This window comes from Pseudomonas sp. GZD-222, from assembly GCF_049310525.1.
In the GTDB taxonomy this organism is placed as follows: domain Bacteria; phylum Pseudomonadota; class Gammaproteobacteria; order Pseudomonadales; family Pseudomonadaceae; genus Aquipseudomonas.
Window position 1 is genome coordinate 1 of the sequence record NZ_JBMOWO010000112.1, and the last position, 54,646, is coordinate 54,646.

Annotated in this window: 55 protein-coding genes, 1 tRNA gene and 2 pseudogenes (1 of these 58 cut by a window edge); 22 read left to right on the top strand and 36 right to left on the bottom strand. The window is 58.6% G+C overall.

Annotated features, from left to right (window positions below; genetic code table 11):
* Nucleotides 1-151: 151 nt before the first annotated feature.
* The 9 genes from aceA to ACO6VD_RS20900 all read right to left on the bottom strand — a co-directional run bounded on the left by aceA (nt 152) and on the right by ACO6VD_RS20900 (nt 10,807).
* Entirely contained in the window at nt 152-1,477 is a 1,326-nt protein-coding gene (aceA, locus tag ACO6VD_RS20860) for an isocitrate lyase (protein WP_400169981.1), read from the bottom strand.
* A gap of 488 nt (nt 1,478-1,965) precedes the next feature.
* Entirely contained in the window at nt 1,966-2,700 is a 735-nt protein-coding gene (locus ACO6VD_RS20865; protein WP_422421783.1) for a secretin N-terminal domain-containing protein, read from the bottom strand.
* A 188-nt stretch (nt 2,701-2,888) separates the two neighbouring features.
* The gene (locus ACO6VD_RS20870; protein ID WP_038612808.1) at nt 2,889-3,323 is read right to left on the bottom strand and encodes a GNAT family N-acetyltransferase; all 435 of its coding nucleotides are present in this window, start codon (nt 3,321-3,323) and stop codon (nt 2,889-2,891) included.
* Nucleotides 3,316-4,482, bottom strand: a complete 1,167-nt coding sequence (locus tag ACO6VD_RS20875; protein ID WP_422421785.1) for a JmjC domain-containing protein — start codon at nt 4,480-4,482, stop codon at nt 3,316-3,318. The genes ACO6VD_RS20870 and ACO6VD_RS20875 overlap by 8 nt, the downstream gene beginning before the upstream one ends.
* Before the next feature lie 82 nt (nt 4,483-4,564).
* Nucleotides 4,565-5,935, bottom strand: coding sequence for an adenylosuccinate lyase (purB, locus tag ACO6VD_RS20880; protein WP_422421787.1), 1,371 nt, complete (start codon nt 5,933-5,935; stop codon nt 4,565-4,567).
* A 178-nt stretch (nt 5,936-6,113) separates the two neighbouring features.
* On the bottom strand, nt 6,114-6,734 hold the full coding sequence (gene hflD / locus ACO6VD_RS20885) for a high frequency lysogenization protein HflD (RefSeq protein ID WP_422421789.1): 621 nt from the start codon (nt 6,732-6,734) through the stop codon (nt 6,114-6,116).
* Entirely contained in the window at nt 6,734-7,855 is a 1,122-nt protein-coding gene (mnmA, locus tag ACO6VD_RS20890; RefSeq protein WP_400169976.1) for a tRNA 2-thiouridine(34) synthase MnmA, read from the bottom strand. The genes hflD and mnmA overlap by 1 nt, the downstream gene beginning before the upstream one ends.
* 70 nt (nt 7,856-7,925) lie before the next feature.
* Nucleotides 7,926-8,366, bottom strand: coding sequence for an NUDIX hydrolase (locus ACO6VD_RS20895; protein WP_422421791.1), 441 nt, complete (start codon nt 8,364-8,366; stop codon nt 7,926-7,928).
* 215 nt (nt 8,367-8,581) lie between these two features.
* On the bottom strand, nt 8,582-10,807 hold the full coding sequence (locus tag ACO6VD_RS20900) for an NADP-dependent isocitrate dehydrogenase (RefSeq protein ID WP_422421793.1): 2,226 nt from the start codon (nt 10,805-10,807) through the stop codon (nt 8,582-8,584).
* A 402-nt stretch (nt 10,808-11,209) separates the two neighbouring features.
* Between ACO6VD_RS20900 and icd the strand changes: the two genes are divergently transcribed.
* Nucleotides 11,210-12,466, top strand: a complete 1,257-nt coding sequence (icd, locus tag ACO6VD_RS20905; protein WP_038612798.1) for an NADP-dependent isocitrate dehydrogenase — start codon at nt 11,210-11,212, stop codon at nt 12,464-12,466.
* Between the two features lie 69 nt (nt 12,467-12,535).
* Here icd and cspD read toward each other — a convergent pair whose 3' ends face one another.
* Nucleotides 12,536-12,790: a cold shock domain-containing protein CspD gene (gene cspD / locus ACO6VD_RS20910; protein ID WP_422421795.1), complete on the bottom strand. Its 255-nt coding sequence runs from the start codon at nt 12,788-12,790 to the stop codon at nt 12,536-12,538.
* 225 nt (nt 12,791-13,015) lie between these two features.
* Here cspD and clpS point away from each other — a divergent pair, with 225 nt between their 5' ends.
* Both clpS and clpA read left to right on the top strand, forming a co-directional pair.
* On the top strand, nt 13,016-13,378 hold the full coding sequence (clpS, locus tag ACO6VD_RS20915) for an ATP-dependent Clp protease adapter ClpS (protein ID WP_009400967.1): 363 nt from the start codon (nt 13,016-13,018) through the stop codon (nt 13,376-13,378).
* A gap of 30 nt (nt 13,379-13,408) precedes the next feature.
* Nucleotides 13,409-15,679, top strand: coding sequence for an ATP-dependent Clp protease ATP-binding subunit ClpA (gene clpA / locus ACO6VD_RS20920; protein ID WP_400171817.1), 2,271 nt, complete (start codon nt 13,409-13,411; stop codon nt 15,677-15,679).
* Between the two features lie 132 nt (nt 15,680-15,811).
* On the opposite strand, the gene infA is transcribed toward clpA, so the two are convergent.
* The 3 genes from infA to aat all read right to left on the bottom strand — a co-directional run bounded on the left by infA (nt 15,812) and on the right by aat (nt 17,579).
* Complete coding sequence (gene infA / locus ACO6VD_RS20925; protein ID WP_002553999.1) at nt 15,812-16,030, bottom strand: translation initiation factor IF-1; 219 nt, start codon at nt 16,028-16,030, stop codon at nt 15,812-15,814.
* A gap of 104 nt (nt 16,031-16,134) precedes the next feature.
* A complete protein-coding gene (locus ACO6VD_RS20930) occupies nt 16,135-16,842 on the bottom strand; it encodes an arginyltransferase (RefSeq protein WP_422421798.1) in 708 nt (235 codons plus the stop codon).
* A 56-nt stretch (nt 16,843-16,898) separates the two neighbouring features.
* Complete coding sequence (gene aat, locus ACO6VD_RS20935) at nt 16,899-17,579, bottom strand: leucyl/phenylalanyl-tRNA--protein transferase (RefSeq protein ID WP_422421799.1); 681 nt, start codon at nt 17,577-17,579, stop codon at nt 16,899-16,901.
* Nucleotides 17,580-17,905: 326 nt separating this feature from the next.
* Here aat and ftsK point away from each other — a divergent pair, with 326 nt between their 5' ends.
* From ftsK to cysG, 6 genes are all read left to right on the top strand, one after another.
* On the top strand, nt 17,906-20,314 hold the full coding sequence (gene ftsK / locus ACO6VD_RS20940; RefSeq protein WP_422421801.1) for a DNA translocase FtsK: 2,409 nt from the start codon (nt 17,906-17,908) through the stop codon (nt 20,312-20,314).
* Nucleotides 20,315-20,377: 63 nt separating this feature from the next.
* On the top strand, nt 20,378-21,001 hold the full coding sequence (gene lolA / locus ACO6VD_RS20945) for an outer membrane lipoprotein chaperone LolA (protein WP_400171822.1): 624 nt from the start codon (nt 20,378-20,380) through the stop codon (nt 20,999-21,001).
* A gap of 18 nt (nt 21,002-21,019) precedes the next feature.
* On the top strand, nt 21,020-22,345 hold the full coding sequence (locus tag ACO6VD_RS20950; protein WP_400171823.1) for a replication-associated recombination protein A: 1,326 nt from the start codon (nt 21,020-21,022) through the stop codon (nt 22,343-22,345).
* On the top strand, nt 22,342-22,716 hold the full coding sequence (gene crcB, locus ACO6VD_RS20955; protein WP_400171824.1) for a fluoride efflux transporter CrcB: 375 nt from the start codon (nt 22,342-22,344) through the stop codon (nt 22,714-22,716). The genes ACO6VD_RS20950 and crcB overlap by 4 nt, the downstream gene beginning before the upstream one ends.
* A gap of 17 nt (nt 22,717-22,733) precedes the next feature.
* Entirely contained in the window at nt 22,734-24,014 is a 1,281-nt protein-coding gene (gene serS / locus ACO6VD_RS20960; protein WP_400171825.1) for a serine--tRNA ligase, read from the top strand.
* The gene (gene cysG, locus ACO6VD_RS20965; protein WP_422421805.1) at nt 24,015-25,403 is read left to right on the top strand and encodes a siroheme synthase CysG; all 1,389 of its coding nucleotides are present in this window, start codon (nt 24,015-24,017) and stop codon (nt 25,401-25,403) included.
* Between the two features lie 65 nt (nt 25,404-25,468).
* Here cysG and ACO6VD_RS20970 read toward each other — a convergent pair whose 3' ends face one another.
* The 8 genes from ACO6VD_RS20970 to ACO6VD_RS21005 all read right to left on the bottom strand — a co-directional run bounded on the left by ACO6VD_RS20970 (nt 25,469) and on the right by ACO6VD_RS21005 (nt 31,277).
* On the bottom strand, nt 25,469-26,437 hold the full coding sequence (locus ACO6VD_RS20970; RefSeq protein ID WP_422421807.1) for a glutathione S-transferase family protein: 969 nt from the start codon (nt 26,435-26,437) through the stop codon (nt 25,469-25,471).
* 110 nt (nt 26,438-26,547) lie between these two features.
* Nucleotides 26,548-27,543, bottom strand: coding sequence for a glycosyl transferase family protein (locus tag ACO6VD_RS20975; RefSeq protein ID WP_422421809.1), 996 nt, complete (start codon nt 27,541-27,543; stop codon nt 26,548-26,550).
* Nucleotides 27,540-27,875 carry a TusE/DsrC/DsvC family sulfur relay protein gene (locus tag ACO6VD_RS20980; protein ID WP_400171829.1) on the bottom strand — a complete coding sequence of 112 codons (336 nt, stop codon included), beginning with the start codon at nt 27,873-27,875 and terminating at the stop codon, nt 27,540-27,542. The genes ACO6VD_RS20975 and ACO6VD_RS20980 overlap by 4 nt, the downstream gene beginning before the upstream one ends.
* The gene (gene tusB / locus ACO6VD_RS20985) at nt 27,872-28,171 is read right to left on the bottom strand and encodes a sulfurtransferase complex subunit TusB (protein WP_422421811.1); all 300 of its coding nucleotides are present in this window, start codon (nt 28,169-28,171) and stop codon (nt 27,872-27,874) included. The genes ACO6VD_RS20980 and tusB overlap by 4 nt, the downstream gene beginning before the upstream one ends.
* Nucleotides 28,171-28,530: a sulfurtransferase complex subunit TusC gene (gene tusC / locus ACO6VD_RS20990; RefSeq protein WP_422421813.1), complete on the bottom strand. Its 360-nt coding sequence runs from the start codon at nt 28,528-28,530 to the stop codon at nt 28,171-28,173. Before tusC ends, tusB begins: the two co-directional genes overlap by 1 nt.
* 1 nt (nt 28,531) lies before the next feature.
* Entirely contained in the window at nt 28,532-28,924 is a 393-nt protein-coding gene (tusD, locus tag ACO6VD_RS20995; protein WP_422421815.1) for a sulfurtransferase complex subunit TusD, read from the bottom strand.
* Nucleotides 28,925-29,038: 114 nt separating this feature from the next.
* Entirely contained in the window at nt 29,039-30,418 is a 1,380-nt protein-coding gene (locus ACO6VD_RS21000) for a nucleobase:cation symporter-2 family protein (RefSeq protein WP_422421817.1), read from the bottom strand.
* 187 nt (nt 30,419-30,605) lie between these two features.
* Nucleotides 30,606-31,277: a Bax inhibitor-1/YccA family protein gene (locus tag ACO6VD_RS21005; protein ID WP_422421818.1), complete on the bottom strand. Its 672-nt coding sequence runs from the start codon at nt 31,275-31,277 to the stop codon at nt 30,606-30,608.
* 121 nt (nt 31,278-31,398) lie between these two features.
* Here ACO6VD_RS21005 and ACO6VD_RS21010 point away from each other — a divergent pair.
* Nucleotides 31,399-31,486 (top strand) — tRNA-Ser (locus ACO6VD_RS21010).
* Between the two features lie 382 nt (nt 31,487-31,868).
* Nucleotides 31,869-34,394, top strand: coding sequence for a TIR domain-containing protein (locus tag ACO6VD_RS21015; RefSeq protein WP_422421819.1), 2,526 nt, complete (start codon nt 31,869-31,871; stop codon nt 34,392-34,394).
* A 100-nt stretch (nt 34,395-34,494) separates the two neighbouring features.
* Here ACO6VD_RS21015 and ACO6VD_RS21020 read toward each other — a convergent pair whose 3' ends face one another.
* The 5 genes and pseudogenes from ACO6VD_RS21020 to ACO6VD_RS21040 all read right to left on the bottom strand — a co-directional run bounded on the left by ACO6VD_RS21020 (nt 34,495) and on the right by ACO6VD_RS21040 (nt 37,781).
* Nucleotides 34,495-35,562: a tyrosine-type recombinase/integrase gene (locus tag ACO6VD_RS21020; RefSeq protein ID WP_422421821.1), complete on the bottom strand. Its 1,068-nt coding sequence runs from the start codon at nt 35,560-35,562 to the stop codon at nt 34,495-34,497.
* 3 nt (nt 35,563-35,565) lie between these two features.
* Entirely contained in the window at nt 35,566-35,793 is a 228-nt protein-coding gene (locus tag ACO6VD_RS21025; protein WP_422421884.1) for a DUF4224 domain-containing protein, read from the bottom strand.
* A 341-nt stretch (nt 35,794-36,134) separates the two neighbouring features.
* Nucleotides 36,135-37,169, bottom strand: a pseudogene (locus ACO6VD_RS21030) (tyrosine-type recombinase/integrase); the annotation flags it as partial.
* 1 nt (nt 37,170) lies between these two features.
* Nucleotides 37,171-37,413 carry a DUF4224 domain-containing protein gene (locus ACO6VD_RS21035; RefSeq protein WP_422421823.1) on the bottom strand — a complete coding sequence of 81 codons (243 nt, stop codon included), beginning with the start codon at nt 37,411-37,413 and terminating at the stop codon, nt 37,171-37,173.
* A 44-nt stretch (nt 37,414-37,457) separates the two neighbouring features.
* Nucleotides 37,458-37,781, bottom strand: a complete 324-nt coding sequence (locus ACO6VD_RS21040) for a hypothetical protein (RefSeq protein WP_422421824.1) — start codon at nt 37,779-37,781, stop codon at nt 37,458-37,460.
* Between the two features lie 466 nt (nt 37,782-38,247).
* On the opposite strand from ACO6VD_RS21040, the gene ACO6VD_RS21045 reads away from it, so the two are divergent.
* Nucleotides 38,248-38,604, top strand: coding sequence for a hypothetical protein (locus ACO6VD_RS21045; RefSeq protein WP_422421826.1), 357 nt, complete (start codon nt 38,248-38,250; stop codon nt 38,602-38,604).
* 74 nt (nt 38,605-38,678) lie between these two features.
* Here the strand turns inward: ACO6VD_RS21045 and ACO6VD_RS21050 are convergent, their stop codons facing one another.
* From ACO6VD_RS21050 to ACO6VD_RS21060, 3 genes and pseudogenes are all read right to left on the bottom strand, one after another.
* Complete coding sequence (locus ACO6VD_RS21050; protein WP_422421828.1) at nt 38,679-38,930, bottom strand: hypothetical protein; 252 nt, start codon at nt 38,928-38,930, stop codon at nt 38,679-38,681.
* Nucleotides 38,931-38,955: 25 nt separating this feature from the next.
* The gene (locus ACO6VD_RS21055; RefSeq protein ID WP_422421830.1) at nt 38,956-39,240 is read right to left on the bottom strand and encodes a hypothetical protein; all 285 of its coding nucleotides are present in this window, start codon (nt 39,238-39,240) and stop codon (nt 38,956-38,958) included.
* 404 nt (nt 39,241-39,644) lie between these two features.
* Nucleotides 39,645-39,806 (bottom strand): annotated as a pseudogene (locus ACO6VD_RS21060) (integrase); the annotation flags it as partial.
* A 10-nt stretch (nt 39,807-39,816) separates the two neighbouring features.
* Here ACO6VD_RS21060 and ACO6VD_RS21065 point away from each other — a divergent pair.
* Nucleotides 39,817-39,993, top strand: coding sequence for a lysis system i-spanin subunit Rz (locus ACO6VD_RS21065; RefSeq protein ID WP_422421886.1), 177 nt, complete (start codon nt 39,817-39,819; stop codon nt 39,991-39,993).
* Nucleotides 39,994-40,375: 382 nt separating this feature from the next.
* Here the strand turns inward: ACO6VD_RS21065 and ACO6VD_RS21070 are convergent, their stop codons facing one another.
* Nucleotides 40,376-40,681, bottom strand: coding sequence for a hypothetical protein (locus ACO6VD_RS21070; RefSeq protein WP_422421832.1), 306 nt, complete (start codon nt 40,679-40,681; stop codon nt 40,376-40,378).
* Nucleotides 40,682-41,184: 503 nt separating this feature from the next.
* Complete coding sequence (locus ACO6VD_RS21075) at nt 41,185-41,655, bottom strand: GNAT family N-acetyltransferase (RefSeq protein WP_422421834.1); 471 nt, start codon at nt 41,653-41,655, stop codon at nt 41,185-41,187.
* A 103-nt stretch (nt 41,656-41,758) separates the two neighbouring features.
* Between ACO6VD_RS21075 and ACO6VD_RS21080 the strand changes: the two genes are divergently transcribed.
* Nucleotides 41,759-43,240: a PLP-dependent aminotransferase family protein gene (locus tag ACO6VD_RS21080; RefSeq protein WP_422421836.1), complete on the top strand. Its 1,482-nt coding sequence runs from the start codon at nt 41,759-41,761 to the stop codon at nt 43,238-43,240.
* Between the two features lie 30 nt (nt 43,241-43,270).
* Here the strand turns inward: ACO6VD_RS21080 and ACO6VD_RS21085 are convergent, their stop codons facing one another.
* Entirely contained in the window at nt 43,271-44,182 is a 912-nt protein-coding gene (locus ACO6VD_RS21085; RefSeq protein ID WP_422421837.1) for a LysR family transcriptional regulator, read from the bottom strand.
* A gap of 99 nt (nt 44,183-44,281) precedes the next feature.
* Here ACO6VD_RS21085 and ACO6VD_RS21090 point away from each other — a divergent pair, with 99 nt between their 5' ends.
* A complete protein-coding gene (locus ACO6VD_RS21090; RefSeq protein WP_422421838.1) occupies nt 44,282-45,280 on the top strand; it encodes a cyclase family protein in 999 nt (332 codons plus the stop codon).
* Between the two features lie 101 nt (nt 45,281-45,381).
* Nucleotides 45,382-45,573, top strand: coding sequence for a hypothetical protein (locus ACO6VD_RS21095; RefSeq protein ID WP_400171843.1), 192 nt, complete (start codon nt 45,382-45,384; stop codon nt 45,571-45,573).
* A 27-nt stretch (nt 45,574-45,600) separates the two neighbouring features.
* On the opposite strand, the gene ACO6VD_RS21100 is transcribed toward ACO6VD_RS21095, so the two are convergent.
* Nucleotides 45,601-46,518, bottom strand: a complete 918-nt coding sequence (locus ACO6VD_RS21100) for a LysR family transcriptional regulator (protein WP_422421840.1) — start codon at nt 46,516-46,518, stop codon at nt 45,601-45,603.
* 200 nt (nt 46,519-46,718) lie between these two features.
* Here ACO6VD_RS21100 and ACO6VD_RS21105 point away from each other — a divergent pair, with 200 nt between their 5' ends.
* The 6 genes from ACO6VD_RS21105 (at nt 46,719) to ACO6VD_RS21130 (ending at nt 52,099) form a co-directional block, all read left to right on the top strand.
* Nucleotides 46,719-48,218 carry a purine-cytosine permease family protein gene (locus ACO6VD_RS21105; protein ID WP_422421842.1) on the top strand — a complete coding sequence of 500 codons (1,500 nt, stop codon included), beginning with the start codon at nt 46,719-46,721 and terminating at the stop codon, nt 48,216-48,218.
* Nucleotides 48,215-49,051, top strand: a complete 837-nt coding sequence (locus ACO6VD_RS21110; protein WP_422421843.1) for a nitrilase family protein — start codon at nt 48,215-48,217, stop codon at nt 49,049-49,051. Before ACO6VD_RS21105 ends, ACO6VD_RS21110 begins: the two co-directional genes overlap by 4 nt.
* Nucleotides 49,052-49,258: 207 nt before the next feature.
* Nucleotides 49,259-50,707 carry a sensor histidine kinase gene (locus ACO6VD_RS21115; protein ID WP_422421845.1) on the top strand — a complete coding sequence of 483 codons (1,449 nt, stop codon included), beginning with the start codon at nt 49,259-49,261 and terminating at the stop codon, nt 50,705-50,707.
* A 61-nt stretch (nt 50,708-50,768) separates the two neighbouring features.
* Nucleotides 50,769-51,008, top strand: a complete 240-nt coding sequence (locus ACO6VD_RS21120) for a helix-hairpin-helix domain-containing protein (protein ID WP_422421846.1) — start codon at nt 50,769-50,771, stop codon at nt 51,006-51,008.
* Nucleotides 51,009-51,090: 82 nt separating this feature from the next.
* Nucleotides 51,091-51,666 carry a hypothetical protein gene (locus tag ACO6VD_RS21125; RefSeq protein WP_422421848.1) on the top strand — a complete coding sequence of 192 codons (576 nt, stop codon included), beginning with the start codon at nt 51,091-51,093 and terminating at the stop codon, nt 51,664-51,666.
* A gap of 22 nt (nt 51,667-51,688) precedes the next feature.
* The gene (locus ACO6VD_RS21130) at nt 51,689-52,099 is read left to right on the top strand and encodes an MAPEG family protein (protein ID WP_422421849.1); all 411 of its coding nucleotides are present in this window, start codon (nt 51,689-51,691) and stop codon (nt 52,097-52,099) included.
* A gap of 4 nt (nt 52,100-52,103) precedes the next feature.
* Here ACO6VD_RS21130 and ACO6VD_RS21135 read toward each other — a convergent pair whose 3' ends face one another.
* The 3 genes in view from ACO6VD_RS21135 to ACO6VD_RS21145 are tightly spaced (at most 40 nt apart) and all read right to left on the bottom strand, a layout consistent with a single transcriptional unit that may run on beyond the window.
* Nucleotides 52,104-52,577 carry a copper chaperone PCu(A)C gene (locus ACO6VD_RS21135; RefSeq protein ID WP_422421851.1) on the bottom strand — a complete coding sequence of 158 codons (474 nt, stop codon included), beginning with the start codon at nt 52,575-52,577 and terminating at the stop codon, nt 52,104-52,106.
* On the bottom strand, nt 52,577-53,575 hold the full coding sequence (locus ACO6VD_RS21140; RefSeq protein WP_422421852.1) for an SCO family protein: 999 nt from the start codon (nt 53,573-53,575) through the stop codon (nt 52,577-52,579). The genes ACO6VD_RS21135 and ACO6VD_RS21140 overlap by 1 nt, the downstream gene beginning before the upstream one ends.
* Before the next feature lie 40 nt (nt 53,576-53,615).
* Nucleotides 53,616-54,646 carry the final stretch of an Ig-like domain-containing protein gene (locus ACO6VD_RS21145; RefSeq protein ID WP_422421854.1) on the bottom strand. 2,380 nt of this gene lie beyond the right edge of the window, so 1,031 of the gene's 3,411 nt are visible here — the last part of the coding sequence; its start codon lies beyond the right edge, outside the window — the gene reads right to left on this strand; it ends in the stop codon at nt 53,616-53,618.

The window sequence follows — 54,646 nt, forward strand, 5'->3', positions numbered from 1 at the left end:
GGGGGTTTTTTGTATCCAGGGCGGGGCTCCTCGCGCGTCCCGTCCCGGCGACCCCCCCCCCCGCTCCTACTGTCACAAAAAACAAAACCCGGAGCCCCATCACAGGCTCCGGGTTTTATCTGTTACCCGAATTTCAGTTGCCGATCATCGATCAGTGGAACTGCTCTTCTTCAGTCGAGCCGGTCAGTGCGGTAACCGAAGACTTGCCACCCTGGATCACGGTGGTCATGTCGTCGAAGTAACCGGTGCCGACTTCCTGCTGGTGGGCCACGAAGGTGTAGCCTTTCGAGGCGTCAGCGAACTCTTGCTCTTGCAGTTTCACGTAGGCGGTCATGTCGTTGCGGGCGTAGTCGTGCGCCAGGTTGAACATGCCGTGCCACATGTTGTGAATACCCGCCAGGGTGATGAACTGGTGCTTGTAACCCATGGCCGACAGTTCGCGCTGGAACTTGGCGATGGTCGCGTCGTCCAGGTTCTTCTTCCAGTTGAAGGAAGGCGAGCAGTTGTAGGACAGGATCTGGTCCGGGTATTCCTTCTTGATCGCTTCGGCGAAGCGACGGGCTTCGTCCAGGTCCGGCTTGGCGGTTTCGCACCAGATCAGATCGGCGTAAGGAGCGTAGGCCAGGCCGCGGGCAATGGCTTGGTCCAGACCGGCACGCACCTTGTAGAAACCTTCCTGAGTACGCTCGCCGACCACGAATGGCTGGTCGTACGGGTCGCAGTCGCTGGTCAGCAGGTCAGCGGCGTTGGCGTCGGTACGGGCCAGGATGATGGTCGGTACGCCGGCAACGTCGGCTGCCAGACGGGCAGCGTTGAGCTTCTGTACGGCTTCCTGGGTTGGAACCAGTACTTTGCCGCCCATGTGGCCGCATTTTTTCACCGAGGCCAGCTGGTCTTCGAAGTGAACGCCGGCGGCGCCTGCTTCGATCATGTTCTTCATCAGTTCGTAGGCGTTCAGTACGCCGCCGAAACCGGCTTCAGCGTCAGCCACGATTGGAGCGAAGTAGTCGATGTAGCCGTCATCACCTGGGTTCTTGCCGGCTTTCCACTGGATCTGGTCAGCACGACGGAACGAGTTGTTGATGCGCTTGACCACGGTTGGAACCGAATCCACCGGGTACAGCGACTGGTCTGGGTACATGGACTCGGCCGAGTTGTTGTCGGCAGCCACTTGCCAGCCGGACAGGTAGATAGCCTGGATACCGGCTTTAACCTGTTGTACAGCCTGGCCGCCGGTCAGGGCGCCCATGCAGTTGACGAAATCTTTTTCCGGGCGGAAGGACGGGTGTGCGCCCTGGGTGACCAGCTTCCACAGCTTCTCGGCACCCATGCGGGCCAGGGTGTGCTCAGGCTGGACCGAGCCACGCAGACGTACGACATCAGCGGCGGTGTAGGTACGGGTCACGCCTTTCCAGCGCGGGTTTTCGGCCCAGTCTTTTTCGAGGGCTGCAATTTGCTGTTCGCGTGTCAGTGCCATGGAAATAAACCTCGTCGCATCGGTCTTGGAATAAATTCTCGCTCACACAGCGCAGATCAGAAGCCTGGCGTAAGTCATGTTCAGCGAAATATGCGACGGTCGAACGATGGGGCTCGAAGAGGGGAAGTGAGCAGGCGTGGGCGAGGTGTTCGCTGCAGGGTGGCTCGTGGTTGCCGAGCTGCAGTGACAGTGCTGCCGGGTGCCTCTTGATGCGCTTCCGTCCCTCGGGACAACTTCGTTCCAGTCGCAATCTCGTCAAACTGCCTTGTGGGCTGTACAGACACGGGCCGGCTCAAGTGGGTAGGTTAGAGCGCGGCTCGAAGGCCCTTGCCAGGGCCTCTGATTAGCGGGAGCGGGGCCATCATGCCTTTACCAAATGTGGTCGTCAAATGTTTTGTAGTGCTTTTTTATCACCACTACATCTTTTGTCTAATACGACCCATCAGTCAGTTCCAAGGCCGTTGGTCGAGGCCTTGATTTGCCTGGGTTCAGTCCAAAGCGTCGACTTTTACCCGCAAAGTCATGTTCTCGCCGCGCTGAGTGCTGTAAGTGAGGGCAGAAGCGCTGCGATCGGACTGACTCTGCTGATTGACACCGGCCAGGGTGATCCATTCGCCAAGCTTGCCGCTGACCTTTGTGTCGGTACTTTGTACCTTCACTACATCGGGACGCTCCTGGCTCATCCGGTCATTGTTGGTACTGATGGCCAGGTGCACGGTGTCGCCCGTGACACTGGCAGTGACGTAGAAGCCCTGGGTGACGTTGCGGTATTCGGTGTCGCTTTGCAGTCGGCCAAAGCCATCTGTGCTGGTGCTGGTAATCGGGATGCTCTGGCCGACCTGGATCAGTGCGGGACTGCCTTCGCTGGCCTGTACCTGCTGCATACCGCCTTCACGGTTGGCAGTGCCGTAGTGGATGACCCGGGCATTGCCGCGGTTGTCCTGGAAATTGCTGTCGTTGTTGTCGACGCTGATCAGCAGCCTGCGCGGCGCGGTGTCCAGTTGCTGCAGCAGGGTGCGCAGGTCGTCGATCTTTTTCGGCTCGGCATTGACGATCAGCTTGTTCTCAAAGGCGCTGACGCTGCCTTCCTTGCCGATGAAGGATTGCGCGGTGGGGAGGATTTCGGCGCTGGTGCGGTTACTCAGTGGCAGCACTTCGATGGCGGCCAGCGCACTCAGGCTGAACGACAGAAGCAGGGAGGCGAGAAGGGGGCGTAGCGGCATGTCCATGATCTCCGCGGGTGGAGCGGACATGATGGCAAATTTGTAGGGGTTTTGCTGGCCTCATCGCGGGGGGGGGCGGGCACCCACACCACACAAGAGAAAAGAACATGCGCCACACCATGATCTCCGCGGGTGGAGCGGACATGATGGCAAATTTGTAGGGGTTTTGCTTGCCCCGCGATGGCTTATCAGGCCAGTTCGCGCGACTCGCGAACCATGTCCACGTGCGGGATGCCCGCTTCGAGGAATTCCTCGCTGACCACCTTGAAACCAAGGCGCTCGTAGAACGGCGTGGCTTGAACCTGGGCGCTGAGCATCTGCTGCTTGAGGTCACGGTTCTGCGCTTCGACGATAACCGCCTGCATGAGTGCATCGCCGACTTTCAGGCCGCGCCAGTCCTTGAGTACCGACACCCGGCCGATCTGACCGTCGGCCAGCAGGCGGGCGGTACCGATGGCGTAGTCACCTTCCATCGCGAGGAAATGCACGGCGCTGTTGTCGTCGGCATCCCACTCCAGCTCTGGCGGTACGCATTGCTCGGCAATGAATACCGCTTCGCGAATGCGGCGGATATCGGCGTTGTCTTTGTGCCAGTCGGCGAGGCGAACTCGAATCTTATTCATTGGCAAACCCCAAGCTTCCTTGTTTGACCAGTTCGCAGATCAAGGTAATGCCTTGATCGCTTTCAAGCCACTGCTCAAGGTTTTCGATATGCAACGCGTCGGCGGCGCAGATCAGTTTCAGCAGTTCGCGCAGCTCGCCCGGCAGCAGACGGCTCTGGCCGCTGGCGAACAACAGCAGGTTGTCATCGACTTCCGACCAGGCCAGGCGCGCGCTCGGGTTGCGGATCAGGATTGCACCCTGGGCCAGGCTTTCGATCAGTTCCGCTTCGTCCAGCGGCTCGCCACTGACCATCTCTGGGTAACGTGGCTCGGTCATGAACTGGCCGAACCAGGTCAGCAGCAGGCGTTCGTCACCCATGTGCTCGGTCAGCAGGCTCTTCAGGCGGCCCAGGGCGTCGTGCTGGATCTGGTGCGGGTCGCTGACCGGCTGGGCGTCAGCGTCGGTGTAGCGCTCTTCGTCGGGCAGGAACTGGCTGAGGAAGTCGGTGAAGTGGGTCAGAACTTCGGCTGCGCTTGGTGCGCGGAAACCCACCGAGTACGTCATGCAGTCGTCTTCGGCAACGCCGAAATGCGCCAGGCGCGGTGGCAGGTAGAGCATGTCGCCCGGTTCCAGGGTCCACTCGTCGCTCTGCTCGAATTCAGCCAGGATGCGCAGGTCGGCATGCTCGATCAGCGGGCTGTCGCTGTCGCAGACCTGACCGATCTTCCAGTTGCGCTTGCCCTGGCCTTGCAGCAGGAATACATCGTAGTTGTCGAAGTGCGGACCGACGCTGCCACCCGGGGCGGCGAAGCTGATCATCACGTCATCGATGCGCCAGCTCGGCAGGAAGCGGAAGTGCTCCAGCAGCTCGTGAACCTCTGGAACAAACTGATCCACGGCTTGTACCAGCAGTGTCCAGTCGCGCTCGGGCAGGGTGCTGAAGGTGTCTTCCTCGAACGGGCCGCGACGCATCTCCCACGGACGCTCGCCATGTTCGATAACCAGACGCGACTCGACTTCTTCTTCCAGGGCCAGGCCGGCCAGTTCGTCGGCGTCGATCGGGCTTTCGAAGTCCGGAAAGGCCTGGCGTACCAGCAGAGGTTTTTTCTGCCAGTAGTCGCGCATGAATTCGCGGGCAGTAAGGCCGCCCAGAAGCTGCAGAGGAGTATCAGGATTCATGTGTAACCTATTGAAAAAAAGTAATTTTCTTTCGGTAATAAAAACGCCCGGCTGAGCCGGGCGTTTACGCGCAGGGCGCAGATCAGATGCGTTTGGCTTGAGCCGCAGCGTTACCGATGTAAGAGGCTGGGGTCAGCTTTTTCAGTTCTTCGCGCGCTTCGGCCGGCATGTCCAAGCCATCGATGAAGGTCAGCAGCACGTCCGGGCTGATGCCTTTACCACGGGTCAGCTCTTTGAGCTTCTCGTAGGGGTTCTCGATGTCGTAGCGACGCATGACAGTCTGGATTGGCTCGGCCAGCACTTCCCAGCAAGCGTCCAGGTCTTCGGCAATGCGCGCCTGGTTGATTTCCAGTTTGCTGATGCCCTTGAGGCTGGCCTCGTAGGCAATCACGCTGTGGGCGAAACCAACGCCCAGGTTGCGCAGCACGGTGGAGTCGGTCAGGTCGCGCTGCCAGCGCGAGATCGGCAACTTGCTGGCCAGGTGCTGGAACAGTGCGTTGGCGATACCCAGGTTGCCTTCGGAGTTTTCGAAGTCGATCGGGTTTACCTTGTGAGGCATGGTCGAAGAGCCGATTTCACCTGCGATGGTGCGCTGCTTGAAGTAGCCCAGGGAAATGTAGCCCCAGATATCGCGGTCGAAGTCGATCAGGATGGTGTTGAAGCGGGCAATCGCGTCGAACAGCTCGGCGATGTAGTCGTGCGGTTCGATCTGCGTGGTGTACGGGTTGAACACCAGGCCCAGCTCGTCTTCGATGAAAGCGCGGGCGTTGGCTTCCCAGTCGATCTGCGGGTAGGCCGACAGGTGGGCGTTGTAGTTGCCCACGGCACCGTTGATCTTGCCCAGCAGCGGCACGGCGGCAACCTGAGCGATCTGACGCTCCAGACGGTAGACAACGTTGGCCAGCTCTTTACCCAGGGTGGTCGGCGAAGCCGGTTGGCCGTGGGTGCGCGACAGCATCGGTACGTCGGCGAAGCGATGGGCCAGTTCACGGATGGCCTGAGCGATCTGGCGCATCAGTGGCAGCAGCACGTCGTCACGGCCGGCGCGCAGCATCAGGGCGTGAGACAGGTTGTTGATGTCTTCACTGGTGCAGGCGAAGTGGATGAACTCGCTGACCTTGGCCAGTTCTGGCAGCTTGGCAGCCTGCTCTTTGAGCAGGTACTCGATGGCTTTGACGTCGTGGTTGGTGGTGCGCTCGATTTCTTTCACGCGCTCGGCGTGCTCGAGAGCGAACTCATCGGCCAGGCCATTGAGCAGCGCGTTGGCTTCAGCGGAAAACGCTGGAACTTCAGGAACTTGCGGATGAGCGGCGAGGCGTTGCAACCAGCGCACCTCAACCAGGGCGCGGAAACGGATCAGGCCGTATTCGCTGAAAATAGGGCGCAGGGCCTGGGTTTTGCCGGCATAACGGCCGTCAACAGGGGAAACCGCAGTGAGCGAGGAAAGCTGCATGGGGTGTTCTCGGACAGTCAGGCTTTGAAGAGGGCGCATATCATACATGAAAAACGCGCCCGGGTCGGGTGGCTGACAAATGGTCTGCCGGTAAATCTGTGGCTTTATCGCGGGGCAAGCCCGCTCCCACAAGTATGAGGTGACTCTGTGGGAGCGGGCTTGCCCCGCGATAGCTTTGTCAGCCACGCAACATTGGATACAGCTCTTTAAGCAGTTTGCGCCGGCTGACCACCAGCTGCCAGCGATGTCCGCCCAGCTGGCGCCACAGGCGCGCCGCGCGAATACCGGCCAGTAGCAGGGCGCGGATTTTCGACGCGTTGCTCGGCTGCTGCAGGTGGCGCATGTCGCCGTGGACCTGGATGCGTTGGCGCAGGGTGCTCAGGGTGTCCTGATACAGCGCGCCGCTGGAGGCAATCACATTTTCGTGGACCAGGCCGAAATGCTCGGCCTGGGACTGGATCTGTGGCAGACGATTGCCGATTACATCAAGCATGTCGCCGCGCTTGGCCAGTTGGCGTTCAAGGCCCAGCATCGACAGTGCGTAGCGCAGTGGCTCGCGCTGCAGGCTGCCCGGATCACGCTCCAGGGCACTGGCCAGGGCGCGGTAGCCGTCGCGCAGATTGAGATCGTCACCGCCGAATACTTCCAGGGTGTTTTGCGGATCACGCACCAGCAGGCTGCCGAGCATGCAGCCCAGGTTCGCCTCGCTGGCCTGGCCGGTACGGGCAATGCGGTCAACCAGTACGGCGGCCTGGAACACGCCGCCCAGTGCAATCAACTGCTCTTGGATCGAGCTCATCAGTGCGCGCTCCACGGCTCGGCCGTCTCGATCACGCCGCCGCCCAGGCAGATTTCACCGTCATAGAACACTACCGACTGGCCTGGGGTTACGGCCCGTTGCGGCTCGTCGAATACTGCGCGGTAGCCGCTGGCGGTCAGTTCCAGGGTGCAGTCCTGATCGCTCTGGCGATAGCGTACCTTGGCGGTCAGGCGGCGCGGGCTGGACAGGTCGATCGGGTTGACCCAGAAAATTTCCGAGGCCAGCAAGGCGCGGGAGAACAGCCATGGATGCTCATTGCCCTGGCCAACGACCAGCACGTTGCGGTCGAGGTCTTTTTCCAGCACGTACCACGGCTCGTCACCGGCGTCCTTGAGGCCGCCGATGCCCAGGCCCTGGCGCTGGCCGATGGTGTGGTACATCAGGCCGTGATGGCGGCCGATCACTTCGCCGTCGGTGGTCTGGATTTCACCGGGCTGCGCTGGCAGATACTGCTTGAGGAAGTCGCTGAAGCGGCGCTCGCCAATAAAGCAGATACCGGTGGAGTCTTTCTTCTTCGCCGTGGCCAGGCCATGTTTCTCGGCGATGGCGCGTACTTCAGGCTTTTCCAGTTCGCCTACCGGGAACAGGGTGCGGGCGATTTCCTTGCCGCCGACGGCGTGCAGGAAGTAGCTCTGGTCCTTGTTCGGGTCCAGGCCTTTGAGCAGTTCAGTGCGGCCGTCGGTGTCGCGGCGGCGCACGTAGTGGCCGGTAGCGATCAGGTCGGCGCCGAGCATCATGGCGTAGTCGAGGAACGCCTTGAACTTGATTTCACGGTTGCACAGGATGTCCGGGTTCGGCGTGCGACCGGCCTTGTATTCGGCCAGAAAGTGTTCGAAGACGTTGTCCCAGTATTCGGCGGCGAAGTTGGCGGTATGCAGCTTGATGCCAATGCGGTCGCACACGGCCTGAGCATCGGCCAGGTCTTCGCGGGCGGTGCAGTATTCGGTGCCGTCGTCCTCTTCCCAGTTCTTCATGAACAGGCCTTCCACCTGGTAGCCCTGCTCCATCAGCAGGAGGGCGGAGACGGAAGAATCCACGCCGCCGGACATGCCGACAATAACGCGTGTCTTTTCGGGTTCGTAAAGTGCTGGACTGGTCATAGGTACCGGCTGTGTATCTGGAAAAAGACAACGATTCTATCAGGCTGCGGGCCTCAAGGCATCGTCGCTGTCAGTCGCGAATCAATGCCAGGCTGTGCAGCGGCCCGGTCAGGTAGTCGTCGATGCAGCGTGGCACCAGCTCGCTGCGCCAGCGCTCGGGGTTGGCCAGCAGCTCGTCACGGGTCAGCCACACGGCGCGCACGATGTCGCTGTCCAGCGTGCGCTCGGAGTGGTGTTTGAGCGGGCGGGCGGCGAAGCACACACGCTGATAGGTCACGCCGTTGCTGGGCGCTGTATAGAGGTAGATGCCGACGACGCCGGTCAGTTCGACTTCCCAGGCGGTTTCTTCGAGGGTTTCGCGGCGGGCGGCGTCGAGGAGGCTCTCGTTGGCCTCCAGGTGGCCGGCGGGCTGGTTGAAGACGTGCTTGCCAGCCTTGAATTCTTCGACCATGAGGAAGCGCCCCTGGTCTTCGACGATGGTGGCGACGGTGATGTGGGGTTGCCAGGTCATTCGGATAGCCCTGTGTTGTTTTGGTGAGATCCATCGCGGGGGGAGAACACCCCCCCCCAAAAAGGTTGGGGGGGGGGTTTTCCCCTATGGGAGCCCACGAGGAAAAACCCCTCCCCCAGCGTGGCTTGGGGGATCCCCCCCCCCCCGCGATGGATCCCGGAAAAGCGAAAGCCCCGGTGCGTGGCCGGGGCTTCCGTTGTTACGTCAAGCGAACCTTACAGGGCGGCAACCGCGCTGTTGAAGGTCTGGCTTGGGCGCATCACTTTGCTGGTCAGCTCGGCATCCGGGTAGTAGTAACCACCGATTTCAGCCGGCTTGCCCTGAACGGCGTTGAGTTCGGCGACGATGGTCGCCTCGTTCTCGGCCAGGGCTTTTGCCAGTGGGGCGAAGCGCGCTTGCAGGGCAGCGTCGTCGCTCTGGGCAGCCAGGGCCTGGGCCCAGTACAGGGTCAGGTAGAAGTGGCTGCCACGGTTGTCGATACCGCCGACCTTGCGCGCAGGGGACTTGTTGGTGTCCAGGAACTGGCCGGTGGCCTGGTCCAGGGTCGCCGCCAGTACCTTGGCTTTCGGGTTGGCGTAGGCAGTGCCCAGGTGCTCCAGGGAGGCGGCCAGGGCGAGGAACTCACCCAGCGAATCCCAGCGCAGGAAGTTCTCTTCGACCAGCTGCTGCACGTGTTTCGGGGCCGAGCCGCCGGCGCCGGTTTCGAACAGGCCGCCGTTGTTCATCAGCGGTACGATCGACAGCATCTTGGCGCTGGTGCCCAGCTCCATGATCGGGAACAGGTCGGTCAGGTAGTCGCGCAGTACGTTGCCGGTCACCGAGATGGTGTCCTGGCCCGCACGGATGCGCTGCAGGGAAACCTTCATGGCCTCGACAGGCGACAGGACACGGATGTCCAGGCCAGCGGTGTCGTGGTCTTTCAGGTACTTCTGGACCTTCTCGATCAGCACGCCGTCGTGGGCACGCTGCGGGTCGAGCCAGAACAGTGCCGGGGTGTTGCTGGCACGGGCGCGGTTGACGGCCAGTTTGACCCAGTCCTGGATCGGCGCGTCTTTGGTCTGGCACATGCGGAAGATGTCACCGGCTTCGACTTCCTGCGACAGGACCAGGTTGCCCTTGCCGTCAACCACGCGGATGACGCCGTCGGCCTTGGCCTGGAAGGTCTTGTCGTGCGAGCCGTACTCTTCGGCTTTCTGCGCCATCAGGCCAACGTTCGGAACGCTGCCCATGGTGGTCGGATCGAAGGCGCCGTGTTGCTTGCAGTCTTCGATAACGGCCTGGTAGATGGTTGCGTAGCAACGATCCGGGATCACGGCCTTGGTGTCTTGCAGCTGGCCTTCGGTGTTCCACATCTTGCCCGAGTCGCGGATCATCGCCGGCATCGAGGCGTCGACGATAACGTCGCTTGGCACGTGCAGGTTGGTGATGCCCTTGTCGGAGTTGACCATGGCAAGTGCCGGGCGCACGTCGTAGACGGCTTTGACGTCAGCTTCGATCTGCGCTTGCTGCTCGGCTGGCAGGGCCTTGATACGGGCGTACAGGTCGCCGATACCGTTGTTCAGGTTGAAACCGATCTCTTCCAGTACTGCGGCGTGCTTGTTCAGCGCGTCCTGGTAGTACTCGGCAACGATCTGGCCAAACATGATCGGGTCGGAGACTTTCATCATGGTCGCTTTCAGGTGTACCGACAGCAGTACGCCCTTGGCTTTGGCATCTTCGATTTCAGCGGCGATGAACTTACGCAGCGCTTTGGTGCTCATGACCGCGCAGTCGATGATTTCACCGGCCTTGACCGAGGTCTTTTCTTTCAGGACGGTGGTGTTGCCGTTCTTGTCCAGCAGTTCGATGCGCAGGCTGTCATCGGCGTCGATCAGTGCAGCTTTTTCGCTACCGTAGAAGTCGCCCTGGCTCATGTGGGCCACGTGGGACTTGGAGTCGGCAGCCCAGGCGCCCATCTTGTGCGGGTGCTTGCGTGCGTAGTTCTTGACCGACAGCGGTGCGCGGCGGTCGGAGTTGCCTTCACGCAGAACCGGGTTTACGGCGCTGCCCTTGATGCGGTCGTAGCGAGCCTTGGCTTCTTTCTCGGCATCGCTGGCGGCGGCTTCAGGGTAGTCGGGAACGTTGAAGCCCTTGGCTTGCAGTTCCTTGATCGCGGCCTTGAGCTGCGGTACCGAGGCGCTGATGTTCGGCAGCTTGATGATGTTGGCTTCTGGCGTGGTTGCCAGTTGGCCCAGTTCTGCCAGGTGGTCGGCCACTTGCTTGTCGGCGCCGAGCTGTTCAGGGAAGGCAGAAAGGATGCGGCCGGCCAGAGAGATGTCCCGGGTTTCTACGGCGATGTCGGCGCAAGCGGTGAAGGCTTCGACGATGGGGAGCAGTGAATAGGTGGCGAGGGCAGGGGCTTCGTCGGTGAAGGTGTAGATGATCTTGGATCGGGTGGGCATATTCGGGTTAACTCTCTGTTTTGCTGAGCGTGCGCAGAATCTCGAAGTGCGCAGGGTAGGCGCTTCGCTCAGACACATCTATGAGCAGAAGGTCGAGGGTTCTGTGCAGTGATGGTGGATTGCATCAGTCGAGTGTCAAACGGCTGAACTGCGGTAACAGCCCAGTCTGGTCGGGGTTGAATGACGGTTCGCCCCAGTGACCCTTTGGTCACCGGCGGAGTATATCAAATCCTTGCTCGTAATCATCAAGGTCAACGTGTAACAGCGCCTTTTTTAGACCAAAGATGTAGGTGTGCGAGCTCCAATTTGGTGCATTCGCAGCCATGGTTCCCGTTGCCGTGCATCTGGGGTACGCTCTGGGGATCCAGATGACGTACCACACCAAAAAAAACGGAGTGCAGCATGGGATACCAGAAAATCAAGGTTCCGGCAGTCGGCGACAAAATCACCGTCAATGCGGACCATTCTCTCAATGTTCCTGATAATCCGATCATCCCGTTCATCGAAGGCGACGGCATTGGCGTAGACGTCAGTCCCGTCATGATCAAAGTGGTCGATGCTGCTGTAGAGAAAGCCTATGGGGGCAAGCGCAAGATTTCCTGGATGGAAGTCTACGCCGGTGAAAAAGCCACCCAGGTGTATGACCAGGATACCTGGCTGCCCCAGGAAACCCTGGATGCGGTCAAAGATTACGTCGTCTCCATCAAAGGCCCGCTGACCACTCCGGTCGGTGGGGGTATTCGCTCCCTGAACGTGGCCCTGCGCCAGCAACTGGACCTGTATGTCTGCCTGCGTCCGGTGGTGTGGTTCCAGGGTGTGCCAAGTCCGGTGAAAAAGCCGGGTGATGTCGACATGGTGATCTTCCGTGAGAACTCCGAAGACATTTATGCCGGTATCGAATGGAAGGCCGGTTCGCCTGAAGCGACCAAGGTCATCAAGTTCCTGAAAGAAGAAATGGGCGTCACCAAGATCCGTTTCGACCAGGACTGCGGTATCGGCATCAAGCCGGTCTCCAAAGAAGGCACCCAGCGTCTGGTGCGCAAGGCCCTGCAGTACGTAGTGGACAACGACCGCAAGTCGCTGACCATCGTGCACAAGGGCAACATCATGAAATTCACCGAAGGTGCCTTCAAGGACTGGGGCTACGAGATCGCCAAGAACGAATTCGGTGCCGAGCTGCTCGATGGCGGTCCATGGATGAAGTTCAAGAACCCGAAAACCGGCCGCGAAGTCATCGTCAAGGACGCCATCGCCGACGCCATGCTTCAGCAGATCCTGCTGCGCCCGGCGGAATACGATGTGATTGCCACCCTCAACCTCAACGGTGACTACCTCTCCGACGCCCTGGCGGCAGAAGTGGGGGGTATCGGTATTGCGCCGGGTGCCAACCTGTCCGACACCGTGGCCATGTTCGAGGCTACCCACGGTACCGCGCCGAAATACGCCGGCAAGGACCAGGTCAACCCGGGGTCGGTGATTCTCTCGGCCGAGATGATGCTGCGCCACCTGGGCTGGACCGAGGCGGCTGACCTGATCATCAAGGGCACCAACGGGGCCATCGCTGCCAAGACCGTGACCTATGACTTCGAGCGTCTGATGGACGGCGCGACACTGGTCAGCAGCTCCGGCTTCGGTGATGCACTGATCAAGCATATGTAAGCGGGTAAATAAATAAAAAGCCGGCCCGTTCATAACAACGGGCCGGCTTTTTTTTATGTGCGTTGGCGGTCAGGCGGTAACGGTAGTAGTTGGCGCGGGTGCCGGATCGGTGGTTGCGGCTTTCAGCCCGGTGATTTTCACCGCGTGCAACCCCTTTGGCCCCTGGATGATCTCAAAGCTGACGGCTTGTCCGGCCTTCAGGGTTTTATAACCGTCCATCTCGATAGCCGAGTAGTGGGCGAAGAGGTCTTCGCTTTTCCCCTCTTCATTGATGAATCCATAGCCCTTGGCATTGTTGAACCACTTGACTTTACCGCTTGCCATCCTCATATCCCTCTGCAAAGGACTCCATCACTGGAGTATCATCCACTCCATCCGCATATGAACCTGCGAAAATTCTGGTTGACTGCGCGGATCTTTATCGACCACGGTGGGTTCTTATTGGTTGTAACACCGTTTTGCCGATAGTCAAGGTGAGGTGACGGCTATCCCGCGTCACCTGTGCGGTCAATCCATTATCCAACCTGTCGAAATGATGAAATTCTTTCCATGCATGCACATAGCCAGATTCGACTAACATTCAATCAGGATCGCCCGCAATCGCATGAGGACGATGGTTCTGGCCTGGCGGTACAGGAGGCCAAACCGGCCCTGCAGGCGCCACCCATGTACAAGGTGGTTTTGTTCAACGATGACTACACACCGATGGATTTCGTCGTCGAAGTGCTCGAGGTGTTTTTTAACCTGAATCGCGAGCTGGCGACCAAGGTCATGCTGGCCGTCCATACAGAAGGACGGGCAGTATGCGGATTGTTTACCCGTGACATCGCCGAGACCAAGGCCATGCAGGTCAACCAATACGCAAGGGAAAGCCAGCATCCGCTACTCTGTGAAATCGAGAAGGACGGTTAATCGCCGGCCACTTGGGTATGAGGTGAAGCTATGTTAAACCGCGAGCTCGAAGTCACCCTCAATCTGGCCTTCAAGGAGGCACGCTCGAAACGTCATGAGTTCATGACCGTCGAGCACCTGCTGCTGGCACTATTGGATAATGAGGCCGCCGCGACCGTTCTGCGCGCCTGCGGCGCGAACCTCGACAAACTCAAACACGACCTGCAGGAGTTCATTGACTCCACCACGCCGTTGATCCCCGTCCATGACGAAGATCGTGAAACCCAGCCAACCCTGGGCTTTCAGCGGGTGTTGCAGCGCGCAGTATTCCATGTCCAGAGCTCGGGTAAGCGTGAAGTCACCGGCGCCAATGTGCTGGTAGCGATTTTCAGCGAACAGGAAAGCCAGGCTGTGTTTCTGCTGAAACAGCAGAGCGTGGCACGCATCGACGTGGTCAACTACATCGCCCATGGCATCTCCAAGGTGCCGGGTCATGGCGATCACTCCGAAGGCGAGCAGGATATGCAGGACGAGGAGGGTGGCGAGACTTCATCGTCGGGCAATCCTCTGGACGCCTATGCCAGCAACCTCAACGAGCAGGCACGTCAAGGTCGTATCGACCCACTGGTCGGTCGCGAGCTGGAAGTGGAGCGCGTAGCGCAGATTCTCGCGCGTCGGCGCAAGAACAACCCGTTGCTGGTTGGTGAAGCCGGTGTCGGCAAGACGGCGATTGCCGAAGGTCTGGCCAAGCGTATTGTCGATGGCCAGGTCCCTGATCTGCTGGCGCAAAGCGTGGTCTACTCCCTGGATCTGGGTGCTTTGCTGGCTGGTACCAAGTACCGCGGCGACTTCGAAAAACGCTTCAAGGCGTTGCTCAACGAGTTGCGCAAACGTCCGCAGGCAATCCTGTTTATCGACGAAATTCACACCATTATCGGTGCGGGCGCGGCCTCCGGTGGCGTCATGGATGCCTCCAACCTGCTCAAGCCGCTGCTGTCTTCGGGTGATATCCGTTGCATCGGTTCGACCACCTTCCAGGAGTTCCGTGGGATCTTCGAGAAGGACCGTGCACTGGCAAGACGCTTCCAGAAAGTCGATGTCAGCGAGCCGTCGGTGGAAGATACCGTAGGGATCCTGCGTGGTCTCAAGGGGCGCTTCGAGTCCCATCACAATATCGAGTACAGCGATGAGGCCCTGCGCGCCGCTGCTGAGCTCGCAGCCCGCTACATCAATGATCGGCACATGCCTGACAAGGCTATCGATGTGATCGATGAAGCCGGTGCCTATCAGCGCCTGCAGCCGGTGGAAATGCGCGTCAAGCGCATTGATGTGCCGCAAGTTGAGGACATTGTCGCGAAAATCGCGCGGATTCCGCCAAAACACGTCACCAGTTCCGACAAGGAGCTGCTGCGTAATCTTGAGCGTGATCTGAAGCTGACCGTGTTTGGTCAGGACGCGGCGATCGATTCGCTGGCAACTGCGATCAAGCTGTCGCGTGCCGGCCTGAAGTCACCTGACAAACCTGTCGGTTCGTTCCTGTTCGCAGGGCCTACCGGCGTCGGTAAAACCGAAGCGGCGCGCCAGTTGGCCAAGGCCCTGGGTGTCGAGCTGGTGCGTTTCGACATGTCCGAGTACATGGAGCGTCATACCGTATCGCGTTTGATCGGTGCGCCTCCGGGCTATGTCGGGTTCGACCAGGGCGGTTTGCTCACCGAAGCCATCACCAAGCAACCGCATTGCGTATTGCTGCTCGATGAAATCGAGAAGGCCCATCCGGAAGTCTTCAACCTGCTGCTGCAGGTGATGGACCACGGTACCCTGACCGACAACAACGGGCGCAAGGCGGACTTCCGTAACGTCATCGTGATCATGACCACCAACGCCGGTGCTGAGACTGCTGCGCGAGCCTCGATTGGCTTTACTCAACAGGATCACTCTTCCGACGCTATGGAAGTGATCAAGAAAAGTTTCACGCCGGAGTTCCGCAACCGTCTGGACACCATTATCCAGTTTGGTCGCCTGAACCACGAAGTGATCAAGAGTGTGGTGGACAAGTTCCTTACCGAGCTGCAGGCGCAACTGGAAGACAAGCGCGTTCTGCTGGAGGTGAGCGATGCGGCGCGCAGCTGGCTGGCGGCGGGTGGTTACGATGCGCAGATGGGCGCGCGGCCAATGGCGCGGCTGATCCAGGACAAGATCAAGCGGCCACTGGCCGAAGAGATCCTGTTCGGCGAGCTGGCCGAGCATGGCGGTGTGGTGCACATCGACATTCGCGATGGCGAGCTGGTGTTCGAGTTCGAGACCACGGCTGAGATGGCGTAACGTTAATCGCGGCGCAAGCCCGCTCCCACAGGTAGATGCAAGTAACCTGGTGGGAGCGGGCTTGCCCCGCGATGCTTCTAAACCGCCAACAAAAACGCCCGGCATATAGCCGGGCGTTTTTGTTGGTGTCGCTTAGCGGGCGCGGTAGGTGATGCGCCCCTTGCTCAGGTCGTAAGGCGTCAGTTCGACGCGGACCTTGTCACCGGTCAGAATACGAATGTAGTTCTTGCGCATTTTTCCGGAGATATGCGCGGTAACGACGTGCCCATTTTCCAACTCCACACGGAACATGGTGTTGGGCAGGGTGTCGACGACAGTGCCTTCCATTTCGAAGCTGTCTTCTTTCGACATGCAGTAAAGCCCTCGGTGTCCAGTTAATGGCCCGGTGCACGACTGCGCCAGGCAAAAAAAGTGGCGTGCATTGTGCCCAAAAAATGGATTTTAAGCCAATGATTTCAGTTCAGGCTTACCCAGCGCTGATTGATCAGCAGCTCAATGGGGCGGTACTGGGTCTTGTAGTTCATCTTTTTGCAGTTTTTGATCCAGTAGCCGAGGTAGACCGCGTCCAGTCCCAGGCGCAGGGCTTCGGTGATCTGCCAGAGGATGGCAAAGCGGCCAAGGCTGCGGCGCTCTTCGTCGGGTTCGTAGAAGGTGTACACCGCCGATAAGCCATTGGGCAGCAAGTCGGTGACTGCCACGGCAACCAGGCGGTCTTCGAGGCGAAACTCGTAGAAGCGTGAAAACGGCAGGTCGCGGACCAGGAAGGTGGCGAACTGGTCGCGGCTCGGCGGGTACATGTCGCCGTCGGCGTGGCGCTGTTCGATGTAGCGCCGGTACAGCTCAAAGTACTCCTCCTTGAACGCCGGGCGAGCAGCGCTGACAGTCAGGTCGGCATTGCGCTTGAGAATGCGCTTCTGCTGGCGGTTGGGCAAAAAGCGCGCAGCCGGAATCCGCGCCGGCACGCAGGCGTTGCAGTTCTGGCAGTGCGGGCGATACAGGTGGTCGCCGCTGCGCCGGAAGCCCATTTCCGACAGGTCTGCATAGACATTCACATCCATCGGCTGGCTCGGGTCGAGAAACAGCGTGGTGGCTTGTTCGTCTGGCAGGTAGCTGCAGGAATGGGGTTGAGTGGCATAAAACTTCAACCGCGCCAGCTCTGTCATGATCAACCCCTCGGGAGGTGCTTTAGATTTAAGTGTAAGCCAGCTGGAAAAACTCGCTAGCAAACCCAGCTGGCGCTGTTGGGTTGGTCGAGGTAGCGCTGCAGATAATCGGCAAAGGTTGCCCGGGCAATGGCCCGGGCGCCCAGGCTGTGCAGATGATCCGTCGGCATCTGGCAATCAATCAGGACAAAACCGGCTTGCTGCAAGTGCTCGACAAGGGTCACGAAGCCGACCTTGGAGGCGTTGTCGGCGCGGCTGAACATCGACTCACCGAAAAACAGCCGGCCCATGGCCAGGCCGTACAGGCCGCCGACCAGTTCACCGTCCTGACGCACCTCGACCGAATGGGCGAAACCCTGTTGATGCAGTTTGAGGTAAGCGGCCTGCATGCTGTCGGTGATCCAGGTGCCGTCGGCGTAGTCGCGGGGGGCGGCGCAGGCGGCGATTACCGCGGCAAAGTCCTGGTCGAAGCTGACCTGGTAGCGGCCCTGGCGAATGAATTTGCGCAACGAGCGTGACACATGCAGTTCGTCGGGAAACAGCACGGTGCGCGGGTCGGGCGACCACCAGAGGATCGGCTGGCCGTCCTGGTACCAGGGGAAGCAGCCGTGGCGGTAGGCCTGTACCAGGCGCTCGGCACTGAGGTCGCCGCCGGCGGCAAGCAGGCCGTTGGGGTCGCGCATGGCTTTATCCAGCGCAGGGAATGTCAGGGAATCGCGGCTCAACCAGGTCAGCATCGTCGTTCAATGGCGGAGGAGGGGAGGGGGGGCAGCATTGCCTGAAACAGCATCGCGGGGCAAGCCCGCTCCCACAGGCTCGTACTGCTAAAGCAACTTGCTCAGGCGTTTGTTGTCACACTTGTACAAAAACACCGCATAAGCCTTTGTCACAAAAGAAAATGCGTGCTCAAATTGAGATATAGGAAATTGGCCCCCGTTTACGCGTGTTTCTGGCGTGCCGCCATGGCGGCAGGCGGGCAGTAATGTTAAAAGTAGTGGTTTATTGGCTGTTCAATCAGGCCAATCACTGTTGGACGCGCATTGAGCGCAGGAATAGACGCGTTTTGAAGAAATCCACCGCAACATCGAATCCCTTGCCTGTGCCACAGTGGCGCCAGCAACTGCATTATCGCCTCAAGGAAGGCGCGCTGATTGCCATGGGGGCGCTGTGCCTGTACCTGTGGATGGCGTTGCTGACCTACGACCAGGCCGACCCGGGCTTCAGCCACACCAGCAACGTCGAGCAGGTGCAGAATGCTGCCGGTCGTGCCGGTGCCTACTTCGCCGACGTCCTGTTCATGGTGCTGGGCTATTTCGCCTATATCTTCCCGCTGCTGCTGGCGATCAAGACCTGGCAGATCTTCCGCGAGCGTCACCAGCCCTGGCAGTGGAGCGGCTGGTTGTTCTCCTGGCGCCTGATCGGCCTGGTGTTCCTGGTGCTGTCGGGCGCGGCGCTGGCGCATATTCATTTCCATTCCGCCGCCAGCCTGCCAGCTTCGGCCGGTGGCGCGCTGGGCGAAAGCCTCGGTGACCTGGCCAAGAACGCCCTGAACGTACAGGGCAGCACCCTGATGTTCATCGCCCTGTTCCTGTTCGGCCTGACCGTGTTTACCGACCTGTCGTGGTTCAAGGTCATGGACGTCACCGGCAAGATCACCCTTGATCTGTTCGAGCTGTTCCAGGGCGCCGCCAATCGCTGGTGGGCCGCACGCAACGAGCGCAAGCGCCTGGTGGCGCAGCTGCGTGAGGTCGACGACCAGGTGCAGGAGGTGGTTGCTCCGGTGGTATCGGACCGTCGTGAACAAGCCAAGGCCAAGGAGCGCATCATCGAGCGTGACCAGGCCCTGAGCAAGCATGTGGCCGAACGCGCGCAGCAGCCTGCTCCGCTGATCATGCCGGCCCCGGCCAAAGTGCCTGAGCCGAGCAAGCGCGTGCAGAAAGAAAAGCAGGCGCCGCTGTTTGTTGACAGCGCCATCGAAGGCACCTTGCCGCCGATCTCGATCCTCGATCCCGCCGAGAAGAAGCAGGTCAATTACTCGCCTGAGTCGCTGGCCGGTGTCGGTCACCTGCTGGAAATCAAGCTCAAGGAGTTTGGTGTCGAAGTCTCGGTAGACTCCATCCATCCCGGGCCGGTGATCACCCGTTACGAAATCCAGCCGGCCGCTGGCGTCAAGGTCAGCCGTATCGCCAACCTGGCAAAAGACCTGGCCCGCTCCCTGGCTGTGACCAGCGTGCGTGTGGTTGAAGTGATTCCCGGCAAAACCACCGTCGGTATCGAGATCCCGAACGAAGACCGGCAGATCGTGCGCTTCTCCGAAGTGCTGTCGTCGCCGCAATACGACGAAGCCAAATCGCCGGTGACCATGGCCCTGGGGCATGACATCGGTGGCAAGCCGGTAATTACTGACCTGGCCAAGATGCCGCACCTGCTGGTGGCGGGTACTACCGGTTCCGGTAAGTCGGTGGGGGTCAACGCCATGATCCTGTCGATCCTGTTCAAGTCTGGCCCGGAAGACGCCAAGCTGATCATGATCGACCCGAAAATGCTTGAACTGTCGATCTACGAAGGCATTCCGCACCTGCTGTGCCCTGTGGTCACCGACATGAAGGACGCTGCCAACGCCCTGCGCTGGAGCGTTGCCGAGATGGAGCGGCGCTACAAGCTGATGGCGGCCATGGGCGTGCGTAACCTGGCGGGCTTCAACCGCAAGGTGAAAGACGCCGAAGAAGCTGGCGAGCCGATCTACGACCCGATGTTCAAGCGCGAAAGCATGGACGACGTGCCGCCGCTGCTGAAAACCCTGCCGACCATCGTGGTGGTGGTCGACGAATTTGCCGACATGATGATGATCGTCGGCAAGAAGGTCGAAGAGCTGATCGCCCGTATCGCCCAGAAGGCCCGTGCCGCGGGTATCCACCTGATTCTCGCGACCCAGCGGCCATCGGTGGACGTTATCACCGGTCTGATCAAGGCCAACATCCCGACCCGTATGGCCTTCCAGGTATCGAGCAAGATCGACTCGCGAACCATCATCGACCAGGGTGGCGCCGAGCAATTGCTCGGGCACGGTGACATGCTCTACATGCCGCCAGGCACCAGCCTGCCGATCCGTGTACATGGCGCCTTCGTGTCCGACGAAGAGGTCCATCGCGTGGTCGAGGCGTGGAAGCTGCGTGGCGCTCCGGACTACAACGACGACATCCTCAACGGTGTCGAAGAGGCCGGTAGCGGCTTCGACGGTGGTGGCGGCGGTGACAGCGATGATGCTGAAACCGACGCGCTGTACGATGAAGCCGTACAATTCGTGCTGGAAAGCCGCCGCGCTTCCATCTCCGCCGTGCAGCGCAAGCTGAAAATCGGCTACAACCGCGCCGCGCGCATGATCGAGTCAATGGAAATGGCCGGTGTAGTCACCGCCATGAACACCAACGGCTCACGCGAAGTGATCGCCCCCGGGCCGTCCCGCGACTGATGAACTACCTAGCCTGTGGCCAGTGACGGCCACAGGCCCATTCTTACTGCAACGAGGATTGCCATGCGCCTGATTCGCATGATGTTGGTTTCCGCTTTGACCCTGTCCAGCGCTTCGGTATTCGCCGGCGAGCAGGATGTGTCGCGCTTGACCCAGTTGCTGGAAAAGTCGAAGACCATCGAAGCCCGTTTCTCCCAGCTGACCCTGGACGCCAGTGGCACCAGCCTGCAGGAGACGGCCGGGCAGATGTCGGTTCAACGCCCCGGCCTGTTCTACTGGCACACCGATGCTCCGCAGGAACAGGTGGTGGTTTCGGACGGCAAGACGGTCACCCTGTGGGACCCGGACCTGGAGCAGGCGACCATCAAGAAGCTCGACCAGCGCCTGACCGAGACCCCGGCACTGCTGCTGTCGGGCGATGTATCGAAGATCAGCCAGAGTTTCGATATCACCGCCAAAGAGCAGGGCGACGTGGTGGATTTCACCCTCAAGCCGAAAACCAAGGACACCCTGTTCGACTCGTTGCGTCTTTCCTTCCGCAAAGGTCTGGTCAATGACATGCAACTGATCGACAGCGTCGGCCAGCGTACTAACATTCTGTTCACCGGGGTCAAAGCCAACGAGGCAATCCCGGCGAGCAAGTTCAAGTTTGATATCCCCAAAGGCGCGGATGTCATTTCCGAGTAAGAGGTAGTAGCGCCGTCCATGGACCTGTTTCGTAGTGACCCCGTAGCCCAGCCCCTGGCCGCGCGTTTGCGCCCGGCCAACCTGGACGAGTACGTCGGCCAGGAGCACCTGCTGGCTCGCGGTAAACCGCTGCGCGAGGCACTGGAGCAGGGTGCGCTGCACTCGATGATCTTCTGGGGCCCGCCCGGGGTCGGCAAGACCACCCTGGCGCGGCTGCTGGCGCAGTTCTGTGACGCCCACTTCGAAACCGTTTCGGCGGTGCTGGCCGGGGTCAAGGAGATCCGCCATGCAGTGGAAATCGCCAAGCAGCAGGCCGGGCAGTACGGGCGGCGGACCATTCTGTTTGTCGATGAAGTGCATCGCTTCAACAAGTCGCAACAGGACGCCTTTCTGCCGTACGTTGAGGACGGCACCCTGATCTTCATAGGTGCGACCACGGAAAACCCGTCGTTCGAGCTGAACAACGCACTGCTGTCGCGAGCGCGTGTCTATGTGCTCAAGAGCCTGGATGAGCCTGCCCTGCACAAGCTGGTACAGCGGGCGCTGACCGAGGAGCGCGGGCTGGGCAAGCATCAGCTGCGCCTGGGTGACGAAGCCTTCAAGATGCTCATGGCTGCCGCCGATGGCGATGGTCGGCGCATGCTCAACCTGTTGGAAAACGCCTCTGACCTGGCCGAAGACGGCAGCGAAATCGGCGTCGAGCTGCTGCAAAGCCTGCTCGGTGACAGCCGCCGTCGATTCGATAAAGGCGGCGAAGCCTTTTACGACCAGATTTCAGCCCTGCACAAGTCGGTGCGCGGCTCCAATCCCGACGGTGCACTGTACTGGTTCGCACGCATGCTCGATGGCGGCTGCGATCCGTTGTACATCGCCCGGCGCGTGGTGCGCATGGCCAGCGAAGACATCGGCAACGCCGATCCCCGCGCCTTGAGCCTGTGCCTGGCAGCCTGGGACGTGCAGGAGCGTCTGGGCAGTCCCGAAGGCGAGCTGGCGGTGGCTCAGGCCATCACCTATCTGGCGTGTGCGCCAAAGAGCAACGCGGTGTACATGGGCTTCAAGACCGCCCTGCGCGAGGCTGGCGAGCACGGTTCGCTGGAAGTGCCGCTGCACCTGCGCAACGCGCCGACCAAGTTGATGAAGCAACTGGGCTACGGCGACGAGTACCGCTACGCTCATGATGAGCCTGATGCCTACGCTGCTGGCGAAGACTATTTCCCCGACAACCTTGAACCGCGCCACTACTACCAACCGGTGCCGCGTGGTCTGGAACTGAAGATCGGCGAGAAGCTCAAGCACCTGGCCGAGCTTGACCGCAACAGTCCACGGCAACGGAGAAAGCCATGATTGCAGTGATTGCAGCGGTCAGTGCCGGAGGCATCGTCGGCACACTGATGCGCTTTGCCACGGCCAATTGGGTCAATGCCCACTGGCCACGTCACTTCTATCTCGGTACGCTGGCGGTCAATCTGATTGGCTGCCTGCTGATCGGCCTGCTCTACGGGCTGTTTCTGCATCGCCCGCTGGTGCCGGTCGAGTTGCGCGCGGGCCTGATCGTCGGGTTTCTCGGCGGTCTGACGACTTTTTCATCTTTTTCACTGGATACCGTGCGCCTGCTCGAAAGCGGGCAGGCGCCGCTGGCCTTCGGCTATGCCGGGCTCAGCGTATTTGGCGGGCTGCTCGCAACCTGGGCCGGCCTGTCTTTGACCAAATTCTGAACCAACGAGAGAACGATATGCTCGATTCCAAACTGTTACGCGGCCAACTTCAGGAAGTGGCGGACCGCCTGGCCTCCCGTGGCTTCAGCCTGGATGTCGCGCGCATCGAGGCACTGGAAGAACGCCGCAAGGTGGTGCAGACCCGTACCGAACAACTGCAGGCCGAGCGTAACGCCCGTTCCAAGTCCATCGGTCAGGCCAAGGCCCGTGGCGAAGACATCGCGCCGCTGATGGCTGACGTCGAGCGCATGGCCAATGAACTGGCCAGCGGCAAGGTCGAACTGGACGGCATTCAGGCCGAGCTGGATTCGATCCTGCTGGAAATCCCTAACCTGCCGGACGAAAGCGTGCCGGTCGGCGCCGATGAAGATCACAACGTTGAAGTACGCCGCTGGGGCACCCCGCGCAGCTTCGACTTCGAGATCAAGGATCACGTGGCGCTGGGTGAGTTGAGCGGCGGCCTGGACTTTGAAACCGCAGCCAAGCTGTCGGGCGCGCGTTTCGCCCTGCTGCGTGGCCCGATCGCGCGTATGCACCGCGCCCTGGCGCAGTTCATGATCAACCTGCACACCAGCGAGCACGGCTACGAAGAAGCCTACACTCCGTACCTGGTACAAGCCCCGGCGCTGCAAGGCACCGGTCAGTTGCCGAAGTTCGAGGAAGACCTGTTCAAGATCAGCCGCGACGGCGAGGCCGACTTCTACCTGATCCCGACTGCCGAAGTGTCGCTGACCAACATCGTTGCTGGCGAAATCCTCGACGCCAAGCAGCTGCCGGTCAAGTTCGTTGCCCACACCCCGTGCTTCCGCAGTGAAGCCGGTGCCTCGGGTCGCGATACCCGCGGCATGATCCGTCAGCACCAGTTCGACAAGGTCGAGATGGTTCAGATCGTTGAGCCGAGCAAGTCGATGGAAGCCCTGGAAGGCCTGACTGCCAACGCCGAGCGCGTGTTGCAGGCACTTGAGCTGCCTTACCGGGTATTGGCTCTGTGCACCGGCGACATGGGCTTCAGTGCGGTCAAGACCTACGACCTGGAAGTCTGGGTGCCGAGCCAGGACAAATACCGCGAGATCTCCTCGTGCTCCAACTGCGGCGACTTCCAGGCGCGCCGTATGCAAGCCCGCTGGCGCAACCCGGAAACCGGCAAGCCGGAACTGGTTCACACCCTTAACGGTTCGGGTCTGGCGGTAGGTCGTACACTGGTGGCGGTGCTGGAGAACTATCAGCAGGCTGACGGTTCGATCCGTGTGCCTGAAGTGCTCAAGCCGTACATGGGTGGTGTGGAGTTCATCGGTTAAATGGAATTCCTGCCGCTGTTCCACAAACTGCGCGGCAGCCGTGTGCTGGTTGTCGGCGGAGGCGAGATTGCCCTGCGCAAATCGCGTCTGCTGGCCGATGCCGGCGCAGTGCTGCGGGTGGTCGCGCCCGAGATTGAAGCGCAACTGACCGAGCTCGTCCGGCACAGCGGTGGCGAAATCCTCAGCCGTGGCTACCAGCCGGGCGACCTCGACGGTTGCCAACTGATCATTGCTGCCACCGACGACCAGGCGCTCAACGCTCAGGTCTCGGCGGATGCTCACCAGCGTTGTGTGCCGGTCAACGTCGTCGATGCGCCGGCGCTGTGTTCGGTGATCTTCCCGGCCATTGTCGACCGCTCGCCGTTGGTGGTTGCAGTGTCCAGCGGCGGCGATGCGCCGGTGCTGGCACGCTTGATCCGGGCCAAGCTGGAAACCTGGATTCCGGCTGCCTATGGCGAGCTGGCCGGGCTCGGTGCGCGCTTTCGCGACAAGGTCAAGGCACTCTACCCGGACGTCAATCAGCGTCGCGGCTTCTGGGAAGATGTGTTCCAGGGCCCGATCGCCGAGCGGCAACTGGCCGGGCAGGGCGCTGAAGCCGAACGCTTGCTGCAAGCCAAGATCGACGGTGCGACTTATCAGGCGCCAGGTGAGGTGTACCTGGTCGGTGCCGGTCCGGGTGATCCGGACCTGCTGACCTTCCGTGCCTTGCGTTTGATGCAGCAGGCCGACGTGGTGCTTTACGACCGTCTGGTGGCTCCGGCGATCATCGAGTTGTGCCGCCGTGATGCCGAGCGCATCTACGTCGGCAAGCGTCGCGCCGACCATGCCGTACCTCAGGAGCAGATCAACCAGCTGCTGGTTACCCTGGCCCGTCAGGGCAAGCGGGTGTTGCGCCTCAAGGGCGGTGATCCGTTCATCTTCGGCCGTGGTGGCGAAGAGATCGAGGAACTGGCCGAGCAGGGCATACCGTTCCAGGTGGTACCGGGTATTACCGCTGCCAGCGGTTGCTCGGCGTATGCCGGGATCCCGTTGACCCACCGCGATTACGCCCAGTCAGTGCGCTTTGTCACCGGCCACCTCAAGGACGGTACCAGTAACCTGCCTTGGAATGACCTGGTGGCACCGGCGCAGACCCTGGTGTTCTACATGGGCCTGGTTGGTTTGCCGATCATCTGTGCCGAGCTGATTCGCCACGGTCGTGCTGCCGATACACCGGCCGCGCTGGTTCAGCAGGGCACTACGCCGAACCAGCGGGTGTTCACCGGTACACTGGCGGATTTGCCAGCCCTGGTGGCTGAGCATGAAGTCCATGCACCGACCCTGGTGATCGTCGGCGAAGTGGTCCAGTTGCGTGACAAGCTGGCCTGGTTCGAAGGTTCTCAGGGCTGAAAAACATCGCGGGGCAAGCCCGCTCCCACCGGTGGGAGCGGGCTTGCCCCGCGATGAATCCGCCACTATTTCCCCGTGTTGACCCAAATCCCCCGGCCCGCCAATCTCTCCCGGTCATGTCCTTGGGCAAAATCCTGCAACGGCCCTTTCGGCACAATCCCGTTCGGATTGATGGTCTTATGGCTCATGTAGTAATGCTTCTGGATGTGCTCGAAATTCACCGTCTCGGCCACACCCGGCCACTGATACAGCTCGCGTAGCCAGTTCGACAGGTTCGGATAATCGGCCAGGCGCCGCAGGTTGCACTTGAAGTGCCCGTGGTACACCGCATCGAAACGAATCAGCGTGGTGAACAGTCGCCAGTCAGCCTCGGTCAGGTACTCACCCGCCAGATAGCGGCGTTCGCCCAGCCGTTGCTCCAGGCAGTCCAGTTCGGCAAACACTTCATCAAACGCCTGCTCGTACGCTTGTTGCGAGGTGGCAAAGCCTGCGCGATACACACCGTTGTTGACGGCCGGGTAGATCCGCTCGTTGAGCGCATCGATCTCGGCTCGCAGTGGCTCTGGGTAGAGGTCCAGGCCATTGCCGGTCAAATCGTCGAACGCGTGATTGAAGATGCGGATGATTTCCGCCGACTCGTTGTTGACGATGCGCTGTTCCTGTTTATCCCACAGCACCGGTACTGTGACCCTGCCGCTGTAGTGCGGGTCGTCGCGGGTATAACGCTGATAGAGAAAATCCAGGTGATCGACCTTGTCACCCGTGGAGCCCTGGCTCGGGTCGAAGGTCCAGCCGTTTTCGCCCATCAACCAGCTGACCACCGACACGTCGATCAGGCTTTCCAGGCCCTTGAGCTTGCGAAAGATCAGCGTTCGGTGAGCCCAGGGGCAGGCGAGGGACACATACAGGTGGTAACGTCCGGCCTCGACGGCGGGCAACTGATTGTGCCGCTGCGAATTTTCACGCTGGAACGCACCGTCTTTGCTGCTTTGATACCACTGGTCATGCCAGCGTCCGTCGATCAACAGGCCCATGCTGAGCTCCTTGGCGATTCGTTGGAATATAGAGCCCAGTGTACGAGCTTGCGTTCGAACGAATAGCGCAAAGTCTGCGCCTGTTTAATCGACTTTGTTGATGGGTTGCCTTACGCCTGGCGTTGGTCCCAGTAACCTTGCGCCTGGGCAAAGGCCTCATCGCGGTTATGACCCAGCCCACGCAAGGCCAGGGCCATGGTCGCAACCACTGCCAACTCGCCATAGCTGTCACGCGCTTCGCCGCGCCAGACCGTCAGCAGATGCTCCGGCTCCAGGCTCGCGGGTTTGACATGACGTTGCGCGGACAGCGCTGGCCATTCTTCGTCCCACTCGATGCCGTGCGCAGTGCCATACAGGTGGCTGGTGGTGTCCGGATTGATCTCGATTTCGCCACCATCGCCCTTGACCACGATGGCAGTGTCGCCAAGCAGGCGGCTGGCTTCACGGTGCACGGCCTGGTAGCCCGGGTGGAAGATACTTTGCAGGCCACAGCGGGCGCCCAGGGGATTGAGCACACGGGCCAGGGAATGGATAGGTGAGCGCAAGCCCAGGGTGTTGCGCAGGTCGATCATGTGTTGCAGTCGCGGTGCCCAGTCTTGCAGCGGGATAAATGCCAACTGCTGGCTGTCGAGTGCCTGGGCAACGGCATTCCAGTCACGGCACAGCGGGATCTGCAGCAGCTCCAGCACTTGCTCGGTGTACAGGCGCCCGGCTGTGTGAGCACCGCCGCCGTGCAGCAGGATACGCACGCCGTTGGCCGCCAGGCACTTGGCGGCGAGCAGGTACCAGGGCAGGTGGCGCTTTTTGCCTGCATAGCTTGGCCAGTCGAGGTCTACCGCAATCTGCGGTGCGTGCAGGCGCTGACGCAGCGCCTCGGTGAAACCGGCCAGCTCCTCGGGGCTTTCTTCCTTGTGGCGCAGCAGCATCAGGAAGGCGCCCAGCTGGGTTTCCTCGACCTTGCCGTCAAGCAGCATGCCCATCGCCTCGCGGGCTTCCTCGCGGTTCAGGCCGCGGGCACCGCGCTTGCCCTTGCCAAGGATGCGCACGAACTGGGCAAAGGGATGTTCGGCCGGGGTTTCGGTGATCAGCGGGCGAGGATCGGTCATATGCAATTGGTCGGCTTCGGCAGGCCCGCAAGCTTCGCGGCGAGTTTGGCGGGAGTGCCTTTGAACAGGCGGTTGAGGTGCATGCTGTTGCCTTTTTCCGGGCCCAGCTTGAGTGCGGTGTACTTGATCAGCGGGCGGGTTGCCGGCGACAGCTCGAACTCCTGGTAAAACGCGCGCAGCAGCGTCAGTACTTCCCAGTGTTCAGGGGTCAGTTCCAGCTGCTCATGGGCGGCGAGGGCTGCGGCGACTTCGTCGGACCAGTCGCCGAGTTCAACCAGATAGCCATCTTTGTCCAGGGCGATAGTGCGCTCGCCTACGGTCAGGGTACTCATAGCCAGCTGTTGACCTTGTCGTAGTCCAGCGACAGCGCGACAAAGGCCGGGTAATCGATGGCCCGGGTGTCGTCGCTGGCGCTGATGGCGCGTGCTTGCAGGTCTTCTGCAAGGGCGAACAGGCGGCCTTGCAGGTTACTCGCTTGCAAGCTGGCCAGTGGCGCGCTGCCGGGCTGCAGGGCATACACCGCATCGCCGCAGAGCAGCAGGCCATCCTCGCTCCCGAGCAGGCGCAGGCAGCTGCTCAGGCGATTGTCGCCAAAGGGCGAGTGGGAAATTACGTGCAGGGTGCTCATCAGAGGGTTACCACCTGGTCGAAACGGTCGATCAACGCGGCCAGCGCGGCGTCATCCAGCACCTGCACCGGCAGGCTCAAGCGGTCTGCTTCAAGCCCGCGTTCCTGCAGACTGCTGTGGGCGACGAAGAGCTCTTCGACACCGAACATTGGCAGGGCCTGCAGATTGGCGGCCAGGTTCTTCTGTTGTAGCTGGGCGGGCTGCTGGTCGGGTGCGAGCTGGAACACCCCGTCGTCAAGAAACAGCATACCCAGCGGCAGGTCAAAGGCGCCGCCAGCCAGGGCGATGTCCAGCGCTTCACGGGCGGACGGACCGGCCCAAGGGGCCTGGCGGCTGATAATCAGCAAGGACTTGGCCATCTCAATCGCCTCCAAAGCAGATCAAGCGGTCGGCGCTTTGCGCGCCTTCGTGCAATTGACCAAGACCGGACAGCTCCCACGGCGCCGGCAGGTTCACCGCCGGGCGTTGATAGCGTTGGGCTTCTTCGGCATTGAGCACGCCGCGGCGCAGGGCGGCGGCGATACACACAACGGCATCGAGCTGATGCTCGCTGATGAAGGATCGCCAGTTGGCGGCGACATCCAGTTCATCCTGCGGTGCAACCACGTTGCCCGAGGCGCTATGGACACCGTCCTGATAAAAAAACAGCCGGACAATTTCATGTCCACCGGCCAGCGCGGCCTGGGCGAACAGCAAGGCGCGGCGCGAGGAGGGCGCATGGGCTGGAGAAAAAACCGCAATGGCGAACTTCATGGAAGGCTCATTCAGCAAAACTGCGCCAATAATAAAGCAAAAAGCCCGCAACAGCTGCGGGCTTCTGTTTTGTCGGTAGGAGCGGGCTTGCCCCGCGATTGCCCCCAGACTGAATCAAACCTTCTCTTTATGCTCCGGCAAGAACCAGTTCAGCACCAGGGCACAAATCCCCCCGGTAGCCACACCCGACTCCAGCACATTGCGCAGCGCCGACGGCATATGTGCAAGGAACTCCGGTACCTGTGCCACACCCAGGCCCAGTGCCAGCGAGACCGCGATAATCAGCAGCGCGCGACGGTCCAGGCTGATGCTGGCAAGAATATTGATCCCCGAAGCGGCCACCGCACCGAACATCACCATCGCCGCGCCCCCGAGCACCGGCTCCGGTACCGCCTGGATCACCCCGGCAACACTGGGGAACAGGCCGAGGATCACCAGCATGGCCGCAATCCACACGCCGATATGGCGGCTGGCGATACCGGTCAGCTGAATCACCCCGTTGTTCTGAGCAAAAACCGAGCTTGGGAAGGTATTGAAAACCCCGGCCAGCAGCGAGTTGGCGCCGTTAACCAGTACACCGCCCTTGATCCGCTGCATCCACAGCGGGCCTTCGACCGGCTGGCGCGAGACCTTGCTGGTGGCGGTGACGTCACCAATGGCTTCCAGCGAAGTCACCAGATAAATCACCAGCATCGGAATGAACAGCGCCCAGGAGAAGCCCAGGCCGAAATGCAGCGGCATTGGCACCTGGAACAGCTCGGCCTGGTGCATGCCGGTGAAGTCCAGGCGGCCCAGGTAGCCGGCCAGGGCGTAACCCACGGCCAGGGCAATGACGATCGCGCAACTGCGCATCCACACCACCGGGATACGGTTGAGCACGACGATAATCGCCAGCACCACACCCGACAGCAGCAGGTTCTCGCCATTGGCGAAAGTGCCGTTGCTCATGGCGGCAAATCCACCGCCCATGCTGATCAGGCCGACTTTAATCAGCGTCAGACCAATCATCAGCACCACGATACCGGTCACCAGCGGCGTGATCAGGCGTTTAACGAACGGCAGAATGCGCGAGATGCCCATTTCGACGAAAGAGCCGGCAATCACCACACCGAAAATCGCCGCCATCACCGCTTCCACCGGTGTACCTTGCTTGACCATCAGCGCGCCACCGGCGATCAAAGGTCCGACAAAGTTGAAACTGGTGCCCTGCACAATCAGCAGTCCGGCGCCAAATGGCCCGAAGCGACGGCACTGAACAAAAGTAGCGATCCCGGAAATCACCAGCGACATCGACACGATCAGGTTGGTGTCCCGTGGCGAAACCCCGAGTGCCTGACAGATCAGCAGGCCCGGCGTCACGATCGGCACGATGATCGCCAGCAAATGCTGCAGTGCCGCCAGCATTGCGATCAGCGGCCGCGGCCGGTCTTCAAGGCCGAGGACCAGTTCATTGGCCTGCGCGGGTGCGCCGGGTCCTTGCTCGATTGAACTCATGGGAGTACTGCCCCGGAAGAAAAAAGGAGCGCATTCTACGGGGCTGAGCCCATTTGGGGTAGTGCGGCTGCTTCCTCTGTGGGAGCGAGCTTGCCCCGCGATCAGTCGCCGCAGCGCATACCATTCAGATATCAGCCACAAAAAAGCCCGCCGAAGCGGGCTTTCTCACAAGCTACCAACCATCAGATCAGTCATCGCGACCCATCAGGCCGAACAGCTGCAGCAGGCTGACGAACAGGTTGTAGATCGATACATACAGGCTGACGGTTGCCATGATGTAGTTACGCTCGCCACCGTGAATGATCGCGCTGGTCTGGAACAGAATGCAGACCGACGAGAACAGCACGAAACCGGCGCTGATCGCCAGCTGCAGGCCGCTGATCTGGAAGAACAGGCTGGCCAGTACGGCACCCATCAGGACGAAGAAACCGGCGGTGATGAAACCACCGAGGAAGCTCATGTCCTTGCGGGTAATCAGCACATAGGCCGACAGACCACCGAATACCAGTGCGGTCATGGCGAAAGCCGAGCTGACCACTTCAGCGCCACCGGCCATGCCCAGGTAACGGTTGAGGATAGGGCCGAGGATAAAGCCCATGAAGCCGGTGAGGGCGAAGGTGGAGACCAGGCCCCAGGCCGAATCACGCAGCTTGTTGGTGAGGAAGAACAGGCCATAGAAGCCGATCAGCACCACAAAGATGTTCGGGTAGCCGACGCGCATCTGTTGCGCAATGAAAGCCATGAGGCCACTGAAGGCGAGGGTGATAGCCAGCAGGCCGTACGTATTGCGCAGGACGCGGCTGACCTCCTGCTGCTCGACCTGTTGGCCGTGATTGACGGCGTAATCCTGTTCGCGCATGGCGACACTCCTGTGGGTTTGAAACGTTCAGATGCAAAGATCATAACAGAGGACTGCAAACCCGCTACACAGAGAGTTTGACAGCTTGTTTCATTTCGGTATTATGGCGCCCGCAATACGAGGAAGCGTGGCCGAGTGGTTTAAGGCAACGGTCTTGAAAACCGTCGATGGGCAACTATCCTAGAGTTCGAATCTCTACGCTTCCGCCACTTCCAAAGCCCTGATTATTCAGGGCTTTTTGCATTTCTGGGGCGCTGATTTCGTGCCCACCTTGATGATTGATCGTTTCCGCAGGTTTTCGATCCTTTCCGCATCCTTTCCAGTGTGGCAGCTTGTTTAGAAGGCCCCAGCCTGGATGGTCCTCTTGCTAGCGCTACCATTGACTGAGCGATCGTCGCGCTGTGGGACCGATTACCTTGGTAAAAATTGATAGTGCTTGCTGCTTCAGGGCCTTGTTGTCTCCGAGAAATCTTGAGATAAACACTACCAATGGAGAGCGAGCGCACAAAAGTGGCTCCTAACACAAGATTTTTTCCCTAAGAACGTCCAAACACAAGCCTTAGACTCAAGATACGGCATAGGAGGAGGAGCATGAGACGCTTGTCCGTAGCCTGTAAGGGGTCTTCCGATATGGTAAAAGGATTTCAAATGATTAAATGCTTCCTTTCTCATAGCTCTAGCGATAAAGCATATGTCAGAGAGGTATATGAAAAGCTCAGAAAAGAAAGCGTTATATTTGACGAGATGACTTTTGAGGAGGGGATGTCACCATCTGAGGAAATTATAGCTGGTTTGGATGAGACATCTTTGTTTGTTATATTTCTTTCCAATAATGCCCTAAATTCGCCTTGGGTTAAGCTCGAATTGGCTAAGGCGAGAGAAGGCGTTGCGACGGGGGTTATTGATCGAATCTATCCAATAATAATAGATGAAAACATAACTTACTCCGACAGACGGATCCCGAAATGGATGAAGCAAGGCTTCAATATCCAGCATATTCGTCAGACAAAAGTTTCTGCTCGGAAAATTAACGCTCGTATGCGTGAGATTTCCTGGAAAACGCATCCGACTCTAAAAGAACGAGAGCAAATTTTTGTCGGAAGGAACGAGCAGATTGGTAAGCTTGAGGAGCGGATGGACGACTTGAGTCGCCCAACTCCGCAGGTGATTATAGCATCTGGCCTCAGCTCTATCGGTCGGAAAGCATTTATTAGAAATGCTCTTAAGAAGGCGAACGTCATTAGGGAGTCGTATGAGCTTCCCTTGATTTCGCTTGATTCTACCGATAGCATCGAAGATTTTATATTAAAGCTAGATGATTTGGGGCTGACAGAAAGCAAGCCCCTTGAGAATTCTCTTAGAACTCGAGTTGACCAAAAGGTTGAGTTGGCGCTAGAAATTGCCCGGGAAATTGTACGAGAAAAAGAAAGAGTATTGATCGAAGATCGCGGAGCCATTGTTCAACATGATGGTGAGATAGCTGATTGGTTTGTAAGTATTATTGATTCGCTTAAAGAGTCGGATCAGGTGGTCTTTTGTATTTCCAGTAAATTCAGGGCCAATAGGCGAATTTCACATCAGCGACCCGAATATTATCTTGAAGAGCTTCCCGAGCTTGATAAGATCGAACGTACGGGGTTGCTAAAACGCTATTCTAAATTCAAAAAACTTGAGATAGAGAATAAGGATTTAGCTTTTTTTTCTGATCTCTTAACTGGCTATCCCGATCAAGTCATTTTTGCTGTTGATACGATATCTGATTCGAGTTTGTATGAGGCGAAGCGAAACTCTCATATAATTCAGGAGTACGCGTCAGATAAAGCTAGGGTGATCGTTGAGCAGTTTCGAGGCAACCAAAAAGCTCTAGATTTCTTGTATTTGCTTTCGAAGTTTGAATTTGTAAGTTTTGACTTTATATTTGGCTTGGTGGGGGAGGTTGAGTATTATGAAATGCTTAACTCTTTTCTCATTTCGTCGGTCTGCGAGCGTTTAGGCGCAAACGGTGATTACGTCCGTGTGAATGAGGTTGTAAGGGATTACATTGCTCGAAATCGATTCGGGACACCGGTTGAGTTTGAAGATAAGTTAAGGCTTTATGTTAAGGAGTTCTTATCTACATACCAGGATGATAATAAGGATATATCTGAGTATATATTTTCTATGCAGCAGGCATTAATTTCTGGGGCGGATATTGATGAGCGAATGTTGGTGCCTTCGTATTTTCTTAAGACCATTCGCTATCTGTACGACGCTAGCAGAAATTATAAAGAAGTTATAAGACTTTCTGATCGAGTTCTACTTAATGAGGCATTTCTCCATAAGGAGATTGTTAATCATATTCGCTTCATGAAGTGCCAGGCGCTCGCCCGATTAAGGGAGGGTGAGTTTTTTTCTGAGGTCAGGCATATTCCTGAGCCTGATTATTCCTTTTTGCATGGTTTCTATTATCGGATCTCAGGGCAGCAAGAGAAGGCCTTATCTAGCTATCGTCGAGTTTTGCACAAAAAGCCAAACGACTTCAGGACAAAGAGTGAAATTGTATTGGTTTACATGCAGAGCGATGAGCACGAGCTTGCCTATGATCTAGCGAAAGAGGTTTATGAGAGGGCCCCTAATAACCCCTTAAACGCAAATAACTATCTATCATGTTTGTTCTATAAGGATCGACATGAAGTAGATCGTACGCTGTTGGAAGAGGTAGCTCATAAGTTACACACGAACCCATCTGATAGATCTCAGGAAATGTACTTCTCCGCCAGGGCAAAAATTTTAGCGAATTATGATGGTGACATTGAGGGCGCTTTCAACCTGATAGAAGAGACGATAGAGAAATATCCTGATGTGGGATACCCGGTCTTGACGTTAGCGGACTTGGCTATCCAGCACAAGAATCTAGATAAGCTCTCTCAGGCAGTTGGGATTCTTGACTCAACCGAGTCTAGAAGTAAGCAGACTTATAGGACATATATTCGTTATAAGGCAACTTTTCTGGCGATGCAGGGGAAAAGAAGCGATGCGGTTTCGTTGGTTCGTAAGGAACTTTCGGGTATTAGAGCTGAGTCTCTCGAGAAGTTGTGCGAGAGGTTGAATTCTACTGAGCGACTTGTTGCTCTGTAAGGTCGTGCGTCGCGAGATACTTAATTCTCGCGGCGCTTTTTATGTGTTCGGAGTGGGTGGGTGCTCAATGGGATGGTTATAGTGTTTGAGTTGTGGGTTGTTACTTGGTTGGGCTAACGATTTCGCCAATACGTCGATATACCGTCTCAGTAATACGTTTGTCAGTATGACCCAATAGTCGACTGGCGTGTGTCAAGTCGTTTATTTCACTAGCTGCTTTGGGGCGAATATCTCTGAACTGGAAGAGTCGGATTTGCTCGGCCAGTATTTTGTCCTGGCTTTCGAGCGCGTGTTCAGTGGCTGATTTCCTGGCGCCATCGAATCGGAGGCGCAGCATTGACGCAGTTACGTTCCTCCCATCCTCTGTGGTGATCAGATACGGATTGCGGACGCCGCGTTCTTTGCGTTTCTGCAATAGGCGCTCTAAAAGCAGGCCTAGCTCATTCATCTGGCCGCTTGTTGCTAACTGAATCCGCAATTTTTTAGATGTCTTCCCCTGAGCTACCTGGAGGTGGCCATCTACGCAGTCAGTTGCTCGCATCGAGAGCACATCGGCAGGACGTTGCCCTGTCAGATATGCCAGGTCCATAGCGTCCCGCAACTCAGATGCCGCCCATCTATAGACCGCATCCCAAATCTCTGGCCCGGCATAAAAATCGCGTGGCCGTTCTTTGTTTTTTCGCACACCGGTCGCAGGGTTCTCTTTTTCAGTAATTCCCCACTCTCGGGCCATATTGTAGATATGGGAGAGTAGGGCAATCTCGCGGTTCGCCCGCACCTTGCCTGTTCGTTTATCTCGGTACTGGGCGATGATTTGAGGTGTAATGGCATCAATCGGGGCTTCGCTGAATGCCGCTCGCAGTTGTTTCAGCGAGAGCAGGTTGTCCTTCTGGGTCCTGGGCATCTTGCTGGGAATCACATCACGCTCATATCGATTGAAGACATCTCCAAGCAAACGAACAATCTTGGGTACGGCTTTGCGATCAAGCTTGGCCCATTCCATTTTTGCAACGTCCAGGTCGGTACCCAGGGGGATCTCGATCCGTTTGCCGTTTTCGTCGCGACCGTCATAGTAGTAGCCTACCCATTGGGCCCCGCTTTTGAGGTTGCGGACCCGCCGCAGCATTCGCGGCGGCAGGTCACGGTTGGCAGCTTTCTTGATGCGCATCGATCAATTCACTCGTGCCAGATCTAGGGTCCAGGTTTCGGATACAGCATTTGAAGCGGATGGCTTTACCCCGGCAAGTTTTAGGCGAGCGTAGATGCGGCCTACAACGGGGCGTCTAGCTGCAGTTAATACGTGCTGCCAGCCGTTTCGATTCAGCCATTCGATTTGACGGGATGGAATCTGGTAGCCGGTGATCGCTGCGATTTCTACGTCGGCCAGTACTTCGCTCATTTGATTGGAATTGCCGCAGTCTTGAAGGCCGTGCACCGGAACGCTCTCTGAATGGCTGTGGTTGTCGGTGGGCCTCATGCCAACTCTCCTACCTTGGTGGAGTTAGCTGGGGTGATGCGCAACTGTTCGTGAATGCGTTGAGCAAGGGCTTGGATGCTGAGGCGTTCGTTGTGGGCTCTGACGCACCAAGGTTCAGTCCCCCTCGCCGTTTCCCATGTGCGTTGTGCCAGCTGCAGGGTCTCTGCTGCTTTGTTCAGTTGTTCATAGTCGAGTTTGGTCACCGCGAGCCCGGTGTAAGACTTGATCCGGGCTTCCAGCTCGCTGATGGTGCCTTTGAGGTTGGCGATCGCCCCGACGCGGCGATATACCCGCTCAGTAATGTCTCCTTTGGTATGGCCTAGCAGCAGGCTTGCGTCCTCGATGTCTTTGATTTCGGATGCTGCTTTAGGGCGAATGTCCCTAAACTGGAATTGGCTGATTCGGCCGGCCAACAGGGTGTCTCCGTTCTCCTCGGCAGCTTTAACCGCCTTCTCCCTCGCATCATCCCACCTGTGACGTAGCATCGCGGCAGTCACACGCTTGCCCGTCTCGGTCAGGATCAGGTAAGGCGAGCTATGCCGCTCATTCAGAGCCAGGATGCTGTTGACTAGCACACCTAAGCCAGTCGCTACCTCTTCAATCTCAAGCAAAATCCGCAGCTTTTTGTGTGTCTTCTGCTGTTTGACGCCCAGGGCAACACCCTCGATGTCATCCCTCCGCATCACCAGCACGTCCGCCGGGCGCTGGCCTGTCAAATACGCCAGATCCATGGCGACCTTCATCTCGCCCACAGCCTTCTCGTAGACCGCGCTTCAGATAGCATCATTCGCGTAGAAGTCCCGCGGGGCCTCCTTGTTCTTGCGTACCCCTTGGCAAGGGTTCTCCCTGGTTGTGAGCCCCCATTCCCTCGCCAGGTTAAATACGTGGGACAAGGTAGCCAGCTCACGGTTTGCTCGAACTTTGGCGGTCCTGGCATCACGGTATTGGGCGACGAGGGCGGGGGTGATTGCATCGATCGGCGCATCATTGAAGAACGGCCGCAGCTGTCGCAGTTCGGCCAGGTTGTCTTTTTGGGTTCGCTCAGCCTTCTTCGGAATAACGTCCCGCTCGTATCGGTCGAAGATGGCCTTCATGATGCGCAAGTCGTGAGGCTTGTCTTTCGATTCGAGTTCGGCCCATTTTAGGCGGGCCAAATTGATGTCGCTGCCGAGCGTGATTTCTTTGCCCGATTTGTCCAGGTAGTAGTAGCTGACCCAGACCTTGCCACTCTTGCGCTTGCGTGTGCGTTGGTACATGTGCGGCGGGAGGTGGCGGTTCTCTGTCTTGCGGGGGCGCATATCACCTCACTTTCGAAATATCAGGCGTCCATACCGGTACTGGCGGAGGCGCGGGCGTTAAAGGCATTACTTGGAGGGTTACGCCCAGTTTCATCCGGGCGTACTGCCGGCCAACCAGTGGACGGCCACCGCGGCTTTCGATGAAGTGCCATTGGCGTTCTTCAAGCCAGCGGCGCTGGTAGCCCCTGGCCTTGTAGCCGGTCAGCTCGGCCAGTTCTTTCTCCGAGAGAATTTCGGTTTCCATGGGATAGGCTCCACGCCGCGCATGGCGGCAGAGGTGGGTAGGGATTAATCGGCCTGGTAGTAGACGTAGCAGTCGACGCCCTGGGTCTTGAGGGATTCGTGCATGGCGCGAACGCCGGCACTGCGCCGGTTGCCGATACCTGGCCACGGGGTGTCAAGGTGAATGCCTTGCTGGTGATAGCGGCTTTTCTTCTGCACATAACCGGGCAGGGTGGGCAACTGGCTTGCGCGCAGTCCCGGCACCGGGATTACAACGCGATCTAGATTCGCGCAGCCACCATCGTTGCAGCAGGCCGCTGCCGCAGCCTTGCCAGCCTCGATGGCGACCTGGACCTTCTCGGGCAGGCCGGCCAAATCTACTTTCGTCATGCCAATAGCTCTCCATGCCCGCCTACCGGCAGGCTGAAATATGGGTAGGAAACATCGGTAACTGCCGGATTTACCGGCGCACCCGGGCATCTGGTGTTTTCCTGAAGGTCCGCCTGCAGAGGAACGGATTCCACGAAAGCGCTTGAGGTGATGTCCCGAGTGATGAAGTTGCTGATAAAGATGCTGTTAATTGTTACGGCTGGGGCCAACTGGTTTTTGGGAGGGTGTGGCGTGCCCTGGCCCCCGGCGACATGGATCATTGTCGAATTTGCGCTCGCGGTGCTGGCAGCTGCGATTCTCACTGACCTTGTGCGGTGGCGTGCTGCGTCCAAGGATCGGCAGTCTTGAGTTGCAGAGTAGAGGGTTTCGCTTTTTTATGATTCGAGGTGACATAGCCAATGGCTATTGGCTCTAGATCAAACTGTTGCCTATGATCGCTTTCAAGTAATCGAAATGGAGTTCCAAAATGAATCTAGAAGCTCTCCGTAACCTGGTGGAAAACAACCCCGAGATAATTGAGGGGAACGTACCTGCACGGACTGATTCTGACGCGACGCTGGGAGTTGCCAAATTCATCGCAGCCGACGAAGGGAATTTGGGGCGGCTTTCAGTCAGACAGCAGCACCATTTTGATAACTTCATCCTCCCTCTAATTGAGCATGTAAAATGTGGTGGAGTGTTTGGGCCGGACGATGATGGCGGGGATGGTTGCATCGGCAATGGGTTCATCGATGATGCGGACCTGGACAATTGCTATTTAATGGACGAAATGCTCTGCCAAGAATGCGCCGAAGTTCAAAATAGAATGCAAGACGATCGATAGGATCGCATTTTATGGTCTCGGCCCCTTCCAGATCATCCAGGCCATGTGGAGCGGGGCGGCGATGGGTAGGGGGATCATGGCTGCGCCTCTTGGGTGGCCATGATCAGCCGCCACTTCGTGTTGTTGGCCTGCTCGCGATCGGACTCGACCAACCCATCGCGCTGCATGCGTTCCAGCTCGCGGCGAATCTCTGGTGTGCCACTGACACCGGCTACGTGAAACTTGAACCACCAGGTGCAGAACCAGCCGCGTGTGCTTTGCTCGCGCTGTTGCATGTAGTCGATGATCTTCTCGCGCAAGGTTTTCACTTCGATCGGGTCGGTCATGCCGCGTCCTCCCGCTCGTGCTTGATCATGTCGATGAAGGACTGCGGCAGGTCGACGGCCTCTTTACCTGGTGACCAGGACAAGGGGGGCTCTTGCGGATCATCTCGTTGAGCAGCTCGAAAGCGGCAAACAACTGGTCGTCGTTGATCTCGCCGTCCTCCGACAGGTCGTCGCAAAAGTGATCGTTCGGATCGATCTGCTTGGGGTAATTCGGCGTGCAGAAAACCAGCTTCAGGTCGGCCAGGTTATCCCCTTTGTCGGCACTCCACCTGTACTTGTACTGCAAGTCACTTTGCTTGATCACTGCCATTTTCCACCTCCATGGGTAATGCATGCTGGGCATAATGCCACTAACAAGCCTGCCCACAAAAAGTAGAAGTCGCAACTGGGGAATTGTCACGAAATTCGGTTCCAAAACTAAAAGGGTGTACCGTTGTAGAATGCGGCCTGTAGCGAGGCGGTAACCTAAAAGTTTTGGAACTGAAATGGGCCGCAAGGGCGCGACGGACGGGCATCTTCCTATCGGTCTTGAAAACCGTCGATGGGCAACTATCCTAGAGTTCGAATCTCTACGCTTCCGCCATCTTCAAAGCCCTGATTATTCAGGGCTTTTTGCGTTTCTGGGGGGCGAAAAACAGGGCCTTGGGAACACGATTGGGAACGCCAAACCTCCATCGCTTCAAATTCGTTTTGTAATCGCTTCCAGAATTTTCGCTATTTGGAAGGTTTGGCGATGGCTCCAACCCTCCGATAGACGCGCTCTGTAATGTCGCCTTTGGTGTGACCCAAGAGCAGACTGGCGTCCTCGATGTCCTTGATTTCGGAAGCTGCCTTCGGGCGGATATCGCGAAACTGGAACTGAGCGATCCGGGTTGCGCGTATCCATCTGACTGATCAGCGTGCCGGTACCGCCAACACCACCAGCCTGGGTGATGCAGGAACCGTCGAGCTCAGTCGAGAAACGGGACAAGCTGTTCTCGATTTACGGAGAGACCTCATCGCCGACCAAGCAGCCTTAAGGGCGGTGCAGACGTATATCAGGGATGTTTGCCAGCGACCCTAGGAGGATCGGGTTTCGCTTTGTCTTTTTGCGGCCAACTCTTTTTGACGGTTCTTTTTATCCAATCGGTAGCCCCACCAGAGTGTGGCGATAGCGAAAACAACCAGCAGTGCTATTTGATATGTGGGCACTATTTTTTCCTTAAAAAATTAGACGCGCAGAAGGATTTTGCTGCGTCGTGCAAAATTTTTTCGAAGCGCTCAAGTGCGTGACGAGTGAGCGGCGATTTGACGGGGCTATTGATCAGGGCCTAAAGAAAAGAAAAATCTGCGAGCAGGCCTATGGAGGCCTGCTCGCAATTACGTTCAGGAGTAGCGAGAGCAATAGTGGTTTTTCTGGTTGTTTTTATAGGTTTTTAGGTTGTTGCTCTCTTTGGGTCGATTTGTTAATTTTCAGATGCACTTCGGCAGCTCTCGCAGCGCCATCCTTTATAAAGCTCGGATTTCTCAAGGGCTGTAACCAATTCACGACCGCCTATAATGTTTTGGCAGTTGTTATGTTTTTCATTTGGTTTTTTCATGCCCTCGCATTTTTTTTGCAGGAAGGGGCTTACCACTGCCTGTTGCTTTGACGAAAGCGCTCTAAATCCCTTGTCGACGGCTAGCTGGGCGTAGCTTTGTACGCTCGGCTTTTCACCTTGAAATGCGTTCTGCGCGATAAGGGCCGAGAAAATCTCTCGCTCGATAGTCATTCGTTAATCCTTTATCCAACCAACAAGTTTGCTCATGTTGTTTCTTATGCTGAGCAATGCGAAAGCATACGTTACCATCGGGTGGGGCTTTAATGAACTGGGTTTCCATCCAGCTATAAAAGGCAAAGTTTCTCGTTCTTGGCCAGTGAGTGTTGGTTTCTTGGTCTTTAGAATATTTCAAGAGGTCTTTGTTACAATTTATTTCATATTTGATGAGGCGGGGAAGTTCCACTTTGCACTTTAATGGGGGTAGTTCGCCGAGCGAAATTTCCTGTGTTTCGCGATAAATTTAAGGGTGGCGATACTCTTTATGAGCTTTTATTTTTTATAAGAGATGCGTTGCGCCGCATTAAGTGTGTGAGAGCCCAGCCCCGTGCTCGGTTTTTTTCCCCAGCTTGCAGCCAAGCCGCGCTGATATCGAAAAGGCTGCCAATTGGCAGCCTTTTTTATTGCGTGCTAAAGGGGCATGCAGCGCTACCTTCAAGCGCTGCGTGGTGTTTGCTTCAGTTCTGCGCAATCAGCGCCATCCGGTATTCGATCACCCCCGGCTTTTCGGCTATCCAGTCGTACAGCCGCTGTGCGGTCTGGTTAGTCTCCTGGGTATGCCAGTAGAGACGATCGCAGCGTTGCTCTTGCGCCTGGCCCTGAACAAACTCGATCAACTGCTTGCCGACCCTTTTGCCCCGGGCACTTGGGCAGACGTAAAGGTCCTCCAGGTAGCAGAAGTCATTACGCCCCCAGGTCGAGCGATGGAAAACAAAATGGACGAAGCCGAGGAGCCGCTCTCCGTCCGTGGCAACGGCGCAGTGCACGGGCTCTGCCGGGTCGAAGAAACGCGCCCAGGTCAGCTCAGTCGTGTCCTTGCCCAACGTCACCTTGTAGAACGCCTGATACTGGTCCCAGAACAGGGACCATTGTTGAAAATCACTCTGTTCCAGGTTGCGAACGGAAACGAATTGTTGTGCAGCTGTCATCGTGAAACCCCTTTCAGTGTGAAAAATGGCCGGAAAACAGGTGCATTTATAGCGGTAGAATGGCCGGAATAGCCCTGCCACTTTCTTCACGTTAACCAGACCAATGTTCAAGCACTCGCAGTTGCAGTCAGTCAAAGCCTGGATGAGCGATCCCGCCCATGGGGCGTTGTCGTTGCATGTACGTATCCAGCGGGCGATTCGTCAGTTGATTCTTGATGGCGCGCTGCCGGTCGGCAAGTCGCTGCCGGCCTCACGTCCGTTGGCCCACTCGCTGGGCGTCTCGCGCGATACCGTGGAGTCGGCATACCGTCAGTTGCACGCAGAGGGCTACATCGAACGCCGCGTAGGCAGCGGAAGTTTCGTCTCGCAACGCGCTCGGCACCTGCCACTGCGCAAGCGCCAACGTGAGGCTGTCTGCGATGACCCACCTCAGTTGAGCCGCAGGGCGATGGGCGTGCTGCAGAGCGGGGGTGTGCACAACTTCCAAGGGGCACGGCCCTTTGCACCCGGGGTCGCCGAGACCCGGCACTTTCCCTTGGCCATCTGGGAAAAGCTGGAGCGCCAGGTGTACAAGGAATATGGCACCCATGCCCTGGAGCACAGTGCGCCCCAGGGCATGGCCTCACTGCGCAGTGCAATCGCTGACTACCTCAACCTGGAACGGGGGGCGCAGGCGTCTGCCGACAGGGTGCTGATTCTCACCAGCTCACAGCAGGCGCTTGGCTTGTGCGCGCAGATACTCATGGATGCGGACGACCAGGTATTGGTCGAAGACCCGCTCTACCAGGGCACCCGCAAAGCTGTCGTCGCCGCAGGGCTCAAGTGCGTTCCGGTGCCGGTGGATGAAAGCGGCATGCAGGTGGAGGGCATGGGCTCGCTGGCCTCCAATGCCAGGGCGGTTTTCCTTACGCCTTCTCATCAATACCCAACCGGTGCGACGTTGTCGCTCGACAGACGATTGCTTGCAATCGAATGGGCAAGGCAGCAGCGTGCCTGGATCATCGAAGATGACTACGACAGCGAATTCCACTACGAAGGTCGGCCGACTGCCTGCGTGCAGGGCCTGGACCCGCATGAACGGACGCTCTATATCGGCACCTTCACCAAGTCGTTGTTCGCGGGGCTACGCATTGGCTACCTGTTGTTGCCGCCTTCTCTCGTCGCCCCGATGACCAGCGCGCGCACGCTGCAGGACGGGCATACGGCGTCCATTGCCCAGTTGACCCTGGCAAGATTTATGGAAGGCGGGCACTACACGGCTCATGTGCGGACCATGAGGGCACTGTATGCCGAGAGACGGGATGCCCTGGCTGAACTTGTGCACAAGCGTCTGGGGGAATTTCTGGCGCCGCGCATCCCGGCCGGGGGGCTGCAGATGCCCTGCCATTTCGTTCAGGATCTTCCGGAAGATGCTGTGGTCACGGCGGCAAAAGCAGTAGGAATCGACCTGCTGGGGCTCGGCAGTTTGTATGCGACGCCGAGAAATGATGCTGGCGTGTTGATGGGGTTCGCGGCACAGACGCCCGACGAGATGCGCACCTCGGTGGAGAAGCTGGCGAAGGTGTTTGCCGGCCTGCTCAAGTAGTTTGCTGTCGGCCATCGAAAAAGGCACTGCTCAGCTCGAGACATTTTCCGACGATGGCGCTTCCAATGCACTGGCAAGGAAATCGACAAACACCCGGACTTTCTGCGACACATGCCTATGGCTGGCGTACAGGGCATAGATTGAGCGCCGAGGCATCGACTGTTCAGGGAGCAATTGCAGCAGCTGGCCGCTGTCGAGCAAGGGTTGGGCAATGAACGAGGGAAGCGCGCCTATGCCCAGGCCCGCCAGGAGCATATCGCTCAGCATCAGGCTGTTGTCTACCGCAAGGCGCACTGGCAGTTCCAGGCGGCTATTGCCTTGCGGGCCCTGTAAATGCCAACTGCCGGGATGTTCAGCCAGACGATAGGCAAGGCAGCTGTGCGCGCGCAGGTCGTCGACATTATGCGGCGTGCCGTTGGCCTGCAGGTAAGCCGGTGCAGCGCAGATCACTTGGGTTATTTCACCCAGGCGCCGGGCGACCAACGAGGAGTCCGGCAGGTGGCTGCGAATTCGCAGCGACACATCAAAGCCCTCGCTGACGACGTCCAGCAGGCGGTCGTCGAGGGTGAGTTCGACCTTGAGTTCCGGGTAGCGTTGCATGAACGCCACCAGGATCGGCGACAGCACCTTGAGGCCGAACGATAGCGGTGCGTTGACCCGTAGACGGCCGCTGGGTTCGCTGGAACCGCTTTGGGTCGCTCGTTCCAGGGCGTCGAGTTCATCAAGCAGGTGGCAGCATTCGCTGAAGTATGCCTGGCCCGCCTCGGACAGGCTCATGCGCCGGGTGGTGCGCAGCAGCAACAGGCTGCCCAGGCGTTCCTCCAGTTGCCGCACTTGCTTGCTCACCGCCGCTGTGGATTGCCCCAGGTCGACAGCAGCCAGGCTGAAGCTGCCGCGCTCAACCACGCGGCGAAAGGTGCGCATGGCCAGCAACACATCCATATTTTTTCTCCTGGGTTGAATATCAATTAACCAAACGCCTGATTATCTATGTTTTAGCAGCTAATAACATGACCGCTCCCCCCTTTGAGGAGTCATGTCATGCTGCAGCGTTCGTGGATCAAAAACCTCACCGGGCTGGCCGTCTTGTCGGTGCTCAGCTCACTGTGCAGTGCTGGCGCGCAGGCGGTGCCCGAAGTGGGAATCAGCCCCTGGGGGGAGAAGGACGAGATCGGGCGTCTGAACCTGATGACCCCGCAGTCGCAGGCGGCGATCATGGCCCGGGTCAATGGCGCCCAGGCCTACGACCTTGCGGTGGAGTACTTTGTCGGCATGCCCAGCTGGCAGGCTGCGGGAGATCCGCCTTACCAGATGTGGATGACCCACACCCCCCACGGCAACGTGATCGCCGATCCGATGCAGGTCGGCGAGCCGATGAACCAGCACGTCAGCTACAGTGGCTCGGCGGTGTCCATGTATGCCCACATGGGCACTCATATCGACGCGCTCAACCACTTTGGCCTCAACGGCAAAATCTGGAATGGCTTTCGTGCCGACCAGCACCTGGGGGATCGCGGCTGGAATGTCACTGGCGCAGAGAAACTGCCACCGATCATCGCTCGCGGGGTCATGATTGATGTCGCGGCGGCCAAGGGCCTGGAGCAACTGGCGGATAACTACCGCGTCACCCGCAGCGATTTACAGCAGGCACTCAGCAAGCAACGGGTGGAACTGGAGAAAGGCGACGTGGTGCTGATTCGCACCGGGCGCATGCGCGACTATGAACACGCCCAGGCTTACATGGCCAACCCCCCCGGCCTGAGCCTGGATGCTGCGAAATTCCTGGTCGAGGACAGCGGCGCGATGGTTGTTGGTGCCGATAACCTGAGTTTCGAGACTTTCCCTTCGGAGGTCGAGGGCAACTACCTGCCGGTGCATACCTATCTGTTGGCAATGCAGGGCGCACCGATCATTGAACTGGTGAATCTGGAAGGTTTGTCCAAGGACCGCGTGTATCAATTCGCTTTTGTGGGGGCTTCTTTGAAGTTGCGCGGAGCCGATGCAGCGCCGATGCGTCCGATGGCTTTGCCGGTCCGCTGAGGGCTCGGTGTGCGGCGAGTTTGCCGACTATCTCCCGTGGCACAGGTTGTTCGCGATACGGGCGTAAAATAGCAGTGTCAGCCCATCACAAGGAGCCGCATATGGATACCGACCCGCTGAATCGGCCGTTGTCGGCGCAAACCGTTTGGGATCAGTACTTCTGTGCTGCCTTGATTGCGGAAAGCAATCTGACTGCACCGGTGGTAGGCGAGGCCACTCATGAAGACAGGCAAAACCTGCTGATTGAACGGGCCAAAGCGCTCGCCGACAAGATGATGGAAAACAGAAAATAACCATAGCCCAGCCTTCGTGCTGGGCTTTTACATCTGGGGCGCTTGGGCGGATGCGAAAATCTCGGTCAACTCGTGCAGAAACGCACTCACCAGATCCCGCCGCCGCGCCGAATGCCGCACCGCCGCATGAAAACTCACCTCATAACGCAACAGCTCAGGATTGAGCGGGCGTAATTGCCCTAACTGTTCATGCCGCGCCGCATAGTGCTGGGGCAGAAAGCCCAGGTGCTGGCCGGACAGAATAAGCAGGGCAGCGCCGTCCATGCTGTCAGTAAGGACGGTCAGGCGGTCGATCGAGGTAGGTGCTGGCATTTCCGGTAACGGGTGGCTCGGCCATACCCAGTCATAGTGGCTGACATCCTCCCGGGTCAATGCGCCTGCCTGCTCTGACAACGGGTGCGAGGGCGCGCAGTAGGCGATCTGGGTTTCCTCGAACAAGGGGAAATAGTCGATGCTGGGCAGGCGATGCCAGAAATAGCCGATGGCCAGATCAATGTGGCTGTTGATGATCTTTTCTTCCAGCAGCGACGACGACAGTTCGGTGAAGTGGAAGTACAGCCCCTGGTGCTGGGAGCGTAAGCGGGCGATGGCCAGGCCGATTTTCTTGTTGGCGACCGGATCGATTTGTCCGAGCAGGCCGATGTTGATGGTGCCCGAGACTTTACGGTTGATGTGCTGCACTTCAACCCGGAAACCCTCCGCCGCCGCCAGTAAGCGTCTGGCCGCGTCGACAAACTGGCTGCCCTTGGGCGTCACCGAGAAGCCGCCGCGGCCTCGTTCGCACAGGCGAAATCCCACGCGTGCTTCCAGGGTCGCCAGTTGTGCGCTGATGGTGGGTTGCGTGGTGTTGAGGGCGGTTTGTGCCGCCGATACCCCGCCGGCCTCGACGACGGCCAGAAATACCCGGATCAAGCGTAGATCCAGTTCCGAAACAGTGCCCAGCATGCGTGCCCCCGATGCTTGTTTGCATAGGTGTGGATCTATGTAAACAGTGTGTCTGCGATATTTTACGGCCTCGGCCTAGGTCATACATTGCAGTGAATCCAGCGTAAATGTCAGTTTTTTTATGGAGCTTTATCCGATCAGGATGTCGGACCGATCGCTACGCCCACAACAAAAACAATCAGCTGCATAGGAACCATCGTATGTCAGGGTCCCCACTTTCTGCGCACGCCGCCGAGGCGAGCAGCGGGTTGGCCATCGAAGGCCACTCGATCGACTACATCCCGGAAAGCGAACGTCACGCCAAACTCAGCAGCCAGGGGCCATTCTGGTTTCTTGGCAATTTTCACTTCTTCACCATCTCCATCGGCTTTGTCGGCCCGAGCCTGGGGTTGTCCGCACTGTGGACCCTGCTGGCCGGCGCCCTGGGCATCATGTTCGGTACCATTTTCATGGCCTTCCACGGCTCGCAAGGGCCGGAGATGGGCTTGCCGCAGATGATCCAGTCGCGTGCCCAGTTCGGCTATCGTGGGGTCATCCTGGCGTTGATGGCGACGATGTTTGTATTTGTCGGGTTCAACGTGGTGAACATTTCACTGATCATGAACGGTCTGCAGCATGTGTTCGGCGTTGATCCGACAATCGTCGCGGTAGTAGTGGTGCTGATTGGCGCGTTGCTGTCGATCTACGGCCACGACTTGATGCACAAGGCCTTCAAATGGGCGTTGCTGGCCACCTTGCCGTTGTATGCGCTGGTGACTATTGCCTTGATGTTCGGTGCGGGTCGTGAAAGCGTTGCCCCGGCGACCGACCTGGGGTTCAGCTGGATTGCCTTTGCCACGCTGTTCGCCATCGGTGCGAGCTACAACATTTCCTACGCGCCCTATGTTTCTGACTATTCCCGTTACCTGCCGAAAAACACCAGCCGCTGGAAGCTGATCGCCGCGGTGTTCATCGGCGCTTCGTTGTCGGGCAGCTGGATGATCGGTCTCGGTGCCTGGCTGGCACAGGAGTTGAGAGCGGCGGATGCGTTGGTGGCGCTGAATCAGGTCGGCTCTTCACTGGTGCCGGGCTTGGGCAACCTGTTAGTGGTGGTGTCGGTGGCGGGTTTTCTGCCGATCATCGCGCTCAACACGTATAGCGCCATGCTGACGTTGCTGACCGGTGTCGACTCGATCAAGAAGATCACCCCGACACCGCGCGCGCGAGTGCTGTCGATCAGCGTCATCAGCCTCATCCTGCTGACCTGCGTGCTGTCGATCAAAGGTGACGGTATCGCGCTGTTGAACACCTTCCTGGTGTTGCTCCTGTACTTCCTGGTGCCATGGACCGCGGTCAACCTGGTGGACTACTTCTTTGTGCGTAAAGGTCGCTACGCCATCCCGCATTTCTTCACCCCGAAGGGCATCTATGGTGCCTGGCAATTGCGCGGCATTGTCTCGTACCTGGTTGGCTTCGCCGCCATGGTGCCGTTCTTCTACATCTTCGATGCCGCCGCCAACCAGGAAGTATTCGTCGGCCCGCTGGCTCGCCTGCTTGAAGGAGTGGACATCGCCTGGCTGGTGGGGCTGGTCGTTTCGGGGCTGACGTATTACCTGCTCAGCCGTTCGCTGGACCTGGCCGCCGAGCAGCGGGTCATCGACGCCATCACCGAGGCCGACATTATCGCCATGACTGAAAAAACTGTGGAGGCAGCGCGTTGAACATTGCCCAGAACATCCAGGTCGCCTGCTGCCAACTGGCGCCGAAGATAGGCGACCTCGCGTACAACCGCACACTCACCGAACGCGCCATTCGTTCAGCGGCCCTCCAGGGCGCTCAGGTCGTGGTGTTGCCCGAACTGGTGCAGAGCGGTTACCTGTTTACCGACCGAGATGAAGCGCTGACCCTTGCCGAAACCACTGAAGGCCCAACGCTGCAACTGTGGCAAGCATTGGCCCGTGAGCTGAACATCGTCGTGGTCGGCGGGTTCTGCGAGCTTGTTGCTGGCGGTGAGCTTGGTAACAGTGCGGCAATGATCGATGCCCAGGGCCTGCGCGCGGTGTACCGCAAGGTGCATCTGTGGGATGCGGAGAAGGAAATCTTCACTGCCGGGGAAGCGCCGCCGCCGGTGATCGAGACGGTCTTCGGACGTATCGGCATGCTGATCTGCTATGACCTGGAGTTCCCGGAATGGGTACGCCTTCCGGCACTGGCCGGCGCCGAGCTGCTGTGTGCGCCGGTCAACTGGCCCGACGGCCCGCGGCCAGCCACCGAACGTCCGGCAGAAGTCTTGCGGGTGCAGGCCAATGCCTCGGTGAACCGCATGTTCATCGCCGCGTGTGACCGCTATGGCCACGAGCGCGGGGTGAACTGGGTGCAGGGTTCGGTGATCGTCGATGCCGACGGCTACCCGCTGGCAGGTCCGGCGGAGCAGGGGGGCGAACAGATTCTGTTGGCGACACTCAATCTTGCGCAGGCGCGTAACAAACAAATCAGTGAGCGCAATGACTTGCACCGGGATCGGCGGCCGCAGTTGTACGGGCTTGCTTTCTGAGTGTTTTCGCCCAGCGCTGCAGTCGCTCAAGGAGCGTGTTCACGACACTGAGGTCAAGCGTTCGGGGAGGCTGAACAACTTTCAACAGGCCCGGTCGATAGCAGGGAAATGTGCGGCTAGAGTGTAGAGAGAGATGGTGAGACTGGCCGGATCGTCGACTATCACGGACGTTGCATCACCGTTGTTCACCTCTGGCGAGTCTCTTCTATGCGTGCAGGGTCATTCTGGTCCAGATACCTTCCTGTTCAAGGGCCGACGTCAATCGACGCTGCCGAGCCGTTCGACCTGTTGCATTGGTTCTCGATCATCAGTTTCCTCATCATCGGTGTCGTTGCCCTTGGCCTGGGGTCGTTGTCGACCCGCTTTTTGATGAACGAAAGCCTTGAACGCGATGCGCTGTTGTCGGCCCAGTTCATTCAGGCGGTGGCCATTGGCGAAATTCGCCACCACGACCTTTCGGGCATGCAGATGGGCGTGGTGCTGGCGCCCTCGGTGTATGGCATGTTGAATGAAGAAACGGCGCGTAACCGCGAGCGGGCCCGTTCCGAGTTTCTCGACCACCTTGCCCATCTTCCGGACATTCTATTGGCGACCATCTATTCGCCTGAACGGGTGGTGGTGTGGTCAACCAATCCGGCACTGGTAGGGCGCAAGATCGTGGGCGATGCGGCGCTAGAAACAGCCTTCACCTCCAAGGGGCGCGTATCGGCGCGCTACAACGAAGTTGAAAACGGGCGGATCGAGCAGCAGTTTATCCATCCGCCACAGGAGTTCTTTATCGAGAACTACATTCCCTTGATCGACGAGCAAGGCAATGTCCTGGCGGTGGTGGAAATTTACAAGGAGCCGGTGGATTTGATCGAGAGGGTCAACCGGGGCTTTCGTCTGATCTGGATGGCCACCGCGCTGGGTGGCCTGGTGATTTACTTCGGGCTGTTCTGGATTGTCTGGCGGGCATCGAAACTGCTCGCGTCCCAGCAGGATCAACTGGTGGCCAACAAGACCTATGGCGGCCTGGTGGAAATGTCGACAGCGGTGGCGCACAGCATGCGCAATCCACTGGCAAGCATCCGTACCAGTGCTGAGCTGGCAGATAGCATGGAGGGCCAACCGGCTAAGAAGAACATCGCCGATATTGTCAGTCAGGTTGACCGCATGTCGATCTGGGTAAGGGATTTGCTGCTGTGTCTGCGGCCGCTGCGGGGCGAGTCGGAGCAGGTTGATCTGGTCGGTGCGGTGCATTCGGTGCTGAGTTCCTTCGAGCAGCAACTGGCTTACTCGAAAGTCCAGGTAAGCTTTGTTGCCGGGCCAACGCCACTGGTGGTCAGCCATCAACTGTTGCTCGCGCAAGTGCTCAACAGTGTGATTGCCAATGCCATCGAAGCGATGCCGGAAGGTGGCCGCCTGGATATCAGCACCACCCTGTCCGCCGATGGGCAAAAGCTCTATCTCGCGATCAACGACACCGGTAAAGGCATGACCCGTCAGCAAGAGATGATGGCTTTCAAATCCTTCTACACCACCAAACTGGGCGGGCTGGGCATTGGCTTGATCATGGTCAAGCAGATCATGGAGCGCTTTGGCGGCGAAGTCAGTCTCAGCAGCCGTGAGCAGGCCGGCACAAGCATCTGCCTTTGTTTTCGGGTCGGGAGCTGACAGCCTGCGGTGACATCGCGCAAGATCGGGGGCAACCCTCGAAAATGGACAAGGAGTTCGTGTGGGATTTTCAGCGCAGGAAAAGCAATTGTTGTTGAGCGTAAAGGGCGTCGGCGCAACGGTGGTGAGTCGGCTTGAACAGTTAGGTTTCACGTCGCTGAATGAACTGGGCCAGGCCGATGCGCTGGACATCGTCACCCAGGCTTCTGCGCTGGTGGGTTCTACCTGCTGGAAGAACAGCCCGCAAGCGCGAGCGGCCATTCGGGCAGCCATTGCCAAGGCAAAGGAAGGCGCCGGCTGAGCGCCATTGATTCGTTGCTATGCTTCTCTGACGAAAGCTGAACGTACGGGTTTGACGTTTCGACATTACCGGGATGGGCCATATGGAACCCATACAGGATTATGTGGTGTACGTCGTTACGGCCCAGGAAGGCTGGTTGTCCGAGGTGTCAACGCTGTTGACCGCCTTGGCGGCGTTCGCGTCGGTCTTCGTCGCCTGCATTGCCGTGCGCTTCAGTGCCAGGCAAATAAAAATGCACGAACAGCACAATCGGCGGATGGCAACGCCCCATCTTTCGGCCTGGAACAGTACGGATCTCAAGGCCAGGTCTTACTGCTATACCCTGGAAAACAATGGCCTGGGCCCGGCGATCATTCGCGAAGTCACCCTCTGGGTCGACGGTCAGCCGATGCCGGGCGAGGGCCCGGATTTGCTGGAGGCTGCCAGCAGTCTGTTGCTGGGAGATATTCCTTACGAGCAACACGCCGAGTTGTTCATCGTCGGCGAGTTCATTCCCCCCGGTAAAAAATTCAACACCACCACCGTGCTGCTCGGCAATCATGAGCCGGCGGCGATCATGGCCATCGCCAAGGATCGTCTGCGCCTGCTGATTCGCTACGACAGCATTCTCGGCGATGCCTTTGTCTACGACTCGGACAAATGGCGGGATCGCCAGTGAGGACGCTCAAGAGGGACGAACCATGACAAATCCGAGTGTGATCGTCCTGACGGGTTTTGTTGCCTGGGCGTTGGCGCTACTCATTCTGATGGAGTTGTTGCGCGGCTACCTGGTGTTCTTCAAGGGGGTAGCGGCCAATCAGTTCACTCCGGACAACGCCAACCTGTCCCCTTTCATGCAGCGCCTGGCGCGGGCTCATCTGAACTGCGTGGAAGGGTTGCCGATTTTTGGCGGTCTGCTGTTGCTGGCCATGTTCACCGGACAGACCGCTATCACCGATCCACTGGCCTATGTGTTTCTTGCCGCGCGCCTTCTGCAGTCCTGCATTCACTTGGCATCTGCCAACGTTCCGGCGGTCTTCTGTCGGTTTGCCGCGTTCGCTGTGCAGCTGGCAATTGCTGCGTATTGGGCGGTGCGGCTGCTGGGGATGTAACCGTTCAATGAACATGTGCCGCCTGTTGGCTGGCCTGGGCTTCGACGGGCAAGACATCGACCTGCACTTCGAGCTTGCCCGCCTTCTCAAATTCCAGCGTCAGCGGGAACTGCTCACCGGCTTTCAGCGACTGTTGCATGCCGGTCAACATCACATGGTTGGCGCCAGGTTTGAAGGCCACTTCGGTATGGGCAGGAATGTCCATGCCTGCAACATCCTGCATGGTCATCATGCCTTCGCTACCGGCTTGGGCATGCAGTGTGGCGTGCTGCGCACGCGAGCTGCTGACAGCGATCAGACGATCAGTCTGGGCCCCCTGATTGAGTACGGTGAAGTAGGCCGAACCGCCAGGAAGGTCGACCGGTAATTCACGTGACCACGGGTGAGAGACCAGCAGCTCACCTACCTGGTATTCATGAGCCAGGGTCAGGGTGCTAAAGGCGAACAGCGCGCAAAGCGCTAAAGGGCGGATAATCATCAATGAACTCCTTTCTCAGTGACTTGTTGTGATGTAGTGATTGGCGCTTTGGCCTGCAAACGCTCAGTCTCTTCATCCAGGTAGGTCAGCAAGGCCGCGATCTCGACTTCGCCCAAGCGCGAGTTCGGCATCGCCAGACGGTTGTATTGTTCATACAGCTGCATGGCCAGCGGATCCTTTTCAGCCAGCATCACATCGGGCTCTTTGATCCAGCGCGTGAGCCAGGCCGGGTCGCGTTGCCGGGTGACGCCCAGCAGGTCCGGGCCGATGCTGCGCATCCCGGCATGTTCGGTATCGCCGAGGGTGTGACACGAGGAGCAGCGTGTGCGGTAGATCTGTTCGCCGACACTGGGTGGGCGCACGCTGGGAGCTTGGGCATGCTCGTTGGTGTCGCTGCTGGCCAGCTTCCAGTTGTGCAGGCTTTTGCCCAGGCGGTCGGCCAGCACGTAGGGGTTCTCCATGGGCGACGCTTTCATCCAGCGTCCGGTGCTCTGGTTGCCGATGATCAGGCTCAGGTTGTGGTCCTTGGTCTGACCATCATCGACCCCCTTGATGAACAGTCCGAGCTTTTGCCGCAATAGCGTGATCTCGTCTTTGTTGCCGGTGAGGAACTGCCAACCGGGACCAATGTTGAATTTTTCCGCGTAGTGTTTGAGCGCTTCCGGGGTGTCGGTTTCTGGATCGATACTGATCGAGTAGAAGAACACATCACGACCGACGCGATCGCCGAGCAGTTTTTGCACCTGGCGCAAGCGCGCGGTTTCCAGCGGACAGGAGTCCGTGCAGGTGGTGAAGATGAAGTTGATCGCCACCACCTTGTCTTTGATCAGGTCATCAAAGAAGCGCACGGGCTGGCCGTCCTGGTTAATCAGCGGGGTATTGGGAAAGTAGTCCCGTCCCCAGGCTTGAGCAGGCGTGCTTTCGTCGACCGCCGCCAGCGACACGCTGCAGGTAAACAGCAGCAAGTGGCTGAGTATTGTCCAGGTTTTCCAGCCCATGTGATCGACCTCCTGAAATTGCCGTGTTGACTGTTTGGATTCAGCGCACGGTTAACGGCACCGTGATCGCTTTGCCATTGACCGGCTTGATCGTCACCGTCGGGTTCAGCGCAGGCCCGCTACCCGTGGTGCTGGCGGACAGTCGCCAGGTGCCGCCGGACAACACGGTCGCCGTACCCAGGTTCAACGCTCCGCTGGTGGTCGAGGCGCTGATCGCAAGGGTGTCGCCGATTTTCAGCGAGCTTGTCCCAACGAGATCCCAGGCATAGCGGTTGTTGCTGCGAACGGTGACGGTGGCGCTGGTGACCTTGATGTTCTGGTCAACTTCAACCGCCGCGGGCGTGACTGCAACACTCACGTTGGCTGCTCGTTCCGAAATGGCTCCCCGCGCATCCTTGACCTTGTATTCGAAGAGCGCGGTATAGGCTTCGACCACCGTGGCGGGCGGGGTAAAGGTCACTTGAGCACCGTTGCTGCTGACACTGCCCTTGCCAGAGTCCGGCTGCCCGAGGCTGACGATGCTCAGCGGCAGGTCACCGTCGGCATCGCTGTCATTGGCCAGCACATTGAGGGTGATCGGGACACCGGCTTTGGTGGCGCCGCTGTCATCCCTGGCGACGGGCCGCTGGTTGTCATCATCACCTGGCCCTTCTTGCTCTTCGTCACGGAATGAGGGCAGGGCTGCCGAACTGATGTAGGTCACACCGTCCCAGGTCGGCATCGGCGACGGCATCAGCTCGAACTGGCCAGGGTGCTCAAGGTCGAATCGCAGCAGCATGGAGTTGTCTTCGTGCTGGGTGTTGTGGCAATGCTCCATGAAGGTACCGGCGAATTCACGGAAGCGGATGGCCATTTCGACCTCGCCGGAGCTGTCCACTTCGGGACCTACCCGATAGAGATCCTTACGCGCCCATTTTTCCCACTCTGGCGGTGCCTTGCCGTCGCGGTTGAGGATCACTCCTTCCTCAAAGTGCACATGCACCGGGTGGCTCCAGCCGTTGCCACCGTTCTTGATTTTCCACACTTCGAGGGTGCCGTCACCGCCGTAGCCAGCATCCGTCGGGCCGTTGG

What these genes read in the sequence shown, in the direction of transcription:
- aceA (WP_400169981.1), bottom strand. Translation starts at nt 1,477, where the DNA reads ATGGCACTGACACGCGAACAGCAAATTGCAGCCCTCGAAAAAGACTGG.
- ACO6VD_RS20865 (WP_422421783.1), bottom strand. Translation starts at nt 2,700, where the DNA reads ATGCCGCTACGCCCCCTTCTCGCCTCCCTGCTTCTGTCGTTCAGCCTG.
- ACO6VD_RS20870 (WP_038612808.1), bottom strand. Translation starts at nt 3,323, where the DNA reads ATGAATAAGATTCGAGTTCGCCTCGCCGACTGGCACAAAGACAACGCC.
- ACO6VD_RS20875 (WP_422421785.1), bottom strand. Translation starts at nt 4,482, where the DNA reads ATGAATCCTGATACTCCTCTGCAGCTTCTGGGCGGCCTTACTGCCCGC.
- purB (WP_422421787.1), bottom strand. Translation starts at nt 5,935, where the DNA reads ATGCAGCTTTCCTCGCTCACTGCGGTTTCCCCTGTTGACGGCCGTTAT.
- hflD (WP_422421789.1), bottom strand. Translation starts at nt 6,734, where the DNA reads ATGAGCTCGATCCAAGAGCAGTTGATTGCACTGGGCGGCGTGTTCCAG.
- mnmA (WP_400169976.1), bottom strand. Translation starts at nt 7,855, where the DNA reads ATGACCAGTCCAGCACTTTACGAACCCGAAAAGACACGCGTTATTGTC.
- ACO6VD_RS20895 (WP_422421791.1), bottom strand. Translation starts at nt 8,366, where the DNA reads ATGACCTGGCAACCCCACATCACCGTCGCCACCATCGTCGAAGACCAG.
- ACO6VD_RS20900 (WP_422421793.1), bottom strand. Translation starts at nt 10,807, where the DNA reads ATGCCCACCCGATCCAAGATCATCTACACCTTCACCGACGAAGCCCCT.
- icd (WP_038612798.1), top strand. Translation starts at nt 11,210, where the DNA reads ATGGGATACCAGAAAATCAAGGTTCCGGCAGTCGGCGACAAAATCACC.
- cspD (WP_422421795.1), bottom strand. Translation starts at nt 12,790, where the DNA reads ATGGCAAGCGGTAAAGTCAAGTGGTTCAACAATGCCAAGGGCTATGGA.
- clpS (WP_009400967.1), top strand. Translation starts at nt 13,016, where the DNA reads ATGCATGCACATAGCCAGATTCGACTAACATTCAATCAGGATCGCCCG.
- clpA (WP_400171817.1), top strand. Translation starts at nt 13,409, where the DNA reads ATGTTAAACCGCGAGCTCGAAGTCACCCTCAATCTGGCCTTCAAGGAG.
- infA (WP_002553999.1), bottom strand. Translation starts at nt 16,030, where the DNA reads ATGTCGAAAGAAGACAGCTTCGAAATGGAAGGCACTGTCGTCGACACC.
- ACO6VD_RS20930 (WP_422421798.1), bottom strand. Translation starts at nt 16,842, where the DNA reads ATGACAGAGCTGGCGCGGTTGAAGTTTTATGCCACTCAACCCCATTCC.
- aat (WP_422421799.1), bottom strand. Translation starts at nt 17,579, where the DNA reads ATGCTGACCTGGTTGAGCCGCGATTCCCTGACATTCCCTGCGCTGGAT.
- lolA (WP_400171822.1), top strand. Translation starts at nt 20,378, where the DNA reads ATGCGCCTGATTCGCATGATGTTGGTTTCCGCTTTGACCCTGTCCAGC.
- ACO6VD_RS20950 (WP_400171823.1), top strand. Translation starts at nt 21,020, where the DNA reads ATGGACCTGTTTCGTAGTGACCCCGTAGCCCAGCCCCTGGCCGCGCGT.
- crcB (WP_400171824.1), top strand. Translation starts at nt 22,342, where the DNA reads ATGATTGCAGTGATTGCAGCGGTCAGTGCCGGAGGCATCGTCGGCACA.
- serS (WP_400171825.1), top strand. Translation starts at nt 22,734, where the DNA reads ATGCTCGATTCCAAACTGTTACGCGGCCAACTTCAGGAAGTGGCGGAC.
- cysG (WP_422421805.1), top strand. Translation starts at nt 24,015, where the DNA reads ATGGAATTCCTGCCGCTGTTCCACAAACTGCGCGGCAGCCGTGTGCTG.
- ACO6VD_RS20970 (WP_422421807.1), bottom strand. Translation starts at nt 26,437, where the DNA reads ATGGGCCTGTTGATCGACGGACGCTGGCATGACCAGTGGTATCAAAGC.
- ACO6VD_RS20975 (WP_422421809.1), bottom strand. Translation starts at nt 27,543, where the DNA reads ATGACCGATCCTCGCCCGCTGATCACCGAAACCCCGGCCGAACATCCC.
- ACO6VD_RS20980 (WP_400171829.1), bottom strand. Translation starts at nt 27,875, where the DNA reads ATGAGTACCCTGACCGTAGGCGAGCGCACTATCGCCCTGGACAAAGAT.
- tusB (WP_422421811.1), bottom strand. Translation starts at nt 28,171, where the DNA reads ATGAGCACCCTGCACGTAATTTCCCACTCGCCCTTTGGCGACAATCGC.
- tusC (WP_422421813.1), bottom strand. Translation starts at nt 28,530, where the DNA reads ATGGCCAAGTCCTTGCTGATTATCAGCCGCCAGGCCCCTTGGGCCGGT.
- tusD (WP_422421815.1), bottom strand. Translation starts at nt 28,924, where the DNA reads ATGAAGTTCGCCATTGCGGTTTTTTCTCCAGCCCATGCGCCCTCCTCG.
- ACO6VD_RS21000 (WP_422421817.1), bottom strand. Translation starts at nt 30,418, where the DNA reads ATGAGTTCAATCGAGCAAGGACCCGGCGCACCCGCGCAGGCCAATGAA.
- ACO6VD_RS21005 (WP_422421818.1), bottom strand. Translation starts at nt 31,277, where the DNA reads ATGCGCGAACAGGATTACGCCGTCAATCACGGCCAACAGGTCGAGCAG.
- ACO6VD_RS21015 (WP_422421819.1), top strand. Translation starts at nt 31,869, where the DNA reads ATGAGACGCTTGTCCGTAGCCTGTAAGGGGTCTTCCGATATGGTAAAA.
- ACO6VD_RS21020 (WP_422421821.1), bottom strand. Translation starts at nt 35,562, where the DNA reads ATGCGCATCAAGAAAGCTGCCAACCGTGACCTGCCGCCGCGAATGCTG.
- ACO6VD_RS21025 (WP_422421884.1), bottom strand. Translation starts at nt 35,793, where the DNA reads ATGAGCGAAGTACTGGCCGACGTAGAAATCGCAGCGATCACCGGCTAC.
- ACO6VD_RS21035 (WP_422421823.1), bottom strand. Translation starts at nt 37,413, where the DNA reads ATGGAAACCGAAATTCTCTCGGAGAAAGAACTGGCCGAGCTGACCGGC.
- ACO6VD_RS21040 (WP_422421824.1), bottom strand. Translation starts at nt 37,781, where the DNA reads ATGACGAAAGTAGATTTGGCCGGCCTGCCCGAGAAGGTCCAGGTCGCC.
- ACO6VD_RS21045 (WP_422421826.1), top strand. Translation starts at nt 38,248, where the DNA reads ATGAATCTAGAAGCTCTCCGTAACCTGGTGGAAAACAACCCCGAGATA.
- ACO6VD_RS21050 (WP_422421828.1), bottom strand. Translation starts at nt 38,930, where the DNA reads ATGACCGACCCGATCGAAGTGAAAACCTTGCGCGAGAAGATCATCGAC.
- ACO6VD_RS21055 (WP_422421830.1), bottom strand. Translation starts at nt 39,240, where the DNA reads ATGGCAGTGATCAAGCAAAGTGACTTGCAGTACAAGTACAGGTGGAGT.
- ACO6VD_RS21070 (WP_422421832.1), bottom strand. Translation starts at nt 40,681, where the DNA reads ATGACTATCGAGCGAGAGATTTTCTCGGCCCTTATCGCGCAGAACGCA.
- ACO6VD_RS21075 (WP_422421834.1), bottom strand. Translation starts at nt 41,655, where the DNA reads ATGACAGCTGCACAACAATTCGTTTCCGTTCGCAACCTGGAACAGAGT.
- ACO6VD_RS21080 (WP_422421836.1), top strand. Translation starts at nt 41,759, where the DNA reads ATGTTCAAGCACTCGCAGTTGCAGTCAGTCAAAGCCTGGATGAGCGAT.
- ACO6VD_RS21085 (WP_422421837.1), bottom strand. Translation starts at nt 44,182, where the DNA reads ATGGATGTGTTGCTGGCCATGCGCACCTTTCGCCGCGTGGTTGAGCGC.
- ACO6VD_RS21090 (WP_422421838.1), top strand. Translation starts at nt 44,282, where the DNA reads ATGCTGCAGCGTTCGTGGATCAAAAACCTCACCGGGCTGGCCGTCTTG.
- ACO6VD_RS21095 (WP_400171843.1), top strand. Translation starts at nt 45,382, where the DNA reads ATGGATACCGACCCGCTGAATCGGCCGTTGTCGGCGCAAACCGTTTGG.
- ACO6VD_RS21100 (WP_422421840.1), bottom strand. Translation starts at nt 46,518, where the DNA reads ATGCTGGGCACTGTTTCGGAACTGGATCTACGCTTGATCCGGGTATTT.
- ACO6VD_RS21105 (WP_422421842.1), top strand. Translation starts at nt 46,719, where the DNA reads ATGTCAGGGTCCCCACTTTCTGCGCACGCCGCCGAGGCGAGCAGCGGG.
- ACO6VD_RS21115 (WP_422421845.1), top strand. Translation starts at nt 49,259, where the DNA reads ATGCGTGCAGGGTCATTCTGGTCCAGATACCTTCCTGTTCAAGGGCCG.
- ACO6VD_RS21125 (WP_422421848.1), top strand. Translation starts at nt 51,091, where the DNA reads ATGGAACCCATACAGGATTATGTGGTGTACGTCGTTACGGCCCAGGAA.
- ACO6VD_RS21130 (WP_422421849.1), top strand. Translation starts at nt 51,689, where the DNA reads ATGACAAATCCGAGTGTGATCGTCCTGACGGGTTTTGTTGCCTGGGCG.
- ACO6VD_RS21135 (WP_422421851.1), bottom strand. Translation starts at nt 52,577, where the DNA reads ATGATTATCCGCCCTTTAGCGCTTTGCGCGCTGTTCGCCTTTAGCACC.
- ACO6VD_RS21140 (WP_422421852.1), bottom strand. Translation starts at nt 53,575, where the DNA reads ATGGGCTGGAAAACCTGGACAATACTCAGCCACTTGCTGCTGTTTACC.